We start from the raw sequence: 56,939 nt of genomic DNA on the forward strand, positions 1-56,939 counted from the left end.
AGCGGGTCGGCCCCCTGCGCGGCAGGGCGTTGAAGAGTGCGGCGGAATCCGCCATCTGCGGCACCTTTTTGGGCGACACGAAGGCCCCCACCTCGATGCGCTGCAACCCGCTCTCGGCCAGGCGGGCGATGAGCGCCAGCCGCTGCGCCAGGGGGAGGGTCGCAGCTTCATTTTGCAGGCCGTCCCGGGGCCCCATCTCCACCAGGCTGACCTTGTCGTCCCGGTTCTCGTGCGTGTGGCTCATGAGCGCTCCTCCTGCGCGGTATGGTCCTCGACAAAGCGCACCAGCACGGCGCCCTGGCTCACCTGTTCCCCCTGGCGGCACTGCAGGGCCTCAATCACCCCGTCCCGGTCGGCCTTGAGGACGTGCTCCATCTTCATCGCCTCCAGCACCAGCAGGGGTTGCCCCTTGCTGACCGGCTGGCCGGCCTCGACCTGCAGCGCCACCACGATGCCGTGCATGGGGGCCAGGATGCCCGGGACATGGCTCGTGTCATGATCATGGTGGAGCTGATGATGCTGATCATCGAGCGAGAAGCGGATGCGCCTGCCCGCCAGGTGCAGCAAATAGGCGCCCTCGCCGAGGGGCTGCACCGGATAGCGCTGCCAATGTCCACTCTGGCACAGGCGGATCTGATCTGACCCGAGTTCAAACGGGATCTGCTCGCTCTGCCAGAGCAGGGCGCCCCCTCGCTCGGCGAGGGTGAGAGTGCGGGTCTCCTCGCCGATGCGCACCGTGGCGCAAAAGCGGCGGGTGGGGCCCAGCCGAAAGCCTGCGGCCTGCTGCCAGGGGGAGGCATCGCGCTCGCAAGTGGCGAGCCAGAGGGTGGCGAGGGGCCAGGCGAGCGCCGGAACGGGCAGGGTGTCGGTGGGAATGGGCCACTGGGTGTGGTGGCACATCGCCAGCACCTCTGGCGCTTCGCACAGGCGTTGCAGGAGCGGGCCGTTGTGCACCAGAGGGCCGAGATCCAGCGCCGCCAGGGCATCGGCCAGGGTGGCAAAGGCTTCGCTGCGGCTCGGTGCGTGGGCGACGAGCTTGGCGATCATGGGGTCGTAATAGGGGCTCACCCCATCGCCGGCGGTGACGCCGGTGTCGATGCGCACCCCCTTGGGCCAGGTGAGCCAGTGGATGGGGCCGCTCGCGGGCAGAAAACCGGCGGCCACGTCCTCGGCGTAGAGGCGCGCCTCCACCGCGTGGCCGCGCAGCACCACTTCATCCTGGGTGAGGGGCAGCGGTTTGCCCTCGGCCACCGCCAGCTGCCAGGCCACCAGATCCTGGCCGGTGATGGCTTCGGTAACCGGATGCTCCACCTGCAACCGGGTGTTCATCTCCATGAAGAAGAACTCCTCCTTGCAGAGCAGAAACTCGATGGTGCCGGCCCCCTGATAGTGGATGGCCTTGGCCGCCGCCACGGCCGCCTCGCCCATGGCGCGGCGCAGGGCAGGGGAGATGTCGGGGGCGGGGGCCTCCTCGATCACCTTCTGGTGGCGGCGCTGCAAGGAGCAGTCCCTGTCCCCCAGATAGATGGCGTTGCCGAGGGTATCGGCAAACACCTGCACCTCCACGTGACGGGCGCGGGGGAGATAGCGCTCCAGCAGCACATGGTCGTCGCCAAAGGCGGCACTCGCCTCCCGCTTGACTGCCGCGAGGGCCGCGTCAAAGTCGGCCAGCTGATCGACCCGGCGCATCCCCTTGCCACCGCCGCCGCTGGCCGCCTTGATAAGGAGCGGGAAGCCCACCTGGCTCGCCTGATCGCGCAAAAAGCCGGGGTGCTGATCCGCGCCGTGATAACCGGGCAGCACGGGGACGCCGGCTGCCTGCATCAGCCCTTTGGCCCCCGACTTGTCCCCCATGGCGAGGATGGCGGCGCCGCTTGGGCCGACAAAGCGCACGCCCCGCTGCTCGCAGGCGGTGGCAAAGTCGCTGTTCTCGGAGAGGAAACCGTAGCCCGGGTGGATGGCGTCGGCATTCGCCTCTTTGGCAATCTTGAGCACCTTGCCGGTGTCGAGGTAGCTCTCCCGGGCGGGGGCCGGCCCCAGATGCCAGGCCTCGTCGGCTTCGCGCACGTGCATGGTGCGGGCGTCGGCGTCGGAGTAGAGGGCGATGGTGTGAATGCCGAGGCGTCGTGCTGTCTTGATGATGCGCACGGCGATTTCACCGCGATTGGCGATCAGCAGGCGCTTGATGGGAGTGTGATGGGTCATGCTTCGTCCTTGAAACGGGGGCGCCAGGTGGGGGGGCGTTTGTCGAAGAAGGCCTGGATCCCTTCCTGGGCCTCGAGACCGACCCGTACCCGGGCGATGGTCTCGACGGTCTGCTCTTCGTGCTGGTGGCCTGGGCGCCCTTCGAGGGCGGCCAGCAGCCGCTTGGTCTCCTTCATCGCCTGGGGGCCGTTGCGACACAACCGCAGGGCCATGGCGCGTCCCTCCGCCAGCAACTGATCAGGCTGGCTGAGCCTGTGCACCACGTTGAGTCGGCAGGCGGTGATGGCATCGAAAGGCTCTGCGCTCAGCATGTAGCGGCGGGCCTGGCGCATCCCCATGGCGCGCACCACGTAGGGGCTGATCACCGCAGGCACCAGTCCCAGGGTCACCTCGGAGAGGCAAAAGCGGGCATTTTCGCTGGCCAGCACGATGTCGCAGGCGCAGACAAGGCCTAAGGCTCCGCCGTAGGCAGCCCCCTGCACCAGGGCTACCGTGGGGAAGGGCAGCTCGTCCAGTGCCTGCATCAGGTGGGCCAGCACCCGGGCGTCCTCGCGATTCTTGTCAAAGGCGCGGGGATCGAACGCTTCCCCTGCCATCTTGCGCATCCACTCGAGATCGGCGCCCGCGCAAAAATGCGGCCCCTCGGCGCGCAGCAGCAGCACGTGGGGGCGGTCGGCCAGCGGCTGGCCGTGGGCCAGCTCGTCGAGACAGTCGAGCAGCCCCTGCATCAGGGCGGCATCGAGGGCGTTGTGGCGGGCCGGGCGGGCGAGCACCAGCTCGATCACCGGGCCGTGGCGCTCCAGGCGAAAATGGGCAAGGGGATCGTTGAAGAGCGGGTCTGACATATGAACTCCTTACATCCGGAAGATGCCGTACTGCCCGGGGCCCGGCTCGGCCCCCTGGCAGGCCGCCAGCGCCAGGGCCAGCACGGTGCGGCTTTGGGCCGGGTCGATGACGCCGTCATCCCACAGGCGAGCACTGGCGTAATAGGGGTGACCCTGGCGCTCGTACTGCGCGATCACCGGGGCGCGAATGGCGGCCGCCTCCGGCTCGCCCAGAGTCTTGCCCTCGGCGGCCAGCTTGTCCCGGCGCACCTGCACCAGCACCCCGGCCGCCTGCTCGCCCCCCATGACGGAGATGCGGCTGTTGGGCCAGCTGAAGAGAAAATCCGGTTCATAGGCGCGCCCGCACATGCCGTAGTTGCCGGCACCGAAGCTGCCGCCGACGATCAGGGTGATCTTGGGCACCCGGCTGCAGGCCACGGCGGTCACCAGCTTGGCGCCGTGCTTGGCGATCCCCTCTTTCTCCGCCGTACTCCCCACCATAAAGCCGGTGATGTTTTGCAGAAACAGCAGCGGGATCCCCCGCTGGTTGCAGAGCTGGATGAAGTGGGCTCCCTTCTGGGCGCTGTCGCTGTGCAGCACGCCGTTGTTGGCGAGGATCCCCACCTGCATGCCCTCAATGCGGGAAAAACCCGTCACCAAGGTAGTGCCGAACAACGCCTTGAATTCGTCAAACACAGAGCCATCCACCAGGCGGGCGATCAATTCTCGTGCGTCATAGGGGCGCTTGAGACTGGTGCCCACCAGGCCGTAGAGCTCCTCGATGGGGTAGTGCGGCTCATCATAGGAGGGAGCGGATGGGGCGGGTGACGCCGCCGTCTGGTTGTCCCCCAGGTTGCTTACCAGGGTGCGGGCGATGGCCAGGGCATGGGCATCGTCCCGGGCCATGTGATCCGCCACCCCGGAGTGGACGCAGTGCACCTCAGCCCCGCCCAAGGCTTCTGCGCTGATCTCCTCGCCGGTGGCGGCCTTGACCAGGGGCGGGCCAGCCAGAAAGAGGGTGGCCTGTTCCCTGACCATGATTGACTCGTCCGCCATGGCGGGCACATAGGCGCCCCCGGCGGTACAGAGCCCCATCACCACCGCCAGCTGGGGGATGCTCTGGGCCGACATGCGAGCCTGGTTGTAGAAGATGCGGCCAAAATGCTCCCGGTCGGGGAACACCTCGTCCTGCATGGGCAGGAAGGCGCCGCCGGAATCCACCAGATAGAGGCAGGGGAGGCGCAGCCGCTCGGCGATGGCCTGGGCACGCAGGTGCTTTTTCACCGTGAGGGGGTAGTAGGTGCCGCCCTTCACGGTGGCGTCATTCACCACCAGCATGCACAGGTGCCCCGAGACACGGCCGATGCCGGTGAGGATGCCGGCGGCGGGCACCGGTTCGTCATAGACCTGCCAGCCGGCCAGGGCCGAGAGCTCGAGAAAGGGGGAGCCCGGGTCCAGCAGCTGGTCGATGCGCTCCCGTGGTAGCAGCTTGCCGCGGGCTTGATGGCGGGCGTTGTTGGCCGCGCCGCCGCCCAAGGCTATCTCCTCCAGGCGGGCATTGAGATCGTCGACCAGGGCCTGCATGGCGGCCCGATTTGCCTCATAGTCGGGACTGGCGGTGTCGAGACGGGAGTGGATCCTGCTCATGCGCGCTCTCCCATCAGCTCGCGGCCGATGAGCCAGCGGCGGATCTCCGAGGTGCCGGCGCCTATCTCGTAGAGCTTGGCGTCCCGCAGCAGGCGGCCGGTGGGGTATTCGTTGATGTAGCCGTTGCCGCCGAGCAGCTGGATGGCATCGAGGGCCATCTGGGTGGCATTTTCGGCGGCAAACAGGATGGCGGCGGCGCAATCCTTGCGGCTGGTGCGACCCTGATCGCAGGCGCTCGCCACCGAGTAGACCAGCGCCCGGCTGCTGGCGAGGCGGGTATACATGTCGGCGAGCTTGCCCTGCACCAGCTGAAACTCGCCGATGGCCTGGCCGAACTGCTTGCGCTCGCGCACATAGGGGAGCACCACGTCCATGCAGGCCTGCATGATGCCAAGGGGGCCGGCCGCCAGCACCACCCGCTCGTAGTCGAGCCCGCTCATCAACACCTTGACCCCACCGTGCAGGGGGCCCAGCAGGTTCTCCTGCGGCACCCGGCAGTTGTCGAACACCAGCTCGCAGGTACTGGATCCGCGCATGCCGAGCTTGTCGAGCTTCTGGGCGGTGGAAAAACCGGGAGTGCCCGCCTCGACGATAAAGGCGGAAATCCCTTTGGGCCCGGCGGCGGCATCGGTCTTGGCATAGATGACGAAGGTGTCGGCATCGGGCCCATTGGTGATCCACATCTTGTTGCCGTTCAGCACGAAGTGATCCCCCTCGCGCACCGCAGTGAGGCGCATGCTCACCACGTCGGAGCCGGCACCCGGCTCGCTCATGGCCAGCGCCCCCACGTGTTTGCCGCTGACCAGATCAGGCAGATATCTCGCCTTCTGATCAGGGGTGCCGTGGCGGTGGATCTGGTTGATGCAGAGATTGGAGTGGGCGCCGTAGGAGAGGCCGACCGAGGCGCTGGCGCGGCTCACCTGCTCCATCATCAGCACATGGGCCAGATAGCCGAGGTTCACCCCGTCATACTCCTCCGCCACCGTGATGCCGTGCAGCCCCAGCTCACCCATGCGGGGCCAGAGATCCCGGGGAAAAGCGTTGCTCTGATCGATCTCGCTGGCGCGCGGTGCGATCACTTTCTGGCAGAAAGCCTCGACCTGTTCGGTCAGGGCCTGGAGGGTTTCATCCATCAGGGCATGCATCCGTGCTCTCCTTGGTGCAGTGGACTGCCGATTTCCCCTGCCATCAGGGTGATGACTGGTCAGTCCATTCGTGATTCAAGTTTACGTTAGCGTAAACGTAAATTGATTGTTAGTCTAAGGTAAATTCGATGGCAGCCCGCCGCAAGGGGCTACCCGGGCAGAGGAGCGCAAGGAGTGAACAGGATGTGCAACAGCAACATGGATGTGGCCGGCCTGCAGTGGCCTGCCATCGCCTGCCAACGGGCTAGGAGGGGGGCATGAGCCAGCATCACACCCAGTACGGGGATCTGCCGCTCTACATCGGTGGCGAGGCGTGTCCGTCCGCAAGTGACGAGTGGATAGAGGTGACCAACCCGGCGGATCAGAGTCTGCTGGCGCGGGTGCCGAAAGCTACCTCTGCGGAAATTGAGCTGGCGGTGCGCACCGCTCACGACGCCTACCTGCAGTGGCGGGAGGTGCCGGCCCCCGAGCGGGCCCGGGTCATGTTCAACTACCAGCATCTGTTGAAAGTGCATCACGACGAGCTGGCGACCCTGCTGGCCCAGGAAACCGGCAAGAACCTGGCGGATGCCAAGGGGGATGTGTGGCGCGGCATCGAGGTGGTGGAGCAGGCCTGCGGTATTGCCAGCCAGACCCTGGGGGAGACCATGGGCAACGTGGCGCGCCGGGTGGATGGCCACTCCTGGGTGCAGCCCCTCGGGGTCTGCGTCGGCATCACGCCGTTCAACTTTCCGGCCATGATCCCGCTCTGGATGTTCCCGCTGGCGGTGGCCTGCGGCAACGGCTTCGTGCTCAAGCCCTCCGAGCAGGATCCCCTCACCCCCATGCGCCTGGCCGAGCTGTTTACCGAGGCGGGGGCCCCCAAGGGCATTCTGTCGGTGGTGCATGGCGGCGCCGAGCAGGTGGATGCGCTGCTGGCCCATCCCGATATCAAGGCAGTCAGTTTCGTGGGTTCGGCCCGGGTCGGCGGCCACGTCTATCGCAGCGCCACGTCGCAACTCAAGCGGGCCCAGTGCTTTGTCGGCGCCAAGAATCACATGGTGATCATGCCGGATGCCAACAAGGCGCAGGTACTCGGCAACCTCGTGGGAGCCGGAGTCGGCGCCGCCGGTCAGCGCTGCATGGCCATCAGCGTGGCGGTGTTCGTGGGGAACGCCAGGGAGTGGATCCCCGAGCTCGCCGCCGAGTTCGCCAAGGTGAAACCCGGTGTCTGGCACGATCCCGAGGCCGCCTACGGCCCCCTCATCAGCCCGGAGGCGAAAGTCAGGGTGGAGGGGCTTATCGAGGCGGGGATTGCCGAGGGAGCCGAGTGCCTGCTGGACGGCCGTTTTTGCGACGTACCCGGCTACCCGGTGGGCAACTGGGTGGGGCCGACCCTGTTTCGCGGTGTGACCCCCGAGATGCGCATCTACCGGGAGGAGATCTTCGGGCCCGTGCTGGCCTGCCTCGAGGTGGGGAGCCTGGATGAGGCGCTTGCCCTCATCAACGCCAACCCCTATGGCAACGGCACCTCCCTCTTCACCGGCTGTGGCGTCGCCGCCCGCAAGTTCCGCCACGAGGTGGCGGTGGGCCAGGTGGGGATCAACGTGCCCATCCCGGTGCCGCTGCCGTTCTTCTCTTTTACCGGCTGGCGCGGCTCCTTCTACGGGGATCTGCACGCCTACGGCAAACAGGCGGTGCGTTTTTACACCGAGACCAAGACGGTGACGGAGCGCTGGTTCGACGAAGACATTCCCAGCGGCCCCAATATGACCATTCAGCTGCGCTGATGGCAGGTTGCCCACTTTGCCCGGGCGCCCCCATTGACAGCAACGGATCGACGGAACAAGTACAAAGGAAGCGAACAAGATGGATTTTACCCTGACCGAATCCCAACGGGCCTGTGTCGAGTCGGCCGGCGCCTTCGCCGATCTGGCGCTCAAACCCCATGCCGCGCGCTGGGACAGGGAGCACGAGTTCCCCATCCCCACCATCAAGCAGGCGGCGGCGCTGGGTCTGTGTGGCCTCTATACCCCGGAGCAGTATGACGGTCTGGGCCTGAGCCGGCTCGATGCCAGCCTCATCTTCGAGCGCCTCGCCATGGGCTGCACCTCCACCACCGCCTATCTCACCATCCACAACATGGTGAGCTGGATGCTGGGTAGCTGGCTGCCTGCCGAGGTGGCCGAAGAGTGGGTACCCAGGCTCGCCAGCGGCGAGCTGCTGGGATCCTACTGCCTCACCGAGCCGGGGGCAGGCTCCGACGCTGCGGCCCTCAAGACCCGCGCCGTGCGCGATGGCGAGGATTACCTCCTCGACGGCAGCAAGGTGTTCATCTCGGGTGCCGGCAGCACCGACGTGCTGGTGGTGATGGCCCGCACCGGTGGCGAGGGGGCCAAGGGGATCTCCGCCTTCATGGTACCGGCCCAGACCCCCGGCGTGAGCTACGGCAAGGCGGAGGAGAAGATGGGCTGGAACAGCCAGCCGACCCGGGAGGTGAACTTCAGCGCCGTGCGCATTCCCGCTCGCTTCCGGCTGGGGGAGGAGGGGGAAGGGTTCAAGTTCGCCATGCGGGCGCTCGATGGGGGGCGCATCAACATCGCCAGCTGTTCGCTGGGCACAGCCCAGCAGGCTCTCAACGATGCCCTGGCCCATGTGCAGCAGCGCCAGCAATTTGGACACCCGATCAGCGAATTCCAGAGCGTGCAGTTTCGCCTGGCCGACATGGCCACCGAGCTCGCGGCCGCCCGCCTGCTGGTGCGCCAGGCGGCCGCCAAACTCGATGAGGGCAGCCCGGACAAAAGTGCCTGGTGCGCCATGGCCAAGCGTTTTGCCACCGACGTGGGGCACCGCATCTGCGACGACGCCCTGCAACTCTTTGGCGGCTATGGTTATATCCGCGAGTATCCGCTTGAGCGCTATCTGCGCGATACCCGGGTGCACCGCATTCTGGAAGGGACGAATGAAGTGATGCGGCTCATCATCGCCCGCCGCCTGCTGGCCGACCCCGGCCTGTCGCTGGAGTAGCGGGAGTAGCCTGCCCTGAGGATGCAGTCGGCGCGTCCTCAGGCTTTGTGAGCCAGGTGCAGGTTGGCTCCATTCAACCCTGTCATCATGGGGCAGTTTTTTTGACAAGGACAACGCAATGACAAGGATCAGGCTCGAATATCACGGCCACGTGGCCTACATCACCCTCGATCACCCACCCGCCAACACTTGGACGCTCGCCAGCCTGAAAGCCTTCTTGCAGATGATGGTGGAGCTGGATGGTCGCCCCGACGTGGTGGCCCTGGTGATCCGCGGTGCTGGAGAGAAATTCTTCTGCGCCGGCGCCGATCTCAAGATGTTCGCCGACGGCAGCCTGGCGCATGCCCGCGAGGTGGCCGAGGCCTTTGGCCACGCCTTCGAGGCGCTGGCCCGCTTTCACGGGGTCAGCATCGCCGCCATCAACGGCTATGCCATGGGAGGGGGGCTCGAAGTCGCGCTGGCCTGCGACATCCGCATCGCCGAGCAGCAGGCCAAGCTGGGGTTGCCGGAGGCCTCGGTGGGGCTCCTGCCCTGTGCTGGCGGCACCCAGCGCCTCACCGAGCTGGTGGGGCCGGGCTGGGCCAAGCGGATGATCCTCTGCGGCGAGAAGGTGAGCGCCACCCTGGCCTACGAGATGGGGCTGGTGGAGGAGGTGGTGACCGAGGGGCACGCCTGGGAGGCGGCGCAGCAGATGGCCCAGCTGGTGGAGCGCCAGAGCCCGAGCGCCCTGCGCGCCTGCAAACAGCTCATCAATCAGGGGCGAAGCACCCACAGGGACGCGGCGCTGCCGCTCGAGCGCCGCCTCTTTCTCGCCCTGTTTGACGATGCCAACCAGCGCGAAGGGGTGGCGGCCTTCCTGGAGAAGCGGGCCCCGCGGTGGCGTTATGACCAATCCAGGCCGAAAGAGTGAGGGAGTGAAGGATGAATGAGGTATTGATGGCGACCCGCCATGTCGCAGGGGCAGATACCCGGTCTGCGGGGGCCGACCATGAGTGAGCCCGTGCGCATCGAGACCCATCCCACGGCGGATGGCCGCCACATCGGCATGCTGACTCTGGACAGCCCCGCCTTCCTCAACGCCCTGAGCCTTGAGATGATCCAGTTGTTGCAGGGGGCGTTGACCCGCTGGGAGCAGGATCCGGCCATCGTCTGCGTGTTGTTGCAAGGGGCCGGCGAGAAGGCATTCTGCGCCGGTGGTGACATCCGCTCCTTTTATTACCGCAAGCAGGAGGCGAGCCACTCTGAATTGTTCGGCTATGCCCGCGACTTCTTCCTGCAGGAGTACCGGCTCGATCACCACATCCACTGCTACGGCAAGCCCCTTGTCTGCGTGGCGGACGGCATCTGCATGGGGGGCGGCATCGGCCTCTTTGCCGGGGCCGAATTCCGGGTGGTGACAGAGAAGAGTCTGTTCGCCATGCCGGAGGTAACCATAGGCCTCTATCCGGACGTGGGGGCCAGCTGGTTTTTGAGCCGGATGCCGGGGCGGCTCGGACTCTGGCTCGGCCTCACCGGTGCCCGCTTCAACGGGGCGGACGCCATCGGCCTGGGGCTCGCGGATCATGCCATGGAGAGCCGCGAGCGGGCGGAGCTGCCGGCGCGCCTCGCCGCCCTCGACTGGTCCGCAGGCGACCCCTGCGAGCAGATCGAGGCGCTGCTCACCGATTTGCAGGAGGCCCCTGGTCAGGCATTGCCCCCTCCCGTACTGCTGCCCCACCAGGCCCGCATCGATGCGCTGTTGGCTGGCCGTTCCCTGCGAGGGGTGCTGGCACGCCTCGAGGGCGCCAAGCTGGACGAACCGGCGCTGGTTCAGGGGCGGGAGACCTGCCTTCGCGGCAGCCCTATCAGCCGCGCCATCCTCTGGCGCCAGTTCTGGCAGGCACGGCGCCAGTCCCTGGCCGAGGTGTTTGCCGACGAGCTGACCCTCTCGGTCAATTGCGTGCTCAGAGGGGACTTCGTGGAAGGGGTGCGGGCTCTGCTCATCGACAAGGACAAATCCCCTCGCTGGCAGGCCCCGCAGGCGGGCGAGGCCTGGCTGGATGCCTTCTATCGCTGGCCCGAGGGGGACAACCCCTTGCGCCTCCGCTGACGCGGGATCACACACAAGGAGCACACCATGACAAGGATTGGGTTTATCGGGCTTGGCAACATGGGGGGCCCCATGGCCGCCAACCTGGCCAGGGTGGGGCACAGGGTGCAGGTGTTTGATCTGGTGCCCGAGAGCCTGAGCCGGGCCATCGAGGCTGGCTGTATTGCCGCCGGGAATGCCCGGGAAGCGGTGAGCGGCTGCGAGCTGGTCATCAGCATGCTGCCAGCGGGCGAGCACGTGCGCAGCCTCTGGCTGGGGGAGAGTGCCGGTGAGCGGGGTGGCCAGGATCTGCTGGCGGCCCTGTCGCCCGGCACCTTGGTCATCGACTGCTCCACCATAGACGTGGCCTCGGCCCGTCAGGTGGGGGCGGCGGCGAAGGCGAGCGGCATCCGTTTTCTCGATGCCCCCGTCTCGGGAGGGGTGGCCGGTGCGGCGGCGGGCACGCTCACTTTCATCGTCGGCGGCGAACAAGCGGATTTTGAAGCGGCCAGACCCGTGCTCGCCTGCATGGGGCAGAACCTGTTTCACGCCGGGGCGCTTGGCGCCGGCCAGATCGCCAAGATGTGCAACAACATGCTGCTCGCCATCCACATGGCGGGCACCGCCGAGGCGCTGGCGCTCGGGGTCAAGGAGGGGCTGGATCCCGCCGTGCTCTCCACCATAATGGGCAAGAGTTCGGGCAACAACTGGAGCCTTGAGCGCTACAACCCCTGGCCCGGGGTGATGGAGAACGTCCCGGCATCCCGTGGGTATACAGGGGGCTTTATGACCCGGCTGATGGTCAAGGATTTGGGGCTCGCCATGGCGTTGGCGGAACATGCCCACAGCGCCGTGCCCATGGGGGCCCTGGCCCGCAACCTCTTCAACCTGCACGGGAGCCTGGGCCAGGAGAACAAGGATTTCTCCAGCATCCTCGAGCTCTATCGGGACAAGACCGCGCCGGGTTAAGGGCCGCTATCTACCTATTTACCCGATAGTCCTTGACTCGACAGTCACCGGCCATCTCACCAGGAGCATTTATGGATATCACACAGAAAGTCATTGCTATCACGGGGGCAGGCAGGGGGCTGGGCCGCGCCATCGCCCTGAGTCTGGCGGAGCAGGGGGCCGTGCTTGCCCTCATCGACGTTAACCGCACCGATCTGGAGGTGACCGAGGCGGAAGTGCGCAGCCGTGACGGCCGCTGCGCCCTGTTCGTCTGCAACGTGGCGAGCGAGCCAGAGGTCGAGGCGACCTTCGCCGCCATCAAGGATCAGTTCGATGCCCTGCACGGCCTCGTCAACTGTGCCGGCATCCTGCGCGACGGCATGCTGATCAAGGTGAAGGAGGGGGCTCTGACGGAGAAGATGAGCCTTGCCCAGTGGCAGAGCGTCATCGACGTCAATCTCACCGGCACTTTCCTGTGCGGGCGCGAGGGGGCGGCGCTGATGGCCATCGGCGGGGAGGGTGGCGTCATCATCAACATCTCCTCCATCGCCCGTGCCGGCAACATGGGCCAGAGCAACTATGCCGCCAGCAAGGCGGGGGTGGCCTCTCTGGTGGTCACCTGGGGGAAGGAGCTGGCCCGTCACGGCATCCGGGTGATGGGCATCGCCCCCGGCGTCTTTGCCACCGACATGACGGCGGCGATGAAACCCGAAGCCATGGCCCGCATGCAGCAGGCCATCCCGGTGGGCACCCTGGGGCAGGCGGCGCAGCTGGCCCAGACGGTGCAGTTCATCCTTGCCAACGACTATCTGTCGGGGCGGATGATCGAGCTGGACGGTGGCTTGAGGCTCTAGTCCCCCCTGCATATACCCTCTCTGACGCCCCTCCTGCAGGGGCGTTTTTGCAGGGGAAAGGCCCCAGTGCAAGGGTGCATAGCCATGCAGGTCCGGCTTTTGAAAAGCGGGGCGGCATCATGAAAAGTCGTGAAATATCAACGGGTCTTTCTTAATTTGAACCAGCTCACAGGCACCCCGGGTCAGTGCTGTAAAATTGCGCGCGGTCAAGGCGGCTCATGATTGACGGCAAGAGGGATTGCGGCTGGAATAGTCATGCAATATAGTTGCCGCCTTTTTCACGGGGTACGGATTTTTAGCCCCTCCCATGTCGCGCGCTGTATGAATACGGATGCTCAGCCGCCGCCTAATAAAACAGGTTTGAGATGGACAAGAAACTGGGGCTGGGTGCCCTCATTTCGCTGGTGATCGGCTCCATGGTCGGTGCCGGGGTTTTCAGTCTGCCGCAAAACATCGCAGCGCACGCTAGTGCCGGGGCCGTCGCCCTGGGATGGGCCATCACGGGGATCGGCATGATCTGCCTCGCCCTGGTCTACCAGAATCTCTCCATGCGTCGACCGGATCTCGATGGCGGCATCTTCAGCTACGCCAAGGCGGGGTTCGGGGATTTCGTCGGCTTCAACGCCGCCTGGGGTTACTGGCTGTGCCAGCTGCTGGCCAACGTCTCCTACGCCATCGTGGTGTTCAGTGCGCTGAGCTACTTCTTCGACACGCCGGACAATGTCATCTTCGGTGACGGCAATACTCCGGTCGCCATCACGCTCGCTTCCCTGCTCATCTGGTCGGTGCATGCCCTGGTGCTGCGCGGCATCCAGGTGGCGGCACTGGTGAACATCGTCACCACCATCGCCAAGATGGTGCCCCTCATCGTCTTCTGTGTAGCCATCCTGCTCGCTTTCAACATGGAGACCTTCACCCTGGATCTCTGGGGGCAGGGGAGTCCCGAGCTCGGCTCCGTGATGGATCAGGTGAAGTCCACCATGAAGGTGACCCTCTGGGTCTTCATCGGCATCGAGGGGGCCGTGGTGGTCTCCGCCCGTGCCCGCCATCGCAAGGACGTGGGCCGCGCCACCGTGCTGGCGCTACTCGGCGCCCTGGCGCTCTACGTCATGGTGACCCTGTTCTCCCTGGGGGTCATGAACCAGCCGCAACTGGCGGCCCTCAAGAACCCCTCCACCGCCATGATCCTGGAAGCCGTGGTCGGCCCCTGGGGCGCCTGGCTCATCAACATCGGCCTGGTGATCTCGGTGATGGGGGCCCTGCTGAGCTGGACCGTGCTGGCGGCGGAAGTGCCCTACATCGCGGGCAAGACCGGGGTCTTCCCGGCCTGGTTCGCCAAGGAGAACAAGAACGGCTCCCCCAAGGTGTCGCTCTGGTGCTCCACCTGCCTGGTGCAGATCTTCCTCATCATCATCTACTTCCAGAACAGCACCTATCTGGCGTTGGTGAACATCGCCACCTCGGCGGCCCTGGTGCCCTATGTCTTCTCCGGTGCTTACGGCCTCAAGCTGGCGTTGAAAGGGGAGACCTACGCGGGCCAGCCCCATCAGCGCAAGCGCGACCTGCTGCTGGCCCTGGTGGCCACCGTCTATGGCTGCTGGCTGGTCTATGCCGCCGGGGTGGAGTACCTCTTGCTGGTGGCGCTGCTCTACAGCCCGGGGATCTTCATCTACTGGAAGGCGCGCCAGCACCACGGCCTGCGCAGCCTCAATCGGCTGGAGCAGGGGATGACGGCAGCCCTGCTCGGTTGCGCCGTGCTGGCGTTCTACAAGGTGATGGACGGTACCATTCCCCTGCATTAATCGGCACAATAAAGGGATGGCAAGATGCCATCTCTTTTTTATGGGCAATGGCGGTCAAGTTGACCGCTGTTTCGTTATTGAAGGAATGTTTATGCTGTTTGTGGGCTATCTGGTGTTGGGCGCCTTCGCGGGCATGCTGGCCGGGCTGTTCGGTATCGGCGGCGGCCTCATCATCGTCCCCGTGCTGGTCCTGAGTTTTCACGCACAGGGCGTGGCGCCGGAGATCATCACCCATCTGGCCCTCGGCACCTCGCTGCCCACCATGATCTTCACCGGTTTCAGCTCCCTGCGTGCGCACCAAGAGGCAGGAGCGGTGGACTGGGGGATGATTCGGCGCCTGGGCGCCGGCATGCTGGTCGGTGCCTGGCTCGGCGGCATGACCGCCAACCTGCTCAGCGCCAGCACCCTCAACATCATCATCGGCTGCTTCGCCTGGACCATGGCCCTGCAGATGGGGCTCAATCTGAGGCCAAAAGCGGAGCGACACATGCCGGGCCCCCTTGGTACCGGGATCGCGGGCACCGTCATCGGCTGGATGTCGGCCTTGTTCGGCATCGGTGGCGGCTCGCTGACCGTGCCTTACCTCACCTGGAATTCGGTGCCCATGCGCAACGCCGTGGCCGCCTCCGCCGCCTGCAGCATGCCCATCGCCCTGGCAGGCAGCCTCAGCTACCTCTATGCCGGTTGGGGAGACGCCGATCTGCCCGAGTGGAGCGTCGGATTCATCTATCTGCCGGCCCTGCTTGGCATCGTGCTCACCAGCACCCAGTTTGCCCGTCTGGGCGCCAGACTGGCACACAGTATGTCACCCCGGCGGCTCAAGCAGGCCTTTGCCCTGCTCATGTTGCTGGTGGGTGCCAAATTCATGCTCTTTAGCTGAACCCTTGGCCAGATTGTTGAAAAATAAGGCGAACGGCTCGCGATGCGGTAGAAAGCCATTGCATTGAGGGGCCAGTTTGCCTATTCTCCTCGCCGGTGGTCCTATTGGTCCTCTCGCATTGATAACCCGTCGACCTGGTCAGGACCGGAAGGTAGCAGCCAAGGCGGGGGACTCGAGTGCCGGGATGTGGCTGGTAGGGCCACCACTTGTTTCTGAGATTCAATAAGTTACCTTCCTAAAGCCCTTGGTCATCCACTTTGTGTGGACGACGAGGAGCTCATAGATGAATCTCTGGCTCAGTCCCCACGGCATCTGGTATTACCGGAAAGTGACCACGCTCCCCTGTGGTCGTCGTAAAGAGATCAAAAAATCCCTGCATACCCGAGACAAGCTGACGGCCCGTGCAGCTGTTGCGAAGCTGCTTGCCTGTGTGCGTTCCAGAGCTCAGCCAGTCGTGCAATCCGCAAGCGAGCCAGAGAACCCTCAACCTCAGCCGCACATCAAGCCTGCTGTTCCGGCGGCCAAACCGCTTGCTCCGCTGTTGTCGGTCCTGAGTGACCGCTATCTGAAAGAGAAGGCCCTCTCCTGGGCACCGAAAGAGCTCAGCAACCAGAAGAACTACATCGGCTGCTTCATCAAGGCGCTGGGTGATAGACCGGCTGCTGACTATGCGAAAGCGGATGTGGTCAAGTTCAAGGAGGACCTGCTGAACTCCGGCAAGAGTCCGACCACCATCAACAAGTATCTACAGAAGCTCTCCCTGCTGTTTAGCTGGCTGGCTAACCATCAGGATGGGGTCATCAACCACTTCGCCGGATTGAAGCTGCAGCGAGCCAAGGAGGTGAACTCACGAAGTGGGTACACAGCGGAAGAACGTCGCAAATTTATCGGGTGGACTAAGCAGCAAGAACCCCACCGTAGGTGGATTGCTCTGCTAGGTCTATTCACCGGGGCTCGTGCCAACGAAATCTGTCAGCTCTATGCCGATGATGTGCAACAGGTTGACGGTATATGGTGCCTGAATATTCGCAATGGACGGCCAGATCAGAAACTCAAGACGGTCAACAGTGCTCGTCTCGTTCCTCTCCATCGATATCTCCTCCAGAGCGGTTTCATCGAGTTTGTGAAGGGAAGGGCAGGGGGACGCCTCTTCCATGAATTGCCCCATCGCCAGGATGGATACAGCCACCTGTGGGGGCAGTGGTTTAGCCGCCATCGCCCCGTCGACAAGGACTTCCACAGCCTGCGGCATACCGTGGGGACAGCCCTCAAAGATCACGGAGTGCCATTGCAGTATGCAGCGGCGATCTTGGGGCATACCAACGGGGCGATCAGCTATGACCGATACGGTGGGGATGTCTCGCTGGAGAAGCTCAATGAGGTGATGGAAGCAGCACTATCATCCTTTGCTGATGCAGGTTAAAGGGAACGATGGGCCTACCGAACGGCTGAAATTCTGGCACTTTTAAGAATTTTCTTATGAACTTTCACACAAGAAAAGTTCTGTAAATATATGATTTTATAGCAGATTCGCTGCTCGCTTTAGACCCTTTGCCTTTGTTGGCGGCAAAGCAGAGAAATCATAAACGGCAGAGGGGCCCGTAGGCCCCTCGTTTGGTTATACGGTGTAGTTAGCACCGAGTTCTGTCTGACGGGGTGAGGCCGTCATATCGGCCATCTCGTTGTCGGTCAACACCAGCCCGACAAGAGTGGCCTTGCTGTTATAGCGGGTAGTGGCAAAGCCCTTCTCCATCAGCTTCTTCTTGAGGGCCAGCTGCTTCATGGCCCATTCACCGTTCTGCTGTGCCCAGCGGCTGTAGGCCGCATAGACCTCGCTCATGGGCACTTTGGCCCCTGCTCTGGCCTGGGTGCACTCTTCCAGGAAGCAACCTACCATATCGGACTCGGCACGGTAGGTCTCGACATCCTGCTTGAGGCGAGCAGGCGTCGACGCCTTGAGCCTCTGCTCTTGCCACATTTGGCAGCCCTGGATGGCCCAGTTCAGAATGCCGGGCATCTCGGCCCGCAGCTTCTCCATCAGCATTGGGTCCAGTTGTGCCTTGGTGAAGGAGGCATTGAAGGGCAGCATCAGCATCCGACGCCACATGCCATTGCTGGTATCGCGGATCTCGGGCTTGTGGTTACCCACCATCACCAGAGAGAAGGATGGGCGGAACTCCATCTCCTTCTTGGCGTAGGGAGCACGAGCGACAATCACGTCATCCCCCGTCATGGCTTTCACCAAGTTCTCATCCATACGGGCCCCCTCTGGCAGCTCGTTGGCGACCACGAGGCGTGCATCCACCAGCTTGGTCAGGGACGGGTTTGGACCAGTATTGCCGTTGCGGTTGAACAGCAAGACGTTGCTGCTGATCTGCCGACTGAACTCTCCCAGCAACTGCTGGATGACCGACATGAAGGTACTCTTGCCGTTGCAGCCGCCCCCGTGGAGGAAGAACAGGAGCTGTTCGTCGGTGCGGCCGGTGATCCAGTAGCCCACACAACGTTGCAGGAAGGCGGCATACTCGGCATCACCACAGGTGATCTCGCCGATGAACTGCTCCCATCGTGGGCAGGTGGCGGCTGGGTCATAGGCCACCGGGCTATGGTGGGTCATCATGAATGACCGTCTCGGTGCCAACAGGCGACCCGACTTCAAGTCGATGACACCATTCGCCGTGCCCAACAGCATCGGATTGGCGTTCAGCTCGTGCAGTCTTGCCGTCATCATCGGCTTGGCCAGTTCCAGCATGTTCTGAATGCCTGCCCGGTTAAGGCTGCTTGAGCCGTGTCTGAGCACGGCATAGGCCCAAGACAGCTCCTCTTTCTTGCACGCCTGCTTGATCAACGCCTGCCCGATGTTCTGGAGCTCTTTGCCCACGGTTTGAGCAAGGATCATGGGCGTCAAGTCATTCTGGGTCCAGTGCGTACCATCGAAGTAGATAAAGCCACCTAACTCAGGGACGAACTTCAGGTTATGCCCGTGCATCTGCACGAACCGTTCGGCGTTGGCCGAATCGTTGAGCTCGTTTTCAAAGATGGCTGTACGTGGCAGGACCTTGACGACTTCCGGATGCTGATCATCGTCCTGAACGGCTTCGGCTTCGGCTTCGGCTTCGGCTTCGGCCACAGGCTCAACCAGGGTGAATGCCGCCACCAGCTCGGTCAGAGGCAAGGGGTTGTCGCCATGCAGGTATTCGTCGATGTCCTTCACACTTTCCGGCAGCTTGACTTGGGTCAGCTTGAGACCGAGTTGGGCCACCTTGGAACGGTACTTGTCGCCTGCTTCATCAGTGTCGAAGAAGGTCACGACGTCACGGTCAGTCAGCTCACGCTTCAGCCACTCCAGCTGGGTCTGTGACAGCGTGCCAATGGTAGCCAGCACAGGGCCTGGCCAACCGGCATCTACTAGTGACAGGCGGTCATTCTCCCCCTCTACCAAGGCGACAGTACCTGGAGCATTCAGACACTCTTCCCCGTAGAACTGCACCCCGTTAAGCCAACAGGCGCTCGGCTGTTGGTACTGGTGCTGCTTGCTCGGGTCCTTGAAGGTGAAGCGACTGACTTGTCCGTTGCGGTCGAAGTGCGGGAACACATAGACACCGCTCGGAAAGAAGTCTCGAAGCAGATCTGGGGCATCCTTGCGAGGCTTGACCAGACCGGAGGCCAGTCGCTCTTCTTGGCTGAACCCTGCATCCTTCAATGCCTTGTTCAAGCCACCGGAGAAGCCGATATCCAGCTCCACCAGCACCTCCTCAGAGTGGCCACGCAACTCCATCAGTTCGTCTACATCCAGACGGGACTGATAGTGACTAGCTGCGAGATTGAAGAGTTCTTGCAGGCGAGCAGGTGGGGCCGTGTAGATCGGCTGCTCCAGCTTCACCACTTTGCGAACGGTCGGGGTGACTGACAGCTCGCCCAGCAGAAGCAAGCGGGCTGCATCGTAGGCGTTACTAGCCAGACCCTTCTTGACGATAAGCTTGAGCACGTCCCCTCTCTCCTCACAGCTAAAGCAGTGGAAGTTATTGTCGTCAGGGTCAGGATAGAGGGTGAAGCAGTCGTTATGACCGCACAGTGGGCAACTGGCATCATCCAGTCGATAGGTGTTGGAGCCGACTTTCTTGACGTCTTGCCCGGTCAGGGCCGAGGCGACATCCACAATGGAGAACTGCTCTTTGATGGCAGCAAAGTCGATATTCAGGGAGTGGCCTGCATCGGCCAGGGCAAATTCAAAGTCAAACTTGGTGGATTGAGACATGATGTCTCTCCTCTTAGATGACCGCTGCTGTGGAACTAAAATTAGGATGAGTGTGTTCCAAGCGGCGGTAATCAGGTCGGGTAACTGGCGCCCCCCGAGGGCTTATGGCGTGAGCCAAGGTGCGATGTGCGGGGGCGTCTGCCCGCCGACAACCCCGACTATACGGATCGGCAGAAGCAATACAACCCCTCTTTTTTCATCCCCAAGGTCCCATTTCGCGTTTTCGTTGTGAACAACGAAAAATCTACCGCGATAATTTTTTTGCAAACACAAATATTTTTTCTCTTGCATTTTTGGTCGATTTGTGAATCTCTTTGGAAATTCTTGCTCTCATTGCAGGTAAAAGTACCAAGAAGGCAATAAATCATGTGGTGCTGTATATTTATACAGTGAATGGTGGTTTGAACTATGGTAACCTACGCAAGAATCTAGGAGATGTTTGGCATGTTATCCTCAATTGAATTATGTGCTGGGGCAGGTGGGCAAGCTTTGGGGCTCCACTTGGCTGGTTTTAGACATGTGGCTCTGGTTGAACTAGAGCATGCGGCGTGTAATACCCTGAAATTGAACAATGAAAAGTTAGACCTTGGTTGGGGCGACATCATTGAGGGGGATGTTCGTCAATTTGCTGAAGAAATGGCTGAAAATTACAAAGGCACAATAGATTTGGTTGCCGGCGGTGTTCCATGTCCCCCATTCTCTAAGGCAGGTAAGCAACTGGGTCAAGAAGACGAACGGGATTTGTTCCCTGTTGCACTTGATATTGTACGTAAAGTCCAACCAACAGCAGTCCTAATTGAGAATGTTGCGGGCTTGCTGGAAAGCAAATTTGATACTTATCGTGCTCATATCGAGAATGAGTTGAACAACATGGGCTATGTATGCGCTTGGCAATTGCATAATGCTAATGAGTTCGGCGTGCCCCAGTTAAGGCCAAGAGTTGCCTTAGTTGCACTGCCTCCAGATGTAATGCGCCATTTTAGTTGGCCTGATGGTACTAAAAATGCGCCAACTGTCGGTGAGGCATTACTAGATTTAATGTCTGTAGACGGTTGGGAAGGTGCTACAAAATGGGCTCGTTTGGCCAATGGGATTGCACCAACCTTAGTCGGTGGCTCAAAGAAACATGGTGGGCCAGATCTGGGGCCTACAAGAGCAAAAAAACAATGGCAAGCACTCCATGTTAATGGACACCGCTTAGGTGATGCACCTCCAGGTAAAGGTTACAAAGGGGTAAGGGAAGGCTTTGAGGACATGCCATTGCTGACAGTTCGTATGGCTGCAAGAATCCAAGGTTTTCCTGACTACTGGGACTTTTGGGGTAAGAAAACCGCCGCATACCGCCAAGTGGGTAATGCCTTTCCCCCTCCTGTTGCAGAAGCGATAGGGAAAAAAATAGCTTTAGCGATTAATCTTGCTCGTGCAACTGAAGAAGTGGCCTAAGGCCACTTCTTGCTTACCGCAACCCATTCATCTTTTCCTATATCTGAGTAGCCTAATTGTGCTAACTCATCCTTATCATAGGCCCCACTCAGAACCGTAATGCCCATTGGTGATAGTGCATCCCGAGCTCCACCGTTCCCTCTGACTCTTTTCATTGGATCCTTTTGTTGCGCAAGACTCTCTATTGCCCATCTTGATATGACTTGGTTTTGGCATAAAGTGAAAAGTCTTCTAACTCTTTCCGCCCCTGATGCTGTCGGATCTGTTATTTCGTGGAGGATTCTATCATCTTGTATAGATTCAAAGAAATTTGAAGGCATATTAGCATCTTTGCATAGCCAAAAAATTGCTGGATTTGTGGCCCGCAAAGAATGTTTACGATCTTGATTAGTACTTGCGGACAACACATCTTTTGAGCAATAGACGAGACCGCAACTGAATAATGCTAGTTTATCATTAATCTTGATAACCAAACAAATTTCATTGATAGCTTCTTGTGGAATCATCCAGTTCGAATGCACGGTGTTTTTGACATCAACTTCAGTTCCATCGATAAGAAAGTCTAGTTTATGACCTCGAGGAATACGAAGTTCATGGGAAAGTAAGATTTCAACTTTGGTACCAATATATGTCTTTTCCGTATTGGCAATCATATCAAGTGACCAACGACCAGTTCTTGGCATATCTATCACTTCATCAACCGCTTTGCGAATTACGCCCCCTACAGTATGAATAAAGTTGTTAATACCTCCAACTTTATTTACCAGGGTGTTTGCTATTCGAATTAAGTCATCTGAATGATGTGACGGATTATCATGCTTGTACAACTGGGGATAGTTTGGTAACCGCATGTCGCTCATTTTTACTCCTTGCACACCAGTCTATAAGAAATTTTTATCGTTTAATTCAAAGGCTTTGGCTGTCGATTGTCAAGACATAAATCTTGCGGTAGCGAGATGGAGCTACCCTTCCACTGGGCAACCATCTTCGACCAAGGGGCTTTGAATTCCAACTGGCATTGCTTGATGGTATCGCTATCTATTGATTACATTGTTGTGCATTAACTGGCTCATTGGTTCCACCTTAACGCTGCATTCTGGGGGGGGGTGGATAAGCTTCTACTTGGTTACCAAGCAAATCTCCTGACCACAATACAATGGGGCAAGAATGGCGCTTTAAGCCAGAGAGGCTCCCATTGTCTCTGTCACCCGAGAAAGAGGAAATATATAGCCATAGGGTAGGGAAGATTCAGAATTGCCATCCTGCTGAAATTTTGGCGTTTATATGAAATTTCTTTTCGAAATTACATACAGAAAGAGTTCTATAAGTAGATGAACTTTCGGCAGGATCACCTAACGGAAAAAGCCCTTTCCCCGTGATTAAAAGGAAAGGGCCAGACTCAAAATGATTAACTATTAGCTTTGTGGGTTCCGCAGGGGGCGCCAGACATACAGAGACAGCTCTTTCGGACTAGTTGGCGGTAGAGCTTCTGGGTCATTTGGCTCGTAACCATAATGAGCCATCATCTCAACCAACGAGTAGTATAGATGTTCTCCGTTGACGTCCGTGAATGTTTCATCATATCGCTGGATGAACACAGGATCACGATTTTCCCCGACAGAACAAACCGGTAAGGTAAATACCATAACTTCTTCATTCTTTGTCTCAGAGAAATATGAGCAGTATCCTATGATCGGGAACCGTGCGAGAGTGACTTCGTGGTTCGAATTGGGTTTTCCAATGATATAACCAAACTCTCCATGCTGAGCCGGGCTAAAATGAGTTATTTCCATGACAATTCTCCAATGTATTAAAAACAGGGGAGCAGTCAAATGAACTTTTGTAAAGACGCTTTTTGTATCAAAAAGCCAATGTAAATATATCAGGTTGGTCTTTCAACTAAATACCTATATATTTATTAAGTTATAGTTATAATAAAGTTCATGCATTCATTATTTCTGCTAGTTCTCTTAGGTTGTCTCCAAGAGTGGTTTGAAATTATCACTATGGATTAATAAATTCCGTGATTTGGATCTAAAAAAATCAAAGGGAGCTCTAAATATATTTATTGTTGCTTAGCTTATACCGGCTTCATTCGGGATCAATAACGAGGAAATATATTGGCATAAGTAACTCGTGTACCAAAACGACGCGAGGTTACTGTTATGACACATCACTACGACGATCACCCCGGACAGGGCGATCACATCATCAATCAGGCATTGGCCATTTTGGAGAGCCGACAGCGGCATCTGGGCCACGCCTTCACTCAGCCCAAAGCGGCAGCAGACTTCCTTCGGCTCAAGATGGGGGAGTACGAGCGGGAAGTGTTCGCCGTCATGCTGCTCGACAATCAACATCGACTGCTCGATTACCAGGAGCTGTTCTTCGGCACCATCAATGCGGGCACCGTTCACCCCCGTGAGGTGGTCAAGGCGGCTCTCAACAGAAACGCCGCAGCGGTCATTCTGGCCCACAACCACCCCTCCGGTATGGTCGACCCCTCGGACGCTGACAAGGTTGTCACAGTTCGTCTCAAGGAGCTGCTCGAGATGGTAGACGTGCGATTGCTCGACCACTTTGTGGTGGGACAGCACGACATTGTTTCGTTCGCCGACAGGGGGCTGCTATGACCCCATCCAAACCGCTACAGGCCCTGTTCGCCAAGTTAATCGACCTCCACCCCGATGCCACTGCCCTGACTCTCAACTTCCGCAGTCCCGATTATTCCGCCGACACTGGCGGTTACCGTCCGGTAGAAATCCGTCTGGAAAAACGGGCTGGTAGCTGGGGGATGGCCTACGTCACCGAGTTCACTTACCTCGGTGGCGAGCTGGTCAAGGATCTCGATTTTGACTTCAACGCCGGGCTGGCCTCCCAGCTCTGGTGTGGAGAGCGGCCGCTGGCCACCACCATGGACCTCTACCGGCTCTGGGAGAGGAACTTTCTCGACTATCACCGGATGGAGGTCTACCGACTGAAGATAACCCCTGAGTAATCGCCATGAACGACTTCACGAAAGCCCTGCTGCTGGACGCCTTGAAGGCAGCCCTGACGGCGTTCGCGTCAGTCATCGTCAACGCGATGATGGCCCGCTACATGCCGCCACACTTCTACAACATGAACGAAGAGGAGTACCCATGAACAAAATGATCCTGACCTCGGTGACTCTGGTTGCCATTGCTGGGGGAACCCTGATGATCCGCCTCATCGCCCGTGACAAGGCTCACGCTGAGGAGCTGGCCAAGGTATTACGGATGCCTGGCGGGGCGACGCGTCATTGAGATCCCCCAGTCGGCACACAGTATGACCATTAGATAAAGCAGCCAGAGTCATCTGGCTGGCTACCCTTGCGGGCCCTCCATCACGGAGCGGCCCGTTTTCATTTGTATCACTGGCACAGGTCAATAGACCAAGCCCGTGTGACGCGAGCGAAAGTGCCACTTTTTGCCGGTCATATGGGTTCCTTTCGACCTTCTGACCGGTCGCGTCAGTGTACCTTGCCCTATTGACCAGGAGGAGACCATGGCACTGGTGGGATATGCACGTGTCAGCACTGTGGGGCAGAGCCTGGATGCCCAGCTTCAGGCTCTGGCCGAGTGCAGCAAGATATTCAGGGAGAAGGTGAGCGGTGCAAAGGATGACCGCCCTCAGCTCGCGTTGATGCTGGATTTTGTTCGTGAGGGAGACGTGGTGATGGTGACCAAGCTGGATCGCTTGGCTCGCAACACTCGCCATCTGTTGGAGATCTCAGAGTACCTGCACGCTAAGCGGGTTGCTCTGAGGATTTTGAATCTGGGTATCGATACCTCGACACCTACCGGAAAACTGATGTTAACCATGATCGGTGCCATCGCCACGTTTGAGCGGGAGCTGATGCTGGAGCGTCAGGCAGAAGGGATTGCTATGGCAAAACAGCGTGGGGTCTACAAAGGTCGCAAGCCGACCGCCATGGCTAAAGGGGAGGAGGTGCTGTCACTCGCTGAACGGGGACTAGCCAAGGCCGAAATCGCACGTCGAACGGGGATCAGTCTCTCCAGTGTGCAGCGGATCTTGCGTGGACTGTCTGGCGAATGAATAGTTTTGACAACAAGGAAAACTACATGGAACAAGAGAAGACGAAACAAGAGTCCGGCCGGTTCTTCGAGCAGCGGGAAACTGCATCGGCACAGGTCGCAGGTAAGTGGGCCCGCTATCGCGATTGGCTAAAGCAATCTGTGCGACTAGAACTTCCGTCCAATTCAAGCGAGGTCAACAACAACCCTTATCTGCGGGGCGGGATCTGCAGTTATAACGCCTATCTCTCGGGCATGCTGAGGGCTCACCTGTGGGGGTTGTGGCTGACGGCACTTCTCGTGCTCGCCTGGCAGTTTCTGCTGCCTCGCATGGGGATGAGCATTAACTACAACGCAGGGCTTGGGATCATCATGGGCACTGTTGTAGTTGGTACTCTGCACTGGGCCATTCTGGTCTTTATTGGCTACGAAAAGCGTCTCCAGGCTGCCGTACTCACAGACCCGCTGAGCCGCATGATCGGTGTGGCTACTGTTGCGATGACTGCGACAGGATTCGTGATCGGATGGTTCATCAGCATTGAACGTTCTGCACACTTTGCAAGGATTTATGGACTATCCAATGATCTTGGCCTCGGCTATGACGTTGGACTCAAAACATCAGAGTTTCTGTCGGAGCTAGGCTATGACTCCTGGATATTGGCCAGCCAAGTCATGGTCTACGTTGGCTTGGCTCTGCTCTTCTTGATCCCAAGTTACCGCAACAGCGATAACCTTGCAGAAGAGGCGAAAGAGGCGTTAGGGAAGGCACAGGGCTATCCTACCCCGATCCTGTTTGTGTTCCATTTGCTGCTGCTGTTTCCGGCAGTGGCGATTCTGGCCTAGTAGACTTGAAGGAGCTCACATCAGAGCTCCTTTTCTTTAGCAGGTATGCAAGGCATCAAGCCGGTAGCGGTGCTTGGCTCGGCAACCACGGCACCATGATTGTATCCTGGTTACACCAGCCATCCGTCTGAATCCGAATTCTCCTGCCCGATAGAACACATGAACGCCAGCCTGTTCTGAACAGTTCGGGCAGCTTTTGAGTTTCTGCCCGTTTTGATGGAACACAACAGAATGATTGAGTGGCTGGCCACAAGAACACTGGTCGGTCATCGGCGATCTCACTTACGGCGGTTGTCGGTTTCTTTGGCTACCCCTTTGAAGGGTTCTCCATCTTGTTTCTGGTCGATAAAGCGGCCAGTGTCAGCGTCCCGTTTCACCCAGTTTCCAGTCACCGGATTTTTTACCTGGGTACGGTCGTTGACGGAACCTTGTCGATAGCCTTTGCCTGTGTTCGTAGCCATATGTCACCTCGGGTTTAAGTGAGACCCAAAGTTATCATTAGATGTCATTTTGCTCAACATTGGGTTGATTGTTGAGCTGCTGCGGGAGGGGATGGGGTCTTTAATGAGGTGCTTGCAGTGTACGGGGGAGGGCGGGTAGGATTGCCCTGTTTGTTACCCATTTAAGCATGTCCACTTGATGTGGATGACCGTACTTGCGGCGGATTCTCGCTTGTTGAGGTTTCAGAACACGGTGATGGCAATCAGTTCCATCCCCAAGTGCCTGATTTATTTGGGCTCGCATTGATAACCCGTCGACCTGGTCAGGACCGGAAGGTAGCAGCCAAGGCGGGGGACTCGAGTGCCGGGATGTGGCTGGTAGGGCCACCACCTGTTTCTGCAATTCAATAAATTAGCTTCCTAAAGCCCTTGGTCATCCACTTTGTGTGGACGACGAGGAGCTCATCGATGAATCTCTGGCTCAGTCCACACGGCATCTGGTATTACCGGAAAATCACCACGCTCCCCTGTGGTCGTCGTAAAGAGATCCAGAAATCCTTTCATTCCCGAGATAAGTTAGTTGCCCGTAGCAAGGTGGCTCAGTTGCTCGCCTGCGCTCGTTCTCGGGTAAAGCCTGAGTCTGTCCAGCCAGAACCTCAGCCAAACTTCCTGCCAGAGCCTCAGTGGCTACAGCAACAGACACCCTCAGCGGCCAATCCTGCTCCTAAGGCAGTCTCTGAGACTCCTTCTGCCATTTCATCCCCTGCACTCTCAGAACTCAGTGAGCGTTATCTGAAAGAGAATGCCCTATCCTGGGCACCAAAAGTGAATCGCCACAACTATCCCCTTCGCCAATCCCAATTTCAGTCGCATATTTGCAGAACCGCCATTTATCTCCCAAAGTACGAGCTTTTGTTAACTGGGTCACTGAAATATTCAATTCTTGCCCTTTACTCAGTGGTGTTGATGTTAATTCAGATTGTAGCCTTTCACTTCCGCTTAAAGCACCGACTAATACACTACGTCAGGAGCTCGACCAGATGAACAGTACCGGGATTATATAATCTTCGAGTCATACGCCTCATCGAACCCGAGTGACCCTATCCATTTCAATTAGATTGTGGTTTAGGCACATGGATATTAGGTGAATACCATCCCCAGGCATCCAGGATGTTTTTAAATACAGGTTGTAAAATAGCGAACTGTTGATGTTTGAAATGTCGGAGCCTCATATAAAATCGGTTAGCCTAATGAAAGCCCGCGGAAAATTAATTTGAGCAGATCAACGAAAAGACGCAAAATATTGCGTCGGAGATTTCCCCAGTGCTTTCTTGAACATGGTGATGAAAGCACTCACAGAGTCATAGCCCAGAGTGCCGGCCACATTTTGAACTGACTGTCCCTCTGCCAAATGCCTTAACGCAATCACCAAATGAAGCTGCTGACGCCAACGTCCGAAACTCACCCCTGTTTCACTTTGCACCAGTCTGGCGAGCGATCGTTCACTGGTTGCAAGCCGAACGGCCCACTGTCGTAATGTTGTGCGGTCACCCGGGGTAGCAAAAAGTGCATCCGTAATGTGTTTGATTTTGGGATGAGTAGATACTGGTAGATAAAGCGCTTCAACTGGCGCATCAGGAATTTGTTCCAAAAGTACAGATGCGAGTCTGGCCATCTTTCCTTCTGAAGGATAGGAAGGCCCCTGATCTGCAAGATGAAGAATGAGCTCGCGAACGAGGGGGGTAATAGCAATCGTACAGCAGGTTTCAGGCATGACTGCTGAGCCGGGCTCAATAAAAAGAAAGCAAGTGCGGGCATTTTGCGTTATACGACAACTGTGAGGTGTATCACCAGGAATCCATACCGCATGCCCGGGAGGAACAAGCCACATTGCATTCTGTACTTCACAGCTGACTGCGCCATGTAAAGACATTATCAGCTGACCTTTCCTGTGAGCGTGCGGGTTGATACCTGAATACTCGCCTGAAGATATCACGTGCAAGGCAACGGCTGCCTGAGTGAATGTATCCGAGTCAAATTCTTCAGGTGAAGAGATCTCTTTTTTGTAGTCTGGCATAGTTTAGATAACGATGTTGCTTAGTCTGTTTTTATACATGTTGAGTATATTTAAAGTTCTATTTTCTTATCTCGTCACATTCGTTTTTCCGGGCTGGCATTATGAATAAGCTCGGCGATCCAATCAGCAAATGCACGCACAGCAGGAGAAAGAAAACGCTGATGAGGATAAAGCAATGTAACAGGTACCGATGGCGGTTGCCAATCTGCTAGCACCTCGATGAGCCTTCCTGCCTGCAGGTGCTCCAGTACAACATTCTCGGCAAGCTGGATGAGGCCAAAGCCATCGAGGCACATCTTGATATAAAGCCCCGTGTCATTGACGGCTGCGGTGCCGCTCACAGTAACCGATAGAGTCTCTTTACCGCGGACAAAGCGCATTTCGTTTGCATGCCTGGCGAGGCCCGAAAAGTAGTGGACCGCCTGGTGCACAGACAGTTCTTCAGGGGACTGGGGAACACCGTTTTCGTGAAGGTATTCAGGCGAGGCGCAGGTTACCCACCGAAACCGGCCAAGGGGACGAGCAACAAGGGTGGAGTTATTCAGCTCTCCTGTTCTGATCACGCAGTCCACACCTTCCTGAACAAGATCAACCTGCCGGTCACTCACACCTATCATCAGGTAGATATCTGGATAACGTTGGTGAAAGTCTCTGAGATTCGGCATGACGATGGAATGTGCTATCCCGCTCGGCATATCAACCCGCAAACGCCCCTGTGGCCGCTTGATAGCCTCCGTCAGGCTGGACTCGGCATGTTCAATCAATGAGAGTATTTCCCTGCACTGGCCAAGATACTGCAAGCCTTCAGGGGTGAGGTTCACCCGCCTCGTTGTTCTGTTCAGCAGGCGCACCTGCAGGTATTTTTCGAGGTTTTTAATCGTACTGCTGACTGTCGAGGAAGGCAGTGAGAGGGTCTCTGCTGCCTGCACGAAGCTTCCGGTCTCAGCAACCCGCATAAAGATCTGCATAGCCTGAATACGATCCACAGCCCTTCTCCCTTGAGACGATAACTCTACCGATAGTTCCCATGATTATTCGAAGATCATGAATTATGAAAACAGTTTGGTCATCTTTTTCAGGGTAATAGAGTGCCGTATCTTTTTGCCATTGGCTAGAAAAGAGGCTCTTGAAATGACCGGATACGTTAGAAATATTGTTAATAATCAAGATGTAATACCAGATTCAATCTTGATCAAGGGGGCCACGATCCTCAGCATGGATGAGAACGTGGGTAACATTGCACGTGGAGACATTCTGATCAGTGGATCAACCATTACGGCCATAGGCGAGAATCTGGAGGCGAATGGGGCCCGTGTCATCGATGCTACGAACATGATCGCCATGCCGGGGATGGTGGATTCTCATCGCCACTCCTGGGAGGGACAACTGCGCCGCATCAATCCGAATGCCACTTGTCTGGAAGACTACAGCAACGCCACGCACTTCTCTTTCGCCAAGTACTATCGCCCTGCCGATATGTATATCGGCAACCTGCTGACGGCACTGGGCTGCATTGATGCAGGCATCACCACCGTCATTGACAATTCCCATAACAGCCGCACCGCAGCTCATTCGGACGCCGCCGTCGAGGCCCTGCTGGATGCAGGGATCCGTGCCATACACGCCTCCGGCGCACCGGTATCGGGGGAATGGGACAAGGCTCATTGGCCGGGTAACTGGCAACGCCTGCAAGAGAAATATTTCAAGGACAACCCAGAGAGCCTGGTTTCCCTTGCTGTCATGGCCCAGCTGGAGCCTGCATTGTGGGCCGAGGCTCGCAGGCTGGGACTGCCGATCGTCACTGAATTCTTTGGTTCTTTTATGGCGTCTGAGCTGGAGTCACTGCATCGGCGCGGTCTGCTCGGCCCGGACAATATTTTCAATCACTGCACGTCACTGCCAGATGAGGGATGGAAGATCCTGCGAGAAGCCGGTGTCCGGGTGAATGTCTGCCCGCGCTCCGATGCGCACTATGGCATCGAGGACGGTATGTTTGCCATCCAGGCAGCGCAGCGTCATGGCATCAGCCCTGGCCTCAGCGTCGACAATGAAACCTCTTACAGCACTGATATGTTTATGGAAATGCGCGTGGCATTTTACCTGCAACGGGTGATGGGCATGCATCAACAGCATTGCTGCGGCACCGACCACTCGCTGACCACGCTGCCGGCTGCCCAACTCCTCAAATCGGCGACTGTCGATGGTGCTGCCTGTGCAGGGCTGCTGGACAAGGTAGGGAGCCTGACACCAGGAAAACAGGCGGATCTCATTCTGATCAATGCTGGCGACATCAACCTCTACCCGTCCGGCAATGCCTTTGGCACCGTGGTGCATGCGACAGAGCGCAGCAACATTGATACCGTCATGATCGGTGGACGCATCGTCAAGCAGCATGGCAAGGTGCTGGGCGTAGACAGCACGCGCCTTCGCGCCGCCATTGATGAGTCCCGTGAGCATCTGTTTGCCGCCGCCGGGTATGAGCCTGACATTTTTGCTGACGCCTTCCTGCCGCTGGCACAGGCACACTGACAGGTATGAAACCCATGAGCACGCTGTATTACGTCATCGCTTTTGCCGCAGGTCTCGGGATCACGCTGCAGACGACTCTGAATAGTCAGCTGGCACGAGGACTCGGGGGCGATTCGGTCACCGCCGCATTGTTCTCCTTCGCGGCCGGTGCATTCAGCCTTGGGATCTTCTCGCTGCTGCGTGGCGGATTATTCACCTCGCTTGCGGCCATTCCATCACAGCCTCTGTGGAGTCTGGCTGGCGGCCTGATCGGTGCTTGCGCGTTGTTCAGCTATGTCGTGCTCGCACCGAAAATCGGGTTTTCAGCCCTGCTTGGGTTGGCCATCGTCGGACAGTTGCTCTCATCCCAGGTCATCGACCATTTTGGTCTGCTTGGCACCATCCAGCGTCCGGTATCTTTGATAAAGCTGGGTGGAATGCTGGTCATGCTGACCGGGCTCGTCATCATGCTGTTCGGTGATCGGTTAGCTGAGCGCCTTATGCACTGATGAAGCGGCATTCTGATTTTTGACCTTCACGAACGTCTGCCCCTGGGGTAGACGTTCGCCAATACCTTATGAAAGTGCCAGGAGGATTAACATGTTTTCAATTGCAGTAGATGCCAGGAACACACTGGGAGAGTGCCCCCTTTGGTGTGATAAAACCCGCAGGCTGTTCTGGACGGACATTGAAGGTAGCGAGCTGCTCGCCTTTGAAGGAGATAGTAACGCGGTAACGCGCTGGTCTTTGCCTGAACGCCTCGGCTCATTCGCACTCACCGAAAAGACAGACGTTCTGCTGATGGGATTGGCATCTCGGATCGGTTTCTATGACCTGAATACTCGCAGTTTTACTGAATTGGTTTCCTCTCCGGGGGAGATCGGAACGCGAATAGGTGATGGCCGCTGCGATCGTTCAGGCAATTATGTCTTCGGCACCATGGATGATGGAGACCCGTTACAGAGTATCGGAAAATTCCACAGACTGAATGCCGCAACGCTTGATATAGAGACGTTGCCTCTTCCCGAAGTGGCTATTCCCAATAGCATCTGTTTCAGCCCGGATGGTGGCACCATGTATTACTGCGACTCGATGCAAGGGCGCATTTTCTGCTGTGATTACCCTTCCTTCGAAAATCAACGCGTGTTTACTGAAATAGAAGGAGGTGGGGCACCAGATGGTTCTTGTGTGGATGCGCAGGGCTACTTATGGAATGCAGAATGGGGAGGCAATCGGATTGTGCGCTATTGTCCGGACGGAACAATTGACTGCGTTCTTCCATCCCCTGCTATTCAGAGCACATGCCCAACGCTGGCAGGTGAGGCATTCACAACCCTATACTGCACCAGTGCACGTATTGGTCTTTCCGCGCCATCACGACATGACGGTGCGATATTAGAGGCCAGATCAAACGCCATCGCCGGCTTGCCAGAAAATCGATTTGCCGCATCAGTGGTCTCTGGAGATATGATCTTCATCTGACAGTCACCATAAGGGGGACCATGGGCTTTAATCCGAACAACCAAGTGCTCACCCTCATGGCGACCTCGTATTTCCTCGACTCAACCACTATATAGTCCACCAATCTGTCATAACAATTCGTGGCCATATTAGGGCTGGATGATGGAAGTCCTACCGTACAATATGTTCAAAAATGGTGTATTTGATATCGAATGACAGAGCAGGGTGGCCCTAGAGGAAAACGGTTTCAGTCGCCTCTGGCGACATAACATGTTCAGTGCTTTGGCATAATTTAGAAACATACTGTCTTGTTTTCTATATCTTGCAATCAACATGCATTTTAAACTCTTCTTTTTATCAGAGATAACATAGAAAATGTCAAACATAAAAAACAAGTGGCATACCATGGCACTTGTGATGGGAATCCTTTTTATTGCCGCGAACTTGCGCGTTCCTTTCACCGCTATCGCACCGGTTTTACCATTAATCCAAGACAAGTTTGAACTCAGTATCACCGCAGTCGGGTTGCTCAATTCATTACCCTTGCTTGCCTTTGCAGCATTTTCACCGTTGAGCGCCCCTGTTGCTCAGAGATTAGGACTGGAGCGAACCCTATTGGGCGCAATGGTTATTATCTCAGCAGGGATTCTACTCCGTTCCGCAGGAAGTATTTGGGCGTTGTACGTGGGCACGATCCTGATTGGAACAGGGATCGCTCTGGGGAATGTATTGTTGCCTAGCCTGATCAAACGTGATTTTTCTTCAAACATGGCATCTATGACAGGTGCTTATTCCATTACGATGGGGGCGGCAGGTGCTATCGGTTCGGCAATTATCATTCCGCTGACGCAGTTTTGGAGCTGGAATATTGCTTTGGCGCTGATAGTGGTAGCTCCGCTACTTGCGCTTACTTTATGGCTGCCACAGCTTAAAAAACACCATCAACAACAGCGATCAGTTACGAAAAAGACAACAACTGTCGAGGTTTGGAAATCCCCTCTGGCATGGCAGGTCACGTTGTTTATGGGGCTGAATGCAATGCCCTTTTATGTTGCGGTAGGCTGGCTGCCAGCGATTCTGACGGACCATGGTATCTCCTCTGCAACAGCTGGTGCCGTGCACGGAATGCTGCAGCTAACTACGGCTATTCCCGGAATAATACTGGCAGCGATGCTGCGCCGCCTGAAAGACCAGAGGCTATTGGCCGTCGTGGTCAGTCTGCTGACGGCACTGTCTCTGATGGGAATAGCCTATGCGCCCGATTTGGCAATGCTGTGGGCCGCTATTCTGGGGTTTGGCTCAGGTGCGAGCATGATGTTGGGTCTGACCTTCATCGGTTTGCGCACACAAAATGCTGGCGATGCTGCAGCCCTGTCAGGAATGGCGCAGTGTGTCGGCTATTTGATGGCGGCAATGGGACCGCTGCTGCTGGGTCAAGTGCACGATTGGTCCGGTAGTTGGACTGTGCCACTGTTGGTGACTGCTGCGCTCGCTGTGGCTGGCGCTTGTACTGGAATGGCTGCAGGACGCAATGTGCACCTGGAACCCGCATCGTCGCTGAACTGAATCTTGACGTCCGCCAGTAGGAAAAGGAAATACTCCCCTGATGATTGAAAGACGGTTGTCACCATCTCCAGGGATTTGCAGTGCATTTCATGCTGCAGAAAATATCTTGCGAATGGCTATATTCATTTCTCCAGACAGTTTTTAAGATTAGCCTCCCTGCTTTATATTATTAACTGCCGGGGGGTAATAACTGTTACTGATAAGTGCCGAGCATTATCATATGTCGAATTTTTATTAAAAATGCTGGTGAGCATGTTTGAATCGAGATGGGTCCGCCTGGAAAAACTCAAAGATTCTAGTGCGCCCAGCCTCTTGCAATCTGAAAAAGGTAGTGATTTTATGAGTAACATTCTGATTGTTAATGGCGCCAAAAGTTATGGTTTTGCCAAAGGTGAGTTAAACCAACATTATGTCAATGTCGCTTGTGAGATATTAAACCACCTTGGGCACACGGTATCTGTTACCAATGCTGATAGCGATTTTGATCCTCCAAGCGAGATAGCAAAAATTCTCAACAGCGATGTACTGATTTATCAGATGCCGGGATGGTGGATGGGGGAACCATGGACCGTTAAAAAATGGATCGATGATGTGTTTACAGAGGGTCATGGCTCTCTGTATGAAAGTGATGGCCGAACTCGCTCCGATATGTCAAAAAAATATGGCTCAGGCGGTCTTGTTCAGGACAAAAAATACATGCTCTCTCTTACATGGAATGCACCATTAGAGGCATTTAATGATCCTAAACAGTTCTTTGAAGGCCAGGGAGTGGATGGGGTATACCTGCATTTCCATAAGGCAAATCAGTTTTTGGGCATGAAAGCACTACCCACCTTTATCACAAATGATGTGGTAAAAAATCCGGATGTAGAGAATGAAACAAAGCGTTTCATCAATCATCTCACGGCTTTATTTTCTTAAGCTTATTTAGAGTAAAGCCCTTACAGGGCTTTACTTTTCCCTTTTGGCAAAATCAAGATAGGGCGAAACTGCAATTCGGTATCCAAGGGTCAGAGACTTGATAATAGGAGTTGAGTCAATTCGTTTGGATGGACTCTTCTGAATTCATCAACGAGGCACGGTTTCGCCAACGTCCAGAGAACTGTTGGCTTCGGAGACGGAACAGTCTTGGTCGAGCATCTAGGACACGCTTCCTGCTTGAACTTGGCAGTGAATAAACAACATTGTTTTGCCATTGAACACCTCTGATCATGGTGGCGACTGTACCACCTAAATGGTGTCCGGGATGATTAAACCACTACACCTGTGCCCTATGGGCGTTTATCAGGCTTCAGACCGCGTCACTGTCCCCTTGAGATCATGCTTTCCCTCAGTCACCTCCCGTGGCCTCTATGGCCCAGCCATCTTCTGACTTTCAGCACTGCAAGCTCTTGCAGTACGCCATCTGACGCCTCCTTTTGTTGGCGCCGGCAGAGCAGGTGAGGCCATGCGCTTGATGCGACACCATGCCGGGGCCACGCGGCAACGCGAACCCCTCTGGTGGCGGGAGCCCGGGCAGGCTATCTTGCCGTTACTGGAGACGCCGGGAACCGGTTTCATACCGTGCGACTCTCCCGTTCTGTTTTATGGATGGTGAGGCCCCGTGCAGGGGCTGCTCTCGACTCACCAGAGACCAGGCAGACAGGCGTGGCATGAATGCAGACCCCGTCAGCCTCTTTTCGCGCCCCTGAGGGGCGCCGTTTTCTGTGGTTGCTCAAAGGAGCCCTGATGATTGGCATGATCGCATCTCTACTCAAACCGGGCCTGCCCGAACACCCGGACTCCTCGCAATATCAGGGGGGCCGGTTCAACAATGCCGTGACACCCCAGGCGCGAAGCCTCTGGGAAGGGGCCAGGCTCTGGTGGGACTTCCTGTTCGCCAAGCCTGAGGGCACGGTGCCGGATCGCGCCATTCCGGTACAGGTCATGACCCGGGAGGGGCTCATCGCGGCGCCGGACAACAGCGTGTGGCGCCTCGGCCACTCCACTCTGCTGCTCAAGTTGCAGGGCACGTTCTGGCTGACGGATCCCGTGTTCAGCGAGCGGGCCTCGCCGGTGCAGTGGTTTGGCCCCAAGCGCTGGCATCAACCGCCCATCACCCTGGAGGCGCTGCCCCCCATCGAGGGGTGATCCTCTCCCATGATCACTACGACCATCTCGATCACGGGGCCATACTGGCGCTGCAGGAGAAGGTCGACCACTTCATCACGCCCCTCGGGGTGGGGGCGCGCCTCATGGCCTGGGGGATTGCGAAGGAGAAGATCCGCGAACTGGACTGGTGGCAGCAGACCCGAGTGGGCGGTGTCACCCTGGTAGCGACCCCGGCCCAGCATTTCTCCGGCCGTGGCCTCGGGGACGGCAACCAGACCCTCTGGGCCTCCTGGGTCATTCGCGGCGAGGGGGTCAACCTCTTCTTCAGCGGTGACAGCGGCTACTTCGACGGTTTCAAGGAGATTGGCAGGCGCTACGGTCCGTTCGACGTGACCTTCCTCGAGACCGGGGCCTACGACAAGCGCTGGGAGCTGGTGCACATGCTCCCGGCGCAGACGGCGCAGGCGTTTCACGATCTTGGGGGGAAATGGCTCTATCCGGTGCACAACGGCACCTTCGATCTGGCCATGCACCGCTGGAACGATCCGCTTGAGCAGATTGCCCGCTTGGCTGCCGAGCAACAGATCCCCCTGACCACGCCTGTCATGGGGGAGCCTCTGGAGGTGCTGAGCCCCCATGAGGGCAACCCCTGGTGGTGCGATTGACCTGAGTGCCCTCCAAAGACGGTATCACCCCTCAAAGGGGCGTGCGGGAGGCTAGGGCCGGGCCCTGTGAGGGCCCCCGCTGCCTCCCCATCCTCTGCGCCGGACCCGTGACGGCCAGGCGGGGAGGGCGCACGAGAGTGCCTTGCCCCCGTTATCTTCTGCCACCAGAGTCTTGCTGATACCTCACTCGGGCTGGGCGGCAACCTGGCGCTTGAAAGGACCTGGCTTGTTGGCCTTGCGGTGCTCCGAAACCAGGATCAGCAGGCGCTGCAGGGCGATGAAGCTGAACAGCAGCAGGCCGATGATGATCTTGGTCCACCAGGAGCTGAGGGTGCCGTCGAAGTTGATGTAGGTCTGGATCAGCCCCTGGATCAGCACCCCGAACAGGGAACCGAAGACGGTGCCCACCCCGCCGCTCAGCAGAGTGCCGCCGATGACCACGGCGGCGATGGCATCGAGCTCCACCCCGACGGCGGCGAGCGGATAGCCCGCCGAGGTATAGAGCGCGAACACGATGCCTGCGAGGGTCGCCAGGGTGGTGGAGAGCAGGTAGATGCGAATGGTGGTGTGGCGCACCGAGATCCCCATCAGGGCTGCCGAGGTGGCGTTGCCGCCGATGGCGTAAACGTTGTTGCCAAAGCGAGTGCGGTTGGCGAGCAGGATGCCGAAGACCACCACCGCCAGCATGATGAGGGCCAGCAGGCTCAGGCGACCGCCCCCCGGTATCTTCCACGACAGGCTCGACAGGTAGGTGAAGGTGGGGTGATCGATGGGCAGGGACTGCTCGGAGATGAGAAAACTTGCCCCCCGCAGGAAGAACATGCCCGCCAGGGTGATGATGAAGGCGGGGATCTTCAGGGTGTCGATGAGCCAGCCCATGAGGGCGCCAAAGCCTGCTCCGAGCACCAGTACCAGAGGGATGGCCAGCACGGGGCTGACCCCCAGCTTCCCGATGAGGGTTGCCAGCAGCACGCCGGTGAAGGCGATGACGGCCCCCACCGACAGATCGATGCCCCCCGAGAGGATGACGAAGGTCATGCCCACCGCCACTATTCCCAGAAACGCGTTGTCCGTCAGGATGTTGCAGATGATGCGGGTGGACATGAAGGCAGGGAAGGAGGCCAGGCAGAGCAGATAGCCCAGCACGAAGACCATGATGGTCACCATCAGGGGGAGGTTGCGTTTAAACATGGCGAGTCCTTCGCTGGAAGAGGTGGTTGAGGGCCGGTGACTGCATGACCAGCACCGCCAGCACCACCAGGGCTTTGACGATCTGGTTCCACTGGGGCTGGTAGCCGGAGAGCAGGATCCCGGTGTTCACCCCCTGGATGATCAGTATGCCGATCAGGGAGAGGGCGAGGTTGAAGCGCCCCCCCATCAGGGAGGTGCCTCCTATCACCACCGCCAGAATGGCGTCCATCTCGAGCCAGAGCCCGGCGTTGTTGGCATCGGCACCCCGGATGTCGGCGGCGACTATCATGCCGGCGACGGCGGCCATCATGCCGCTCAGCAGGTAGGTGGCGATCACCACCATGGGGGTGTTGAGCCCGGCGTTCTTGGCGGCCTTGATGTTGATCCCCACCGCTTCGATGAAGAGGCCGAGGGCGGTGCGCTTGGTCAGCAGCCAGAGCAGCAGCGCCATGCCCAGGGTGATGATGACCGGGGTGGGCAGATAGAAGAGGGAGCCGCTGCCGATCCAGGCGAGGGCGTCGTTGTTGAAGGTGATGATCTGCCCCTCGGTGATGAGCTGGGCGATGCCCCGGCCCGCCACCATGAGGATCAGGGTGGCGACGATGGGCTGGATCTTGAACACCGCCACCAGCAGGCCGTTCCACAGGCCGCACAGAAGGCCCACCCCGATGACGGCGGCGAAGATGACCGGCAGGCTGTGACCGCCGGTGGCCAGGCTGGCCATGGTGGCCCCGCTGATGGCCATGACGGCGCCCACCGACAGGTCGATGCCGCCGGTGGCGATCACCAGCGTCATGCCGAGGGAGAGCAGGGCCACCGGGGCACAGCGGTTGAGGATGTCGATGAGGCTGCCAAACAGCCGCCCATCCTGGATGTGGATGGCGAAGAAGTTGTCGGCGACCAGGGCATTGATGAGCAGCACGCACACCAGGGCGGCGCACTGGGCCGAGCCCGTGGGCCACTCCCTGCGGGCGCGCGACCCCTTGGCGAGGGGGAGAATGGATGACGTCATATCAGGCCTCACATGCAATGGCGTTCATGATGGCAGGGACGCTCAGGGCGTCCGTCGCAAGCTCTGCCACCTGTTTTCTGTCACGAAGGACGATCACCCGATCGGCATAGCCCACCAGCTCCTCGAGCTCGGAGGAGATGACCAGCAGGGCCAGCCCGTTGGCGCAGAGGGATTCGATGAGGCGGATGATCTCGGCGTGGGCCCCCACGTCGATGCCCCGGGTAGGCTCGTCCAGGATCAGGAACTGGGGTTTGGTGAGCAGCCAGCGGGCGAGCAGCACCTTTTGCTGGTTGCCCCCGGAGAGAAACTGGATGGGCTGCTCTGGTCCCGGGGTCTTGATGGCCAACTGCTCGATGAGGCGGGCGGTGATCTCGTCCTGTTCCTTGCGAGACAGGGGATGCAACCAGCCCCGCTGGGCTTGCAGGGCCAGCACCATGTTCTCCCGCACCGAGGCCGAGGCGATGATGCCGGCGCTCTTGCGATCCTCCGGGCAGAAACCAAAGCCGTTGGCGGCCGCCTGGCGTGCAGAGCGGATGGTCACCGGCTTGTCCCGCACCCGGCACTCGCCGCTGTCGCTCGGCACTATGCCGAACATCAGCTCGGCGGTCTCGGTACGACCGGACCCGAGCAGGCCGGCGAGGCCCACTATCTCCCCGGGCATGACGTCGAGACTGAAGGGGGCGATAACTCCCCGCTTGCCATAGTCCCTGAACGACACCATGGGCTGGTTGCTGCGCAGTGTCTTGCCCGCCCGCTTGAGGGCATTGTCGTCCAGTTCGCGTCCCAGCATCATCTTGACCAGCTCCAGTTGTGGCAGTGCCTGGGTGTCGCGGGTGCCGACCAGCTCGCCGTTGCGCAGCACTGTGATGCGATCGCTGATGGCGTAGACCTGATCGAGAAAATGGGTGATGAAGATGAGGCTTACCCCCTGATCCCGCAGGCGCGTCATCAGGGAGAAGAGCATCTGGACTTCGCTGGCATCCAGGCTCGCGGTGGGCTCGTCCAGGATCAGGATCCTGGCGGAGAGTGACACCGCCCGGGCGATGGCCACGATCTGCTGCATGGCGACCGAGTAGTGGTCGAGGGGCAGGGTGACATCCATCTCGAAGCCGTGGCTGGCCATGATGGCGCTGGCCTGCCGGGTCATGGCGCCCCGGTCGATGAAGCCGAAACGGCGGGGCTCATGGCCGATGAAGAGGTTGTCTGCCACCGACATGTTCGGCAGCAGGTTGACCTCCTGATAGACGGTGCCTATCCCCAGACGCTGGGCATGGGCGGTGTCCGTCGGGGAGATAGGGACGCCATCGAGTTCGATACGGCCGGCGTCTCGCTGATAGACACCGGTGAGGGTCTTGATCAACGTGGACTTGCCGGCCCCGTTCTCGCCGAGCAGCGCCATGATCTCTCCGCGGCGCAGGGAGAAGTCCACCTGATGCAGGGCCCGTACTCCGGGAAACGCCTTGCATATTCCGCGGGCATTCAATACGACATCGTGAGTGTTCTCTGACATGAACATTGGCTCTCCGATATAGCGCGCCATACAAGTTCAATCACTTATATGGCGCGCTATGTGACAGTCTGGCGGGGGAGCGGGATTAATAACCCATGTCTTTTTTCAGCTCGAGCTGCGCCTCGGCACTCCCGGGCTCAAACAGTTTGGACTCCGTCCTGATATGTTTGGGGGGCAGGGTGCCATCTTTCTTATAGGCCAGCAGGGCATCGAAGGCCGGTCCCGCCATATTCGGCGTGAGCTCCACCGAGGCATTGGCTTCGCCTGCGATCATCGCCTTGAAAATATCCGGCACGCCATCGATGGAGATGATCTTGATATCCTTGCCCGGTTTCAGCCCGGCCTCTTTAATGGCCTGGATGGCGCCGATGGCCATGTCATCGTTATGGGCGTAGACGGCGCAAATATTCTTGCCGCTATTTTCCGCCTTGATGAAGCTCTCCATCACCTCCTTGCCCTTGCTGCGGGTGAAGTCGCCGGACTGGGTGCGGATGATCTTGATGGTGGGCACGGCCGAGACGGTGTCGAGGAAGCCCTTCTTGCGATCCAGCGCCACGCTGGCACCCACTGTGCCCTGCAATTCCACCACGTTGCACGGTTTGCCATCCTGCTGCTTGATGAGCCACTGGGCTGCCACTTCCCCTTCGTGGACGCTGTCGGCGGCGACCCCGGTCATGAAGAGACCGTCATCTTTTACCGTGATATTGCGGTCCAGCAGGAAGACCGGGATCTCGGCCTCTTTCGCCTCCTGCAATACCGGCTCCCAGCCAGTCTGTACCACGGGGGCAATAAAGATGGCATCCACCCCCTGGGCAATAAAGGAGCGAATGGCCTTGATCTGGTTCTCCTGTTTCTGCTGGGCATCCGCAATTTTCAGGATGATGCCGCGTTTTTGGGCTTCGCTCTTGGCGACCGATGTTTCTGCAGCTCGCCACCCGGATTCAGAACCAATTTGCGAGAAGCCCACGGTCATCTCTGCAGAATATGCAGTGGCCGAGAGAATAAGGGTGCTGATAATGCTCGCCAGTTTCACTTTTTTATACATATGACACTCCTTTGTGATGCATGGTGAAATAAACCGGAACACGTCAGGTTTTTATTGTACGGGTCAAGGTTATAGGCTCTTGAATTAAACGGCGGGAGGTGGCTCACAGAAAATTTTCAGCAGCACGATGCTTCATACAAACAGCAGAAGAGTTCATATATCGAGCCCTGCCTGTATTGATTTTTATGCATATTTATTTAATTAGGCAACCATTGTGTCCAGAGTGCCACCTGCTTTTTGCCCCCGGTATCGGGGGCGCAGGCACGCAGATGAGGGGCCCTCGTCAACGAAGAGGGGGACATTCCCCTGGCACAGGCGACCCCTCTGGGTGCACCGCTAGCAGATAATCCACGAAGGCCCGGACCCGGGCCGAGAGGTGACGGTGCTGTGGATAGAGGGCGTAGAAGGGGCGGGATCGCCCCGCAAAGGGGGTCATCACCTCGATCAGCTTGCCTTGCAACAGCGCCTCGGCTGCCACGAAATGGTAGATCTGGAACAGACCGCCCCCAGCCACCGCCCAGCCCAGGCCCGCCAGCACATCGTCAAGCACCCGCTGTCTGCTCTGAACATGAAGGTCGACAGGGTCCCCCTGCTCGTTCACGAACTGCCAGGGGAAGGGGCGACCCGTGCTCGGGGTGATGAACTGGATCAGCTCGTGTTGCGACAGCATCTCCAGGGAGGTCGGCGCGGGGCGGCGGGCGACATAATCGGGGGCGCAGAAGACCCCGAGGCTGGCATCCTCCAGCTTGCGGGCGATGATCCGCCCATCGCGTGGCTCCCCCAGCCGGATGGCCAGATCGTAACCATCCTCCACGAAGTCGATGTTCCTGTTGGAGACATTGAGCTCCAGCTCGACCTCGGGATAGGCCGCCATGAAGCCCGGCAGCAGGGGCACCAGACGGTGGTGGGCATAGACGGTGCCCACGCTGATGCGCAGCACTCCTCTGGGGTGGCGCTGGCGGCCGGTGATGGCCCGCTCGGCCTCGGCGATCTGCTCGAGCGCCTGCTGGCACTGCTCCCGATAGAGCTCCCCGTCATGGGTGAGGCGAACGTTGCGGGTGGTGCGATGGAAGAGTTTGACGCCGAGCCTGGCCTCGAGACGCTGGATGGAGCGGCTCACCGAGGCGGGCGTCACCCCCAGTACCTGAGCCGTGGCGGTAAAGCTGCCAAGTTCGGCTGCCTTGCAAAAGAGCTCTATGGTGCCGAGCTGGACGGGGTCGAAGGCACGGGACATATGTTCATCCATGTAAATAATCATGTTCAATGGTGTGAGTTTATTCGTCCGTGGGTAATCAGTAAATTGCTCATCGAGGGCGGCCCGGTGGCCGCCCGATCGATCACTGCCATCAAAAGGAAGATCACGATGAAGAACACCCTCAAGGCCGTGCTGGCCTCACTGCTGCTGGCGACCTCTGCTGCGGCCAGCGCCGCCCCGAAAGGCGAGATCCTGGTGCTGCTCTCGAGCGAGACCGAACTGCCGCTGCAAGGGGGCAAGAGCCTGACCACCGGCTTCTACCAGAATGAACTGGGGGTGCCTGCCGCCGCCCTGCTGGAGGCCGGTTATACCCTGACCCCGGTGACCCCGAGAGGGAACCGGCCCGTTGTCGACACGCACTCCGTCGATCCCCAGTACTTTGGTGGCAACCCGCAGGAGATGGTACGCATCGGCGCCGTCGTGGAGGGGCTGCTTGGCGCCGGCAAGGTACTCTCCCTGAGGGAGGTGCTGGCATCCGATCCCGAGCGCTATGCCGGCCTCTTCATTCCCGGCGGCCATGCGCCCCTCATCGATCTTGCCAAGGATCCCGAGGTGGGGACCCTGCTTCGCCACTTCCATGACAACCACAAACCCACGGCCGCCATCTGCCACGGCCCCATCGCGCTGCTGGCGGCGCAGGCGGATCCGGCCGGGTTCGAGCAGTCGGTCATTGCAGGCAAGGCGGACGGCGCCAGAGAGTGGATCTACGACGGTTACAGGATGACCATCTTCTCCGACAAGGAAGAGGCGGTGTTTGAAGGCTCCCTGGGGGGTGACAAGCTGCGCTACTACCCGGCGAAGGCCATGGCCCAGGCCGGTGGCAAGATGCAGTTCGTGGCACCCTGGCAGCCTGGCGTTGTGATCGATCGCGAGCTCATCACAGGCCAGAATCCCTTCTCCGACCACGCCCTGGCGAGCGCCTTTATCGCGGCGCTGGACAAACAGCAAGGGGCAGGCTGACGCCAGGAGAGGCGCAAGCTCCCCCCTTGATCAGTGCAGGCAGCCCCCGTGGGCTGCCTTTTTCATGCCCCTGCCTTGGCGAGAAACGCCTTCATGGCGGGGGTGACGCTGTGTTTTCGGGTGATGAAGGCGATGGTGCCTGCGCTTGCATCGCTCAAGGGATGGCAGGGCAGCTTGAAGAGCTGCTGGGCGGTGGCGGCGATGCCGGCGCTGACCACGGCGCAGCCCAGGCCGTGGCTCACCCCGTTGACCAGGTGGAACAGGGAGTCGGTCTCCAGCACCACCCGCAGGCTGATCTGCTGGCGGGCGGCGGCCTCGTCCAGGTAGCGGCGAAACTGCATGGTGGTGCTTGGCAGGATCAGGGGGAGATCTTGCAGGTCCGCCAGGGTCAGCGGCCCGGTCGGGGCGCAGTGGGCAGGCAGGGGGCCCAGCAGGGCCATGGGGTTGGGGTGGCGAAGCTGGACGTCGAGGGCCCGGCGCTGATGCTCGGTGAGCAACTCGTCAAAGCCGAGCCCGATGTCGATGCGATGCAGATCCAGCTGCTCCATCAGGGTGGCATGGGTCATCACGCAGAGGTGCAGGCCCACCTTGGGGTAGGCGTCGTTGAACCCCTTGAGCAGCGGCATGATGTCGATGCTCGACTGGGGCACGACGCCGATGCGCAGCGCCCCCGACAGCCCGCCCCGAAAGAGGCTGAGCTCCTGGCGCATGGCATCCTGTTCCTGAAGCATCCGCTCGGCGTGGTGCAGCACCACTTCCCCCGCGTGGGTCAGGGCTACGAACTGGCTGTTGCGCACCACCAGTTCGGTGCCAAGTGACTTCTCCAGGGCGGTGATGCTGGCCGACAGGGTCGGCTGGGTGATGAAGCAAGCCTTGGCCGCCTTGGCGAAGTGACGGTGCTGGGCCAGCTCGTAGAAATAGTGCAACTGCTTGATGTTCATCGAAGAGGGGCGTTTGACGTGGAGGATGGCTGACAAAGTTAATCAATCGACATCCCGATGGCAATAGAAGTTATCTATTGGTGAATAGATTTGTTTCATTGGTTTTGGCGCGGCGGCTTATCTAAACTTGAGGCCCGAATACAGCTTATAAGCGTCTCGCATGATCCCTTTCAATTCACGGTTGCCCAGTCTGGATGAGCTGGTGGAGGAGGTGGCCGTGTCCGTCAACATCAACGGCATCAACCATGCCGTCATGATGGCCACCCCGGACGATCTCGACGATTTCGCCATCGGTTTTCTGTTTGGCGAGGGGATCATCGGGGGCAACCACGATGTACACGATATCCAGAGCACCCCGTCCGAGCACGGTATCGTGCTCGATGTCACCATCGCCAACCGCTGTCTGGCTGTGCTTGGTCAGCGCAAGCGCCGCCTGGCCGGTGCCAGCGGCTGTGGCATCTGCGGCGTGGAGGCCATCGAACATGCGTTGCCCGTGCTCACCCTGCTGACCCCGGGCGCCCCCTTCGACACCGCCTCTTTGCAGGATCTGCGGGAGCGCATCGTCCCCTGGCAGAGCAAGGCCCGCCAGAGCGGCGCCCTTCATGCCGCCCTGGCGCTGGATGATAGCGGCGAGATCCTGGCCTGCCGGGAGGACATAGGGCGGCACAACGCCCTGGACAAGCTCATCGGCATGCAACTGCGCCAGCCGGTGCAGGCCGATACGCTGGTCATCACCAGCCGCTGCGGCAGCGAACTCATTCACAAGGCGGTGCAATTTGGCGCCGCTCACCTCATCAGCCTTGCTTCCCCCAGCCAGCTCGCGGTGCGACTGGCCCTGAAGTACAACCTGACCCTCATTCATGTGCCCCGATCCGATGCCCCGGTCTGCTATGCCAGCCCCCGCGCCCAGGATCACGTTGGAGACTCCCATGTCCAGTCATATTGAGAAACCGGCCAAGGCCGGCGGCTTTTCCTCCCTGCAGTCCACCTTCAAGCAGGTGCTGCGCAGCCAGAAGACCCGCCAGAACATCAAGAACCTGCTGCGGGTCAACCAGACCGACGGCTTCGACTGCCCCGGCTGCGCCTGGGGTGACAACAAGCAGGGGGCCTTCCAGTTTTGCGAGAACGGCGCCAAGGCGGTGGCCTGGGAATCCACCGGCAAGACGGTGGGGGCCGATTTCTTCGCCGAGCATTCGGTGCGTCGCCTCGCCACCCAGAGCGACTACTGGCTCGAATACCAGGGGCGACTGACCGAGCCCCTGCGCTACAACCCGGCCACCGATCACTACGAGCCGGTGAGCTGGGATCAGGCGTTTGCCCTCATCGCCGACAAACTCAAGAGCCTGGCCAGCCCCGACGAGGTGGAGTTCTACACCTCGGGACGCGCCAGCAACGAAGCCTCCTACCTCTATCAGCTGTTTGGCCGCCTCTATGGCACCAACAATTTCCCCGACTGCTCCAACATGTGCCACGAGGCGAGCGGGGTGGGGCTTATCCAGTCCGTCGGGGTAGGCAAGGGCACCGTGGTGCTCGATGATTTCGACGCCGCCAAAGCCATCTTCGTCTTTGGCCAGAACCCGGGCACCAACCACCCGCGCATGATGAACGCCCTGCGCAAGGCGGCGCGCCAGGGGTGCCAGATCGTCACCTTCAACAACCTCAAAGAGGTGGCCCTCGAGCGCTTCGCAAGCCCCCAGAGCCCGGCGGAGCTACTGACCCCGGCGGCCACCACCATCAGCCACCAGTACCTCACGCCAAAACTTGGCGGTGATATGGCGGCCATTCGCGGCATGGCGAAATACATCCTGGAAGAGGAGGGGGGGCGCATCGATCTCGCCTTCATCGAGCAGCACACCGCGCACTTTGACGACTACCTGGCTCAGGTGAAGGCCACGGAGTGGACGCAGATCGAGGCGCAATCCGGCCTCGGTCGGGAGGCGATCACCCGGGCGGCGCAGATCTTCGCAAGCAGCGAGAGCGTGATCAGCTGCTGGGCCATGGGGATCACCCAGCACAAGCATTCGGTCGACACCATTCGCGAAATCGTCAACCTGCACCTGATGTGCGGCCAGATTGGCAAGCCGGGGGCCGGACTCTGTCCGGTGCGCGGTCACAGCAACGTGCAGGGCAACCGCACCATGGGGATCAACGAGAAACCCAATGCCGCCTTCCTCGATCGCCTGGAGCGCCGCTTCCCGGTGGGCTTCAAGCGCACGCCGGGGCACAACGTCTACGAGGCCCTCAAAGCCCTTCATGGCGGCAAGAGCAAGGTGCTCATCTGCCTTGGGGGCAACCTGGCAGCCGCCGCGCCGGATACCGAGTTCACCTATGAAGCGATGCGAAGGAGCGAGCTCAACGTGCAGATCAGCACCAAGCTCAACCGCAGCCACCTCATGGTGTCAAAAGATGCTCTTATCCTGCCCTGCCTGGGCCGTACCGAGCTCGATCAGCAGCGCACCGGGGTGCAGAAGATCACCGTGGAGGACACCTTCAGCATGGTGCACGCCTCCACCGGGATGAACGAGCCGGTCTCGCCACTCTGTCTCTCCGAGATAGACATCGTGGCCCGCATGGCCGAGGCAACGCTCGGCAGCGATCGGGTGGACTGGCTGGCGCTGCGGGATGACTACGGGCTGCTGCGGGATCTCATCGAGGAGACCATCGCGGGCTTTGGCGACTTCAACCGCCGCATCGAGGAGCCCTGCGGTTTCCATCTGGAGAACAGCGCCGCCCTGCTGCGCTGGAACACAGCGAGCGGGCGCGCCGAATTCAGGGCGAGCCGTTTGCCGGACTCCATCCTGCCCGAGTGCACCAGCCACGCGGAGCAGATGGTGGACCAGCCCGTGCTGCTGCTTCAGAGCCTACGTTCCCACGATCAGTACAACACCACCATCTATGGCATGGATGACCGCTATCGCGGCATCAAGGGGCGACGCAACGTGGTCTTCATGAACGAGGAGGATGCCAGGAGGCTGGGGCTCGCCGAGGAGCAGCGGGTGGACATGAGTGCGGTGTGCAACGATGGGCGCGAGCGGGTGGTGCGGGGCTTTAGCGTCATCTTCTACGAGATCCCGAAAGGCAACATCGCCGCCTACTACCCCGAGACCAACCCCCTGGTGGCCATCGAGAGCATAGGGGAGGGCTCTTTCACCCCCACCTCCAAATCGGTGCCCGTACTGGTGACCCCGAGCGCCGCCTCGGTCGAGAGCCTGGCCGTCACGCTCTGATCCCCTGACATGGATACCGTCCGACCCCTGCCATGGCAGGGGTTTTTTATGGGCGAACGGTGCCCGGTAAAGCCTGGGCCATCAGCCCAGGGCCACCACCACGCAGTTTCGGCCCTGGCTCTTGGCATCATAGAGCGCCTTGTCCGCCTCCTTGAGCACGGCGGCGATGCTGGTGGCATCCGCTCCCCAGTGGGCGACGCCGAGGGAGATGGTGATGTGGCCTGCTACCTCCATGTCGTGGCTCGCCACCCGGGTACGCAGGCGCTCGGCGATCTTCTGTGCCTGTGCAAGGGAGACCCCGGGCAGCAGCAGCAGGAACTCCTCGCCGCCGCTTCGACACAAGGCGGCATCGGAACGCAGATCCTGCTGCATCAGGGTGGCGAGGGAGACGATGACGGCATCCCCCACGTCGTGACCGAAGCGGTCGTTGATGGCCTTGAAGTGATCGATGTCCAGGGCAATCACCGTCAGGGGCTGACGCTCGGCCTCGTACTCGTCCAGCATCTGCTGCATGGCCCGGCGGTTGAACAGGCCCGTCATGGGGTCGGTGTGGCTGTCGGTGTGCAGCTTGTCGATCTTGGTGTTGAGCAGCCCCAGCCCCTTGAGGATGGCCTGCTTCAACTGGGCCGCTTCGAAATACCAGGCGCGGATCCCCGAGATGCTGGTGGCGGCCCCCTGCTGATCCATGAGCCCGGCCCGGTTGGCCAGTTGCCGCAAGGGTCTGGCGATGATGGTGGCCGAGAGCCAGATGACGAAGAGAATGAAGAGGGTGACCGGGATCATCCCCTTGAGGATCTCCAGCATCTGTTCATCCAGGCTGGCCAGGGTGGCGCTGCGGGGGCGCTGGGCCACTATCCCCCAGCCTGCGTCCGCCACCGGGGCAAAGCCTGCCAGCATCTCGCTGCCCCGGGAGTTGAGCACGCTTTGCGCGCCATCCTGCCCCTTGAGCACCGCATCCACCACCCGGTTCTTGCCAATCTTCTGGCCGAGGCGCTCCGGGTTCGGGTGGTAGATGAGGGTGCGCTGGCGGTCCACCACATAAAGATAAGAACCATCCTGGTAGTAGTGCTGCCCCAGCAGGCTGGAGAGCACGCTGGCGGACTCCAGATAGATGGTGCCGGCGACATAGCCGAGGTAGCGCTTGTCTGCCGAGAAGATGGGGTGGGAGAGGCTGATGAGGTAGTTGCCAGTGAGGGAGACCAGGGGATCCGCGATGAGGGGCTGCTGGCTTGCCAGGGTCCGGCTCGCATTGGCCGAGGTGAGCTTGACCCCTTTCACATGCAACGCCTCGGGAGAGACGGCGACGATGACGGAATCGGTGTTCACGATGGCCACCGAGTTGAAGGTGTTGGTCTGCTGGCGCAACTGGCCTGCCACCTCCTCGAGTCCATGAAGGTCGTTGCCCTGCAGCAAGGGGGCGAGCCGGGCCGCGCCATAGGCCAGCTGTCCCTGGGCCGAGCGCAGCATGGTCTCGGTGGAGGCGGCGAGCTTGGTGGCATAGACCCGGTTTGCTTCCAGGGTGCTGTCGATGAGCAGTTGCCGTTGTGCCTGATAGATGGCGTAAAAGCTGTTGCCAAAGGTTGCCAGCACGCCGATGACGGCCAGCGCAAGGATGAGGCGATGCAGATCAAACCTCAGCAGCCAGTGAGAGTGCATGAACGAAACGGATCCTTGTCGTGGCGTCGGGGCAGTGCGGCAATTTTAAGGGGGGTGTCCGCCCAATGCCATCGTTAATGTGATTCTCGAATGGTTCCCTTTCATGGGGTGTCCCAGGTGGGAGCCCCGTCCCCGGTCGTCATGAGGCCGGTGAGGGCGGGATCCGCCAGCTCCGCCACCGTCTGCCAGAAGGGGGCGACGAGGGGATTGTCGTTGCCCGGCGGGCGAATGAGCCCGATGATCCAGCTCGCGTCGGCCTCCCCGAGGGGCAGGGTCAGCACATCGGGATGCTCAATGGTGGTGGAGGAGGGGACCAGGGTCCAGGCGATGCCGGCTGCCGCGGTGGCGATGCCGGCGGCGAAGTCGTTCACGTACTGGATGTCCTGAAAGCGCAGGCCGCTCTGGGCGAGGTAATGGATGAACTGATCGTAAAAAGAGGGGGCCTTGTCCCGGCGCAGGATGGCGAGCGGCTTCTCCTGCAGATCGGCGAGCCCCGCCACTCCCTGATAGCCTGCGGGCAGCACGGCGACGAAATGGGCGCGCACCACGGGCAGCACCGGCCAGCCCTTGGGGGCGGGCAGGCGGCAGAAGCCGAGATCCAGGCGGCCCTCCGCCAGCGCCAGCAACTGGTGATGGGTGGAGAGATCGTTGAGCTCGATGGCGACCCCGGGGCGGCTGGCCCGAAAGCGGGCGATGGCGGCGGGCACCAGCAGCTTGGTGGCGACCCCGAAGCCGATGCGCAGGGTACCCGCGTGGCCCGCCAGCACGTCGCGGGCGCTGCGGGCGAGCTGTTCGCTCTGGGCCACCAGGGTGCAGGCGTCGGCGTAAAGGGCGCGCCCGAGCACCGTCAGCCGGGTGCTGCCGGCGTTGCGCTCGAACAGCTCGCCGCCAAGGTCCGCCTCCAGCCGGCGGATCTGCTTGCTCAGGGCCGACTGGGTGACGTGCTGGCGCGCCGCCGCCTGACCAAAGTGCAATACCTCCCCCAGGGTGACGAAGGCTTTCAGGTCTCTCAACTCCATGGTGCCTCGCTTGATTCCAGATAGGAATGATAGGTGGCCATATTTGTCATTGGACGGAATTCTAGAAGTGTTGGATGCTGGTGCCAACTCATTTCGGGCCCCTGTACGGGGTCGACGTATCACGGGATGGCCCCCGCCATCCGCGCAGAAGGAGCAACACCAGATGCATCATCACAAGTTCAACGACTTCCCGAACGGTTTCCTCTGGGGCGCCGCCTCCGCCGCCTATCAGGTGGAAGGGGCCTGGAACGAGGAGGGCAAGGGCCCCTCGGTATGGGACAGCTTCACCAAGCTGCCGGGCAAGACCTTTGAAGGGAGCAACGGAGACGTGGCGGTGGATCACTACCACAGGGTGGAAGAGGACGTGGCGCTGATGGCCGAGATGGGGCTCAAGGCCTATCGCTTCTCGGTGAGCTGGCCGCGCATCTACCCGACGGGGCGTGGCGAGGTGAACGAGGCGGGGCTCGCCTTCTATGACAGGCTCATCGACGCCCTGCTGGCCCACGGCATCGAGCCGGTGCTGACCCTCTATCACTGGGATCTCCCCCAGGCCCTGCAGGATGAGTACGGCGGCTGGGAAGACAGGCGGATCATCGACGACTTCGAGCGCTATTGCGTGACCCTCTATCAGCGCTTCGCCGGCAAGGTGAAGTACTGGGTGTCGCTCAACGAGCAGAACTACAACCTGACCAACGCCTACCAGCTGGGCACCCATCCTCCCGCCGTGCAGGACAGAAAGCGTTTCTTCGCCGCCAACCACATCGCGTTTCTCGCCAATGCCCGTGTCATCAAGGCGTTTCGCCAGCACGTGCCAAACGGCCTGATTGGGCCGAGCTTTGCGTACTCCCCCGCCTATCCTGCCTCCTGCGCCCCGAGCGACATGCTGGCGTTCGAGAATGCCGAGGAGTTCACCAACCTCTGGTGGCTGGATGCCTACTGCTTCGGCCGTTACCCCCAGGCGGCACTCGCCTATCTGCGGGAGACCGGCGAGGCGCCGGAGATCCTGCCGGGCGATCTCGAGCTCTTGCGCGAAGGCACCCCCGACTACATCGGGGTCAACTACTACTACACCCTGACCTTCACCGACAACCCCCTCGGCGGCCAGACGATGCAGCGCATCAACACCACGGGCAAGAAGGGCACTACGCCCTCCAGCGGCATTCCCGGCCTCTACAAGACGGCCCCCAATCCGCACCTTGAGACCAGCAACTGGGACTGGGCCATCGATCCCACCGGGATGCGCATCGCCCTGCGCCGGCTCTCCTCCCGCTACGCCTTGCCGCTGATGATCACCGAGAACGGCCTGGGGGAGTTCGACAAGCTGGAAGCCGGGGACAAGGTGAACGACGACTACCGTATCGCCTATCTGCACAGCCACCTCAAGGCGTGCCAGGAGGCGATGCAGGACGGGGTTGAGCTCCTGGGCTACTGCGCCTGGTCCTTCACCGACATCCTGAGCTGGCTCAACGGCTACCAGAAGCGCTACGGCTTTGTCTACGTGGACAGGGACGAGCAGGGAGGGTCTCTTCGTCGCATCAAGAAAGAGAGCTTCCACTGGTACAGCCAGGTCATTGCAAGCGGTGGCAAGACCCTGTAACGGGCCCAGTGCGCCGCACCTCGTCTGCCCAATGCCGGAAGGCCCCCTCGTCGGAGGGGGCCTTCCTTGTTTGTGCAGCAGGCAATCATGACCGCCTAGATAAACATGCCGCCCGAGGCTTCGATGCGCTGGGCGGTGATCCAGCGGCAGTCATCGGAGAGCAGGGCGGCGATGGCGCCACCGATGTCGTCGGGCTGACCCACCCGGCCAAGGGCGGTCTGGCTCGCGAGAAAGTCGTTGACCCCCTTGTTGTCGCGCACCACGCCGCCGCCAAAATCGGTCTCGATGGCGCCGGGGGCCAGCACGTTGACCGCGATGCCCCTGGGGCCCAGCTCCTTGGCCAGATACTGGGTGAGCACCTCGACGCCCCCCTTCATGGCGGCGTAGGCGGCATAACCCGGCATGGCGAAGCGGGTGAGGCCGGTGGAGAGGTTGAGGATGCGACCGCCGTCTGCCAGGAGGGGCAGGAGCGCCTGGGTCAGGAAGAAGGTCCCCTTGAGGTGGATGTTGAGCAGGGTGTCGAACTGCTGCTCCGTGGTCTGCTCAAAGCTGGCATGAATGCCGATCCCGGCGTTGTTGACCAGGAAGTTGAAATGGGTGCGCTGCCACTCTCGGGCGAGCAGTTGCGTCACCTCCTCTGCAAAGGCCGCGAAGGTGGCGCTCTCGCCCACGTCCAGTGCCAGGGCATGGGCCTGGACGCCGAGGGCGCGGGCCTGGGTCACCACCGCCTCCGCCTCTGCGGCCTGGCTGCGATAGGTGATGATGAGGTCGACGCCTTTGGCGGCGAGGGCCAGGGCCCCGTGCTTGCCAAGGCCGCGGCTGGCTCCGGTGATGAGGGCGATGGGTCTGGTCATGGTATGACTCCTGTCAGGGTGGCGGACACAGGCTCGATACGAGCCGACCGGATCACTGTATTGTTCCTTTTAAACTGGATAAATAGCGTGATAATAGAATCACTGTTCCGTTTATCGAGACAATCAGGCCATGGATCAACTGGATGCGATGAGAGCCTTCGTGCGGGTCGCCGAGCTGGAGAGCTTTACCCGCTGCGCCGAGCAGACGGGCATCCCCAAGGCGACCCTCTCTGCCGCCATCCGTCGGCTGGAGGAGCGCATGGGGACCCGGCTCCTGCTGCGTACCACGCGGCGGGTGCAGCTCACCACGGACGGCCAGCTCTGCTATGCCAGATGCCGGGAGCTTTTGGCGGACATGGAGGAGTTTGACGGCCTGTTTCGCCAGGGGGGGCAGATCTCGGGACAACTGCGGGTCGACATGCCAAGCCGGATGGCCCGCCACCTGGTTATCCCGGCCCTGCCGGACTTTCTGGCGCAGCATCCCGCCCTGCAACTGATGCTGAGCAGCACGGACAGGCGGGTGGATCTGGTGCGCGAGGGGTTTGACTGCGTGGTGCGGGTCGGGGGGCTTGAGCCCTCCAGCCTGGTGGCCAGGCCCCTTGGTCACTATCGCCAGATCAACTGTGCCAGCGCAGGCTACCTGGCTCGCCACGGGGTGCCCCGCACCCTTGGGGATCTGGCGGGCCACCGGCTGGTGCACTATGGTCCCGGGTTTGGTGCCGGGCAGGGGCGCAGCGAGCCCGGCTTTGAATACCTGGCGGAAGATGGCCGCCGCGCCCTGCTGCCCATGGCGGGGGCCCTCATGGTCAATGACAGCGAGACCTACCTGGCGGCGGCGCTGGCGGGGCTCGGCATCATCCAGATGCCGCGGGTGGGGGGCGAATCCCTGCTCGCGGGGGGCGAGCTGGTGAGCATCCTGCCCCAGTGGCAGGCGCCGCCGCTCCCCATCCACGCCCTCTATGCTCATCGCCGCCAACTGGCCCCCAGGGTCCAGCTCTTCATCCACTGGCTGGCGGGGTTGCTCGCCGCCCATCTCGGGGGCACCTCAGAGGCGGCTGCGCCTTGAGCGAAACTCGCGGGGGGAGAGGGCAAACGCCTCACGAAAGAAGCGGGTAAAGCTGCTCTGGCGGGCAAAACCCAGGCGCTCCCCCACTGTCTGCAGGGGGAGGGCGGGATCCTGCAACAGGCGGCAGGCCTCCTCCCGGCGCACCCGCTCCAGCAGACCCGAGAAGTGGCACCCTTCCTCCCGCAGATGGCGGTTGAGGGTCCAGCGGGTCAGCTTGAGGTGCTCGCACACCCCATCGAGCAGAGAGGAGGCCTCTGCGCTCTCTTGCCACAGCTGCTGGCGGATGAGTGTCATCACCCTGTCCCGGTAGCGGCTGCTTGGGCGAAGCTGGGCCATCTGCCGGTCGAGCTCCCCGAGCAGCAGGGGTTGCAGGGGCAGGTTGCACTGCTCGTGGGCGAGATCGAGCAAGGCGGCGGGAAAGCGTAGCTCGAAGGCCGCCCCCTGTTGCAACCGCCCTTCCAGCCAGCCTGCCAGCTCACGCCACAGCCTGGGGCGTACCGGGGTGGGCAGCACCAGCAGCCCCTGGCCCGGGTGGTAGAACTGGAGCAGGGCATAGAGGTGGCAGAGGTTGGCCAGGCTGCTCAGGGCGATGACGTCCGGGTGATCGGACTCCGAGTGGTAGATGATCCTGGCCTGCTCCTCTTCTTCTTGCAGGCGGATCTCGTCGCTCTCGCCGATAAGGGGGCGGTAGGCGAGGAAGAAGTGCAGGGCCTGGCGAAGGGTGGCGGCGTTGCAGCACAGGCTCGCCAGCGACATGAAGTCGGCAAAGAGGCCGGGGAGGGCGGGGGGCGTCCAGTCGAGGGCCAGATCCACGTGGGGGGCTGCCCCGGCCAGCAGCCGGAAGTGGCGCCCGGTGTCGAGCCGCCCCTGGGGGATCAGCAGCTCTTCGTGAGCGATGCCGCAGGGGTGCAGGAGGGCAGCAGGATCCCGCCCGCGGGCCTGCCAGTGGTTGAGGCAGTGCAGGGCAATCCGGTTGGAGACGGTCTTCACGGCAAAAATCCTTGTCAGCGGTGGCCCACCATCATCGGCCAACGGCGGCGGATTGCCGTGAGCCAGCGCCGCTTTCATGTTTCAGATTTGTAACCAAGGGTAACCCTGCAACCCTTTTCACACTTTTCAATCCTGCTCCCAACCGGCAACTTCCTGCACCCGACGGGCAAGTGAGAGGGGCCGCTTTTGCATAGAGTGGCCACTCCTACACACACAAGGAAGATAACAACAATGAAACACCACTCGCTCTCCCGAACCCGTGTCGCCCTCGCCATCGGGGCCCTGCTGCTGGCAGGGTGCAACGACAACGACTCCACCCCCAAGCCCGAGCAGCCGGTTCTGGGCCACCGCACCGTCACCCTCATCGAGCAGGACGGCCTGCAATTCAAGGATCTCGATGGCAGCGGCACTCTGACCCCCTACGAGGACTGGCGCCTCGGCGCCGCCGAGCGGGCCCGGGATCTGGTGGGCAGGCTCACCCTGGCCCAGAAGGCTGGGCTGATGATGCACGGCACCCTGGTGCTGGACGGGGCGGGGCGGGTGAACCTCGCGGCCATGGACAAGATGCTGCGCGAGGACGGGGTCAACACCTTCATCACCCGCATGGCCGGTGATCCGGCGGCCATCGCCGCGGACAACAACACCCTGCAGGCCCTGCTGGAAGGAGTGGGATTCGGCATCCCCATGACGGTGAGCACGGATCCCCGCAACCACTTCACCCATGATCCCAACGCCACCAGCATCGGTGCCGGGGCCTTCTCCCAGTGGCCCGAAACCCTGGGGCTGGCCGCCATCGGCGATGCTGCCCTGGTGCAGCGCTTTGGCGACATCGCCCGTCAGGAGTACCGGGCCGTCGGCATCCACGAGGCCCTCTCGCCCCAGGCGGATCTCGCGACCGAGCCGCGCTGGGGGCGCATCAACGGCACCTTCGGGGAAGACAACCTGCTCGCCAAGTCTCTGGTCAAGGCCTACATCGAGGGCTTCCAGCAGGGGAGCGAGGGGATAGGCAAGGAGAGCGTGGTCACCGTGGTCAAGCACTTCGCCGGGGCCGGTCCCCAGAAGGACGGGCTGGATGCCCACAACCCCTGGGGCAAGGAGCAGGTCTACCCCGGCGGCCAGTTCGCCTACCACCTGGTGCCCTTCGAGGGCGCCTTCGAGGCCAGGGTGGCCGCCGTGATGCCCTATTACGCCATGCCCCTGGGCCTGACCCAGGATGGGCAGCCCGTCGAGGAGGTGGGGTTTGGCTTCAACCGCCAGATCATCACGGATCTGTTGCGGGGTCACTTCAAGTTTGACGGCGTGGTGCTGAGCGACTGGGGCATCGTCAATGACTGTGACAGCCGCTGCGAGCAGGGATTGACCCAGGAGGAAGTCAATGCCGGGGTGAGCCCCTGGACCGTGCCCTTTGGCATGTCCTGGGGCGTGGAGAAGCTCACCAAGGCCGAGCGTTATGCCAAGGCCATCGACGCCGGGGTGGATCAGTTCGGTGGCGTGGAAGATCCGGCGCCCCTGCTGGCGGCGGTGCAGAGCGGTCTGGTGACCGAGGCGGCCATCACCACTTCGGCCGAGCGGATCCTGGCCCAGAAGTTTGCCCTCGGGCTCTTCGAGAATCCCTATGTGGATGCCGAGGCCGCGGTGGCCCTGGTGGGCAAGACCGAGTTCCAGCAAGAGGCCCAGGCCGCCCAGGCGGCGTCTCACGTGTTGCTGAAGAACGAGGGAGCCCTGCTGCCGCTGAAGGCGGACGGCAAGCGGGTCTACCTGCACAATGTCAACGCCGAGGTGGCCAGGGCCAACGGCTATACGGTGGTGACGAACCTGGCCGACGCGGAG

49 protein-coding genes and 2 other RNA genes (2 of these 51 cut by a window edge) are annotated in these 56,939 nt (G+C 60.1%); 31 read left to right on the forward strand and 20 right to left on the reverse strand.

All coding sequences use genetic code 11. The features are described from left to right. The 5 genes in view from AB5Y68_RS03015 to AB5Y68_RS03035 are tightly spaced (at most 9 nt apart) and all read right to left on the reverse strand, a layout consistent with a single transcriptional unit that may run on beyond the window. Nucleotides 1–244, reverse strand: the 5' end (the start) of a protein-coding gene (locus tag AB5Y68_RS03015) for a hydroxymethylglutaryl-CoA lyase (RefSeq protein WP_039039058.1). Its footprint begins 728 nt before the window's first position; the window shows 244 of its 972 coding nt (coding positions 1–244); its start codon is at nt 242–244; the stop codon falls past the left edge of the window. Beyond that, nucleotides 241–2,205 carry a biotin carboxylase N-terminal domain-containing protein gene (locus AB5Y68_RS03020; RefSeq protein WP_039039059.1) on the reverse strand — a complete coding sequence of 655 codons (1,965 nt, stop codon included), beginning with the start codon at nt 2,203–2,205 and terminating at the stop codon, nt 241–243. Before AB5Y68_RS03020 ends, AB5Y68_RS03015 begins: the two co-directional genes overlap by 4 nt. Further along, nucleotides 2,202–3,050 (reverse strand): enoyl-CoA hydratase-related protein, encoded by an 849-nt coding sequence (locus AB5Y68_RS03025; RefSeq protein ID WP_039039060.1) that lies wholly within the window; start codon nt 3,048–3,050, stop codon nt 2,202–2,204. Before AB5Y68_RS03025 ends, AB5Y68_RS03020 begins: the two co-directional genes overlap by 4 nt. A 9-nt stretch (nt 3,051–3,059) precedes the next feature. Continuing rightward, nucleotides 3,060–4,676: a carboxyl transferase domain-containing protein gene (locus AB5Y68_RS03030; protein ID WP_039039061.1), complete on the reverse strand. Its 1,617-nt coding sequence runs from the start codon at nt 4,674–4,676 to the stop codon at nt 3,060–3,062. Then, nucleotides 4,673–5,821 (reverse strand): isovaleryl-CoA dehydrogenase, encoded by a 1,149-nt coding sequence (locus AB5Y68_RS03035; protein WP_039039062.1) that lies wholly within the window; start codon nt 5,819–5,821, stop codon nt 4,673–4,675. Before AB5Y68_RS03035 ends, AB5Y68_RS03030 begins: the two co-directional genes overlap by 4 nt. Before the next feature lie 257 nt (nt 5,822–6,078). On the opposite strand from AB5Y68_RS03035, the gene AB5Y68_RS03040 reads away from it, so the two are divergent. From AB5Y68_RS03040 to AB5Y68_RS03085, 10 genes are all read left to right on the forward strand, one after another. Then, nucleotides 6,079–7,590, forward strand: coding sequence for a CoA-acylating methylmalonate-semialdehyde dehydrogenase (locus AB5Y68_RS03040; protein WP_039039063.1), 1,512 nt, complete (start codon nt 6,079–6,081; stop codon nt 7,588–7,590). A gap of 79 nt (nt 7,591–7,669) precedes the next feature. Further along, nucleotides 7,670–8,827, forward strand: coding sequence for an acyl-CoA dehydrogenase family protein (locus AB5Y68_RS03045; protein WP_039039064.1), 1,158 nt, complete (start codon nt 7,670–7,672; stop codon nt 8,825–8,827). 118 nt (nt 8,828–8,945) lie between these two features. Next, entirely contained in the window at nt 8,946–9,737 is a 792-nt protein-coding gene (locus tag AB5Y68_RS03050) for an enoyl-CoA hydratase (protein WP_039039065.1), read from the forward strand. A gap of 78 nt (nt 9,738–9,815) precedes the next feature. After that, nucleotides 9,816–10,916 (forward strand): enoyl-CoA hydratase/isomerase family protein, encoded by a 1,101-nt coding sequence (locus tag AB5Y68_RS03055; protein WP_039039165.1) that lies wholly within the window; start codon nt 9,816–9,818, stop codon nt 10,914–10,916. A gap of 27 nt (nt 10,917–10,943) precedes the next feature. Beyond that, the gene (gene mmsB, locus AB5Y68_RS03060; RefSeq protein ID WP_039039066.1) at nt 10,944–11,864 is read left to right on the forward strand and encodes a 3-hydroxyisobutyrate dehydrogenase; all 921 of its coding nucleotides are present in this window, start codon (nt 10,944–10,946) and stop codon (nt 11,862–11,864) included. A 71-nt stretch (nt 11,865–11,935) separates the two neighbouring features. Then, a complete protein-coding gene (locus AB5Y68_RS03065) occupies nt 11,936–12,697 on the forward strand; it encodes an SDR family oxidoreductase (RefSeq protein ID WP_039039067.1) in 762 nt (253 codons plus the stop codon). Nucleotides 12,698–13,062: 365 nt separating this feature from the next. Continuing rightward, the gene (arcD, locus tag AB5Y68_RS03070) at nt 13,063–14,499 is read left to right on the forward strand and encodes an arginine-ornithine antiporter (RefSeq protein ID WP_010674600.1); all 1,437 of its coding nucleotides are present in this window, start codon (nt 13,063–13,065) and stop codon (nt 14,497–14,499) included. A gap of 91 nt (nt 14,500–14,590) precedes the next feature. Next, complete coding sequence (locus tag AB5Y68_RS03075) at nt 14,591–15,379, forward strand: sulfite exporter TauE/SafE family protein (RefSeq protein WP_010674601.1); 789 nt, start codon at nt 14,591–14,593, stop codon at nt 15,377–15,379. A gap of 102 nt (nt 15,380–15,481) precedes the next feature. Next, nucleotides 15,482–15,578: signal recognition particle sRNA small type (gene ffs / locus AB5Y68_RS03080), an RNA gene on the forward strand. 84 nt (nt 15,579–15,662) lie between these two features. Next, on the forward strand, nt 15,663–16,802 hold the full coding sequence (locus AB5Y68_RS03085) for a tyrosine-type recombinase/integrase (protein WP_368206911.1): 1,140 nt from the start codon (nt 15,663–15,665) through the stop codon (nt 16,800–16,802). Nucleotides 16,803–16,997: 195 nt separating this feature from the next. Here AB5Y68_RS03085 and AB5Y68_RS03090 read toward each other — a convergent pair whose 3' ends face one another. Next, nucleotides 16,998–19,637: a phage/plasmid primase, P4 family gene (locus AB5Y68_RS03090; protein ID WP_368206912.1), complete on the reverse strand. Its 2,640-nt coding sequence runs from the start codon at nt 19,635–19,637 to the stop codon at nt 16,998–17,000. Nucleotides 19,638–20,072: 435 nt separating this feature from the next. Here AB5Y68_RS03090 and AB5Y68_RS03095 point away from each other — a divergent pair, with 435 nt between their 5' ends. After that, nucleotides 20,073–21,080, forward strand: coding sequence for a DNA cytosine methyltransferase (locus AB5Y68_RS03095; protein ID WP_236662304.1), 1,008 nt, complete (start codon nt 20,073–20,075; stop codon nt 21,078–21,080). Here AB5Y68_RS03095 and AB5Y68_RS03100 read toward each other — a convergent pair. Next, nucleotides 21,077–21,940 (reverse strand): NaeI family type II restriction endonuclease, encoded by an 864-nt coding sequence (locus AB5Y68_RS03100; protein WP_201929720.1) that lies wholly within the window; start codon nt 21,938–21,940, stop codon nt 21,077–21,079. The genes AB5Y68_RS03095 and AB5Y68_RS03100 overlap by 4 nt on opposite strands. A 1,305-nt stretch (nt 21,941–23,245) precedes the next feature. Between AB5Y68_RS03100 and radC the strand changes: the two genes are divergently transcribed. The 6 genes from radC (at nt 23,246) to AB5Y68_RS03130 (ending at nt 25,978) form a co-directional block, all read left to right on the forward strand. Then, nucleotides 23,246–23,713 carry a DNA repair protein RadC gene (gene radC / locus AB5Y68_RS03105; RefSeq protein ID WP_368206913.1) on the forward strand — a complete coding sequence of 156 codons (468 nt, stop codon included), beginning with the start codon at nt 23,246–23,248 and terminating at the stop codon, nt 23,711–23,713. Beyond that, on the forward strand, nt 23,710–24,078 hold the full coding sequence (locus AB5Y68_RS03110; protein ID WP_005345165.1) for a DUF2787 family protein: 369 nt from the start codon (nt 23,710–23,712) through the stop codon (nt 24,076–24,078). Before radC ends, AB5Y68_RS03110 begins: the two co-directional genes overlap by 4 nt. Before the next feature lie 5 nt (nt 24,079–24,083). Further along, nucleotides 24,084–24,224, forward strand: a complete 141-nt coding sequence (locus AB5Y68_RS03115) for a hypothetical protein (RefSeq protein ID WP_180345021.1) — start codon at nt 24,084–24,086, stop codon at nt 24,222–24,224. After that, nucleotides 24,221–24,364, forward strand: a complete 144-nt coding sequence (locus tag AB5Y68_RS03120) for a hypothetical protein (RefSeq protein WP_005345168.1) — start codon at nt 24,221–24,223, stop codon at nt 24,362–24,364. Before AB5Y68_RS03115 ends, AB5Y68_RS03120 begins: the two co-directional genes overlap by 4 nt. A 241-nt stretch (nt 24,365–24,605) precedes the next feature. Beyond that, nucleotides 24,606–25,157, forward strand: a complete 552-nt coding sequence (locus tag AB5Y68_RS03125; protein WP_060389232.1) for a recombinase family protein — start codon at nt 24,606–24,608, stop codon at nt 25,155–25,157. 26 nt (nt 25,158–25,183) lie between these two features. Next, a complete protein-coding gene (locus AB5Y68_RS03130; protein WP_223920026.1) occupies nt 25,184–25,978 on the forward strand; it encodes a hypothetical protein in 795 nt (264 codons plus the stop codon). Nucleotides 25,979–26,256: 278 nt separating this feature from the next. Here the strand turns inward: AB5Y68_RS03130 and AB5Y68_RS03135 are convergent, their stop codons facing one another. Next, nucleotides 26,257–26,439, reverse strand: a complete 183-nt coding sequence (locus AB5Y68_RS03135; RefSeq protein WP_223920027.1) for a hypothetical protein — start codon at nt 26,437–26,439, stop codon at nt 26,257–26,259. A gap of 269 nt (nt 26,440–26,708) precedes the next feature. On the opposite strand from AB5Y68_RS03135, the gene ffs (AB5Y68_RS03140) reads away from it, so the two are divergent. After that, an RNA gene (ffs, locus tag AB5Y68_RS03140) (signal recognition particle sRNA small type) lies at nt 26,709–26,802 on the forward strand. 898 nt (nt 26,803–27,700) lie between these two features. Here the strand turns inward: ffs (AB5Y68_RS03140) and AB5Y68_RS03145 are convergent. Then, nucleotides 27,701–28,495: a helix-turn-helix domain-containing protein gene (locus AB5Y68_RS03145; RefSeq protein ID WP_080769896.1), complete on the reverse strand. Its 795-nt coding sequence runs from the start codon at nt 28,493–28,495 to the stop codon at nt 27,701–27,703. Between the two features lie 74 nt (nt 28,496–28,569). Continuing rightward, nucleotides 28,570–29,481 (reverse strand): LysR family transcriptional regulator, encoded by a 912-nt coding sequence (locus AB5Y68_RS03150; protein WP_039039068.1) that lies wholly within the window; start codon nt 29,479–29,481, stop codon nt 28,570–28,572. A gap of 58 nt (nt 29,482–29,539) precedes the next feature. Between AB5Y68_RS03150 and AB5Y68_RS03155 the strand changes: the two genes are divergently transcribed. The 7 genes from AB5Y68_RS03155 to AB5Y68_RS03185 all read left to right on the forward strand — a co-directional run bounded on the left by AB5Y68_RS03155 (nt 29,540) and on the right by AB5Y68_RS03185 (nt 36,786). Continuing rightward, nucleotides 29,540–31,024: an amidohydrolase family protein gene (locus tag AB5Y68_RS03155; protein WP_234704001.1), complete on the forward strand. Its 1,485-nt coding sequence runs from the start codon at nt 29,540–29,542 to the stop codon at nt 31,022–31,024. Between the two features lie 14 nt (nt 31,025–31,038). Continuing rightward, nucleotides 31,039–31,512: a DMT family transporter gene (locus AB5Y68_RS03160; protein ID WP_039039069.1), complete on the forward strand. Its 474-nt coding sequence runs from the start codon at nt 31,039–31,041 to the stop codon at nt 31,510–31,512. A gap of 91 nt (nt 31,513–31,603) precedes the next feature. Beyond that, complete coding sequence (locus tag AB5Y68_RS03165; protein ID WP_080769897.1) at nt 31,604–32,485, forward strand: SMP-30/gluconolactonase/LRE family protein; 882 nt, start codon at nt 31,604–31,606, stop codon at nt 32,483–32,485. Nucleotides 32,486–32,869: 384 nt separating this feature from the next. Further along, on the forward strand, nt 32,870–34,030 hold the full coding sequence (locus AB5Y68_RS03170) for an MFS transporter (protein ID WP_234704002.1): 1,161 nt from the start codon (nt 32,870–32,872) through the stop codon (nt 34,028–34,030). A 252-nt stretch (nt 34,031–34,282) separates the two neighbouring features. After that, on the forward strand, nt 34,283–34,951 hold the full coding sequence (locus tag AB5Y68_RS03175) for an NAD(P)H-dependent oxidoreductase (RefSeq protein ID WP_366918287.1): 669 nt from the start codon (nt 34,283–34,285) through the stop codon (nt 34,949–34,951). A gap of 807 nt (nt 34,952–35,758) precedes the next feature. Further along, a complete protein-coding gene (locus tag AB5Y68_RS03180) occupies nt 35,759–36,160 on the forward strand; it encodes a hypothetical protein (RefSeq protein WP_368206914.1) in 402 nt (133 codons plus the stop codon). Continuing rightward, complete coding sequence (locus AB5Y68_RS03185) at nt 36,157–36,786, forward strand: MBL fold metallo-hydrolase (RefSeq protein WP_234704004.1); 630 nt, start codon at nt 36,157–36,159, stop codon at nt 36,784–36,786. Before AB5Y68_RS03180 ends, AB5Y68_RS03185 begins: the two co-directional genes overlap by 4 nt. Before the next feature lie 183 nt (nt 36,787–36,969). Here AB5Y68_RS03185 and yjfF read toward each other — a convergent pair whose 3' ends face one another. The 5 genes from yjfF to AB5Y68_RS03210 form a co-directional block, all read right to left on the reverse strand. Next, nucleotides 36,970–37,977 carry a galactofuranose ABC transporter, permease protein YjfF gene (gene yjfF / locus AB5Y68_RS03190; RefSeq protein WP_010674604.1) on the reverse strand — a complete coding sequence of 336 codons (1,008 nt, stop codon included), beginning with the start codon at nt 37,975–37,977 and terminating at the stop codon, nt 36,970–36,972. Beyond that, nucleotides 37,970–38,989, reverse strand: coding sequence for a galactofuranose ABC transporter, ATP-binding protein YtfT (ytfT, locus tag AB5Y68_RS03195; RefSeq protein WP_039039072.1), 1,020 nt, complete (start codon nt 38,987–38,989; stop codon nt 37,970–37,972). Before ytfT ends, yjfF begins: the two co-directional genes overlap by 8 nt. Before the next feature lies 1 nt (nt 38,990). Next, nucleotides 38,991–40,499 carry a galactofuranose ABC transporter, ATP-binding protein YtfR gene (ytfR, locus tag AB5Y68_RS03200; protein WP_039039167.1) on the reverse strand — a complete coding sequence of 503 codons (1,509 nt, stop codon included), beginning with the start codon at nt 40,497–40,499 and terminating at the stop codon, nt 38,991–38,993. 85 nt (nt 40,500–40,584) lie between these two features. Further along, nucleotides 40,585–41,544 (reverse strand): galactofuranose ABC transporter, galactofuranose-binding protein YtfQ, encoded by a 960-nt coding sequence (gene ytfQ, locus AB5Y68_RS03205; RefSeq protein WP_039039073.1) that lies wholly within the window; start codon nt 41,542–41,544, stop codon nt 40,585–40,587. 283 nt (nt 41,545–41,827) lie between these two features. Then, a complete protein-coding gene (locus tag AB5Y68_RS03210) occupies nt 41,828–42,790 on the reverse strand; it encodes a LysR family transcriptional regulator (protein ID WP_368206915.1) in 963 nt (320 codons plus the stop codon). 117 nt (nt 42,791–42,907) lie between these two features. On the opposite strand from AB5Y68_RS03210, the gene AB5Y68_RS03215 reads away from it, so the two are divergent. After that, a complete protein-coding gene (locus tag AB5Y68_RS03215) occupies nt 42,908–43,759 on the forward strand; it encodes a type 1 glutamine amidotransferase domain-containing protein (RefSeq protein WP_039039075.1) in 852 nt (283 codons plus the stop codon). 62 nt (nt 43,760–43,821) lie between these two features. Here the strand turns inward: AB5Y68_RS03215 and AB5Y68_RS03220 are convergent, their stop codons facing one another. Then, the gene (locus AB5Y68_RS03220) at nt 43,822–44,700 is read right to left on the reverse strand and encodes a LysR family transcriptional regulator (protein WP_039039168.1); all 879 of its coding nucleotides are present in this window, start codon (nt 44,698–44,700) and stop codon (nt 43,822–43,824) included. Nucleotides 44,701–44,860: 160 nt separating this feature from the next. Between AB5Y68_RS03220 and fdhD the strand changes: the two genes are divergently transcribed. After that, nucleotides 44,861–45,646 carry a formate dehydrogenase accessory sulfurtransferase FdhD gene (gene fdhD, locus AB5Y68_RS03225; RefSeq protein WP_039039076.1) on the forward strand — a complete coding sequence of 262 codons (786 nt, stop codon included), beginning with the start codon at nt 44,861–44,863 and terminating at the stop codon, nt 45,644–45,646. Further along, nucleotides 45,630–47,927 carry an FdhF/YdeP family oxidoreductase gene (locus AB5Y68_RS03230; protein WP_039039077.1) on the forward strand — a complete coding sequence of 766 codons (2,298 nt, stop codon included), beginning with the start codon at nt 45,630–45,632 and terminating at the stop codon, nt 47,925–47,927. Before fdhD ends, AB5Y68_RS03230 begins: the two co-directional genes overlap by 17 nt. An 81-nt stretch (nt 47,928–48,008) precedes the next feature. On the opposite strand, the gene AB5Y68_RS03235 is transcribed toward AB5Y68_RS03230, so the two are convergent. Next, nucleotides 48,009–49,583: a sensor domain-containing diguanylate cyclase gene (locus tag AB5Y68_RS03235; protein ID WP_039039078.1), complete on the reverse strand. Its 1,575-nt coding sequence runs from the start codon at nt 49,581–49,583 to the stop codon at nt 48,009–48,011. Between the two features lie 101 nt (nt 49,584–49,684). Next, nucleotides 49,685–50,602 (reverse strand): LysR family transcriptional regulator, encoded by a 918-nt coding sequence (locus tag AB5Y68_RS03240; protein WP_010674613.1) that lies wholly within the window; start codon nt 50,600–50,602, stop codon nt 49,685–49,687. Between the two features lie 163 nt (nt 50,603–50,765). On the opposite strand from AB5Y68_RS03240, the gene AB5Y68_RS03245 reads away from it, so the two are divergent. Beyond that, nucleotides 50,766–52,199, forward strand: coding sequence for a glycoside hydrolase family 1 protein (locus AB5Y68_RS03245; protein ID WP_039039079.1), 1,434 nt, complete (start codon nt 50,766–50,768; stop codon nt 52,197–52,199). Nucleotides 52,200–52,294: 95 nt separating this feature from the next. Here the strand turns inward: AB5Y68_RS03245 and AB5Y68_RS03250 are convergent, their stop codons facing one another. Beyond that, nucleotides 52,295–53,053, reverse strand: coding sequence for an SDR family NAD(P)-dependent oxidoreductase (locus AB5Y68_RS03250; protein ID WP_039039080.1), 759 nt, complete (start codon nt 53,051–53,053; stop codon nt 52,295–52,297). 130 nt (nt 53,054–53,183) lie between these two features. Here AB5Y68_RS03250 and AB5Y68_RS03255 point away from each other — a divergent pair, with 130 nt between their 5' ends. Beyond that, on the forward strand, nt 53,184–54,119 hold the full coding sequence (locus AB5Y68_RS03255) for a LysR family transcriptional regulator (protein ID WP_039039081.1): 936 nt from the start codon (nt 53,184–53,186) through the stop codon (nt 54,117–54,119). On the opposite strand, the gene AB5Y68_RS03260 is transcribed toward AB5Y68_RS03255, so the two are convergent. Next, the gene (locus AB5Y68_RS03260) at nt 54,099–55,109 is read right to left on the reverse strand and encodes an AraC family transcriptional regulator (RefSeq protein WP_039039082.1); all 1,011 of its coding nucleotides are present in this window, start codon (nt 55,107–55,109) and stop codon (nt 54,099–54,101) included. The genes AB5Y68_RS03255 and AB5Y68_RS03260 overlap by 21 nt on opposite strands. Before the next feature lie 231 nt (nt 55,110–55,340). Here AB5Y68_RS03260 and AB5Y68_RS03265 point away from each other — a divergent pair, with 231 nt between their 5' ends. Then, nucleotides 55,341–56,939: the 5' portion of a glycoside hydrolase family 3 protein gene (locus tag AB5Y68_RS03265; RefSeq protein ID WP_039039083.1), read on the forward strand. The gene runs 438 nt beyond the window's last position; the window shows 1,599 of its 2,037 coding nt (coding positions 1–1,599); the start codon lies at nt 55,341–55,343; its stop codon lies beyond the right edge, outside the window.

Origin of the sequence: Aeromonas sp. R6-1 (genome assembly GCF_040908165.1) — a bacterium.
In the GTDB taxonomy this organism is placed as follows: Bacteria; Pseudomonadota; Gammaproteobacteria; order Enterobacterales; family Aeromonadaceae; genus Aeromonas; species Aeromonas caviae.

Excerpts from the sequence above, each read along its gene's own strand:
- AB5Y68_RS03020 (WP_039039059.1), bottom strand. The coding sequence starts at position 2,205 with ATGACCCATCACACTCCCATCAAGCGCCTGCTGATCGCCAATCGCGGT.
- AB5Y68_RS03025 (WP_039039060.1), bottom strand. The coding sequence starts at position 3,050 with ATGTCAGACCCGCTCTTCAACGATCCCCTTGCCCATTTTCGCCTGGAG.
- AB5Y68_RS03030 (WP_039039061.1), bottom strand. The coding sequence starts at position 4,676 with ATGAGCAGGATCCACTCCCGTCTCGACACCGCCAGTCCCGACTATGAG.
- AB5Y68_RS03035 (WP_039039062.1), bottom strand. The coding sequence starts at position 5,821 with ATGCATGCCCTGATGGATGAAACCCTCCAGGCCCTGACCGAACAGGTC.
- AB5Y68_RS03040 (WP_039039063.1), top strand. The coding sequence starts at position 6,079 with ATGAGCCAGCATCACACCCAGTACGGGGATCTGCCGCTCTACATCGGT.
- AB5Y68_RS03045 (WP_039039064.1), top strand. The coding sequence starts at position 7,670 with ATGGATTTTACCCTGACCGAATCCCAACGGGCCTGTGTCGAGTCGGCC.
- AB5Y68_RS03050 (WP_039039065.1), top strand. The coding sequence starts at position 8,946 with ATGACAAGGATCAGGCTCGAATATCACGGCCACGTGGCCTACATCACC.
- AB5Y68_RS03055 (WP_039039165.1), top strand. The coding sequence starts at position 9,816 with ATGAGTGAGCCCGTGCGCATCGAGACCCATCCCACGGCGGATGGCCGC.
- mmsB (WP_039039066.1), top strand. The coding sequence starts at position 10,944 with ATGACAAGGATTGGGTTTATCGGGCTTGGCAACATGGGGGGCCCCATG.
- AB5Y68_RS03065 (WP_039039067.1), top strand. The coding sequence starts at position 11,936 with ATGGATATCACACAGAAAGTCATTGCTATCACGGGGGCAGGCAGGGGG.
- arcD (WP_010674600.1), top strand. The coding sequence starts at position 13,063 with ATGGACAAGAAACTGGGGCTGGGTGCCCTCATTTCGCTGGTGATCGGC.
- AB5Y68_RS03075 (WP_010674601.1), top strand. The coding sequence starts at position 14,591 with ATGCTGTTTGTGGGCTATCTGGTGTTGGGCGCCTTCGCGGGCATGCTG.
- AB5Y68_RS03085 (WP_368206911.1), top strand. The coding sequence starts at position 15,663 with ATGAATCTCTGGCTCAGTCCCCACGGCATCTGGTATTACCGGAAAGTG.
- AB5Y68_RS03090 (WP_368206912.1), bottom strand. The coding sequence starts at position 19,637 with ATGTCTCAATCCACCAAGTTTGACTTTGAATTTGCCCTGGCCGATGCA.
- AB5Y68_RS03095 (WP_236662304.1), top strand. The coding sequence starts at position 20,073 with ATGTTTGGCATGTTATCCTCAATTGAATTATGTGCTGGGGCAGGTGGG.
- AB5Y68_RS03100 (WP_201929720.1), bottom strand. The coding sequence starts at position 21,940 with ATGAGCGACATGCGGTTACCAAACTATCCCCAGTTGTACAAGCATGAT.
- radC (WP_368206913.1), top strand. The coding sequence starts at position 23,246 with ATGACACATCACTACGACGATCACCCCGGACAGGGCGATCACATCATC.
- AB5Y68_RS03110 (WP_005345165.1), top strand. The coding sequence starts at position 23,710 with ATGACCCCATCCAAACCGCTACAGGCCCTGTTCGCCAAGTTAATCGAC.
- AB5Y68_RS03115 (WP_180345021.1), top strand. The coding sequence starts at position 24,084 with ATGAACGACTTCACGAAAGCCCTGCTGCTGGACGCCTTGAAGGCAGCC.
- AB5Y68_RS03120 (WP_005345168.1), top strand. The coding sequence starts at position 24,221 with ATGAACAAAATGATCCTGACCTCGGTGACTCTGGTTGCCATTGCTGGG.
- AB5Y68_RS03125 (WP_060389232.1), top strand. The coding sequence starts at position 24,606 with ATGGCACTGGTGGGATATGCACGTGTCAGCACTGTGGGGCAGAGCCTG.
- AB5Y68_RS03130 (WP_223920026.1), top strand. The coding sequence starts at position 25,184 with ATGGAACAAGAGAAGACGAAACAAGAGTCCGGCCGGTTCTTCGAGCAG.
- AB5Y68_RS03135 (WP_223920027.1), bottom strand. The coding sequence starts at position 26,439 with ATGGCTACGAACACAGGCAAAGGCTATCGACAAGGTTCCGTCAACGAC.
- AB5Y68_RS03145 (WP_080769896.1), bottom strand. The coding sequence starts at position 28,495 with ATGCCAGACTACAAAAAAGAGATCTCTTCACCTGAAGAATTTGACTCG.
- AB5Y68_RS03155 (WP_234704001.1), top strand. The coding sequence starts at position 29,540 with ATGAATTATGAAAACAGTTTGGTCATCTTTTTCAGGGTAATAGAGTGC.
- AB5Y68_RS03160 (WP_039039069.1), top strand. The coding sequence starts at position 31,039 with ATGAGCACGCTGTATTACGTCATCGCTTTTGCCGCAGGTCTCGGGATC.
- AB5Y68_RS03165 (WP_080769897.1), top strand. The coding sequence starts at position 31,604 with ATGTTTTCAATTGCAGTAGATGCCAGGAACACACTGGGAGAGTGCCCC.
- AB5Y68_RS03170 (WP_234704002.1), top strand. The coding sequence starts at position 32,870 with ATGGCACTTGTGATGGGAATCCTTTTTATTGCCGCGAACTTGCGCGTT.
- AB5Y68_RS03175 (WP_366918287.1), top strand. The coding sequence starts at position 34,283 with ATGTTTGAATCGAGATGGGTCCGCCTGGAAAAACTCAAAGATTCTAGT.
- AB5Y68_RS03180 (WP_368206914.1), top strand. The coding sequence starts at position 35,759 with ATGATTGGCATGATCGCATCTCTACTCAAACCGGGCCTGCCCGAACAC.
- yjfF (WP_010674604.1), bottom strand. The coding sequence starts at position 37,977 with ATGTTTAAACGCAACCTCCCCCTGATGGTGACCATCATGGTCTTCGTG.
- ytfT (WP_039039072.1), bottom strand. The coding sequence starts at position 38,989 with ATGACGTCATCCATTCTCCCCCTCGCCAAGGGGTCGCGCGCCCGCAGG.
- ytfR (WP_039039167.1), bottom strand. The coding sequence starts at position 40,499 with ATGTCAGAGAACACTCACGATGTCGTATTGAATGCCCGCGGAATATGC.
- ytfQ (WP_039039073.1), bottom strand. The coding sequence starts at position 41,544 with ATGTATAAAAAAGTGAAACTGGCGAGCATTATCAGCACCCTTATTCTC.
- AB5Y68_RS03210 (WP_368206915.1), bottom strand. The coding sequence starts at position 42,790 with ATGGATGAACATATGTCCCGTGCCTTCGACCCCGTCCAGCTCGGCACC.
- AB5Y68_RS03215 (WP_039039075.1), top strand. The coding sequence starts at position 42,908 with ATGAAGAACACCCTCAAGGCCGTGCTGGCCTCACTGCTGCTGGCGACC.
- AB5Y68_RS03220 (WP_039039168.1), bottom strand. The coding sequence starts at position 44,700 with ATGAACATCAAGCAGTTGCACTATTTCTACGAGCTGGCCCAGCACCGT.
- fdhD (WP_039039076.1), top strand. The coding sequence starts at position 44,861 with ATGATCCCTTTCAATTCACGGTTGCCCAGTCTGGATGAGCTGGTGGAG.
- AB5Y68_RS03230 (WP_039039077.1), top strand. The coding sequence starts at position 45,630 with ATGTCCAGTCATATTGAGAAACCGGCCAAGGCCGGCGGCTTTTCCTCC.
- AB5Y68_RS03235 (WP_039039078.1), bottom strand. The coding sequence starts at position 49,583 with ATGCACTCTCACTGGCTGCTGAGGTTTGATCTGCATCGCCTCATCCTT.
- AB5Y68_RS03240 (WP_010674613.1), bottom strand. The coding sequence starts at position 50,602 with ATGGAGTTGAGAGACCTGAAAGCCTTCGTCACCCTGGGGGAGGTATTG.
- AB5Y68_RS03245 (WP_039039079.1), top strand. The coding sequence starts at position 50,766 with ATGCATCATCACAAGTTCAACGACTTCCCGAACGGTTTCCTCTGGGGC.
- AB5Y68_RS03250 (WP_039039080.1), bottom strand. The coding sequence starts at position 53,053 with ATGACCAGACCCATCGCCCTCATCACCGGAGCCAGCCGCGGCCTTGGC.
- AB5Y68_RS03255 (WP_039039081.1), top strand. The coding sequence starts at position 53,184 with ATGGATCAACTGGATGCGATGAGAGCCTTCGTGCGGGTCGCCGAGCTG.